This is a genomic window from Prevotella pallens ATCC 700821 (assembly GCF_000220255.1).
Taxonomy (GTDB): domain Bacteria; phylum Bacteroidota; class Bacteroidia; order Bacteroidales; family Bacteroidaceae; genus Prevotella; species Prevotella pallens.
The window spans coordinates 590,978-631,469 of sequence record NZ_GL982514.1 but is presented as its reverse complement, the minus strand read 5'-3'; the positions used below and the strand labels follow the sequence as shown (position 1 = coordinate 631,469).

Annotated in this window: 35 protein-coding genes and 1 tRNA gene; 15 read left to right on the top strand and 21 right to left on the bottom strand. The window is 39.5% G+C overall.

Annotated elements, in window-relative coordinates; genetic code table 11:
* Positions 1-426: 426 nt before the first annotated feature.
* From HMPREF9144_RS11810 to HMPREF9144_RS11795, 4 genes are all read left to right on the top strand, one after another.
* A complete protein-coding gene (locus tag HMPREF9144_RS11810; protein WP_040595918.1) occupies positions 427-2,958 on the top strand; it encodes a zinc-dependent metalloprotease in 2,532 nt (843 codons plus the stop codon).
* Positions 2,959-3,502: 544 nt separating this feature from the next.
* Positions 3,503-4,606, top strand: a complete 1,104-nt coding sequence (locus HMPREF9144_RS11805; protein WP_006046337.1) for an Mrp/NBP35 family ATP-binding protein — start codon at positions 3,503-3,505, stop codon at positions 4,604-4,606.
* A gap of 147 nt (positions 4,607-4,753) precedes the next feature.
* The gene (locus tag HMPREF9144_RS11800) at positions 4,754-5,656 is read left to right on the top strand and encodes a hypothetical protein (RefSeq protein WP_006046336.1); all 903 of its coding nucleotides are present in this window, start codon (positions 4,754-4,756) and stop codon (positions 5,654-5,656) included.
* Positions 5,640-6,347, top strand: a complete 708-nt coding sequence (locus HMPREF9144_RS11795; RefSeq protein WP_006046335.1) for a hypothetical protein — start codon at positions 5,640-5,642, stop codon at positions 6,345-6,347. Before HMPREF9144_RS11800 ends, HMPREF9144_RS11795 begins: the two co-directional genes overlap by 17 nt.
* 1,208 nt (positions 6,348-7,555) lie before the next feature.
* On the opposite strand, the gene HMPREF9144_RS11790 is transcribed toward HMPREF9144_RS11795, so the two are convergent.
* The 4 genes from HMPREF9144_RS11790 to ftsY form a co-directional block, all read right to left on the bottom strand.
* Positions 7,556-8,980, bottom strand: coding sequence for an HU family DNA-binding protein (locus HMPREF9144_RS11790; RefSeq protein WP_006046333.1), 1,425 nt, complete (start codon positions 8,978-8,980; stop codon positions 7,556-7,558).
* The gene (locus HMPREF9144_RS11785; protein WP_006046332.1) at positions 8,980-9,267 is read right to left on the bottom strand and encodes an HU family DNA-binding protein; all 288 of its coding nucleotides are present in this window, start codon (positions 9,265-9,267) and stop codon (positions 8,980-8,982) included. Before HMPREF9144_RS11785 ends, HMPREF9144_RS11790 begins: the two co-directional genes overlap by 1 nt.
* A gap of 139 nt (positions 9,268-9,406) precedes the next feature.
* Entirely contained in the window at positions 9,407-10,714 is a 1,308-nt protein-coding gene (gene rimO / locus HMPREF9144_RS11780; protein ID WP_006046330.1) for a 30S ribosomal protein S12 methylthiotransferase RimO, read from the bottom strand.
* A 63-nt stretch (positions 10,715-10,777) separates the two neighbouring features.
* The gene (ftsY, locus tag HMPREF9144_RS11775; protein WP_006046329.1) at positions 10,778-11,734 is read right to left on the bottom strand and encodes a signal recognition particle-docking protein FtsY; all 957 of its coding nucleotides are present in this window, start codon (positions 11,732-11,734) and stop codon (positions 10,778-10,780) included.
* A 537-nt stretch (positions 11,735-12,271) separates the two neighbouring features.
* On the opposite strand from ftsY, the gene HMPREF9144_RS11770 reads away from it, so the two are divergent.
* Positions 12,272-12,688, top strand: a complete 417-nt coding sequence (locus tag HMPREF9144_RS11770; protein ID WP_006046328.1) for an SMI1/KNR4 family protein — start codon at positions 12,272-12,274, stop codon at positions 12,686-12,688.
* Positions 12,689-13,698: 1,010 nt separating this feature from the next.
* Here the strand turns inward: HMPREF9144_RS11770 and HMPREF9144_RS11765 are convergent.
* From HMPREF9144_RS11765 to HMPREF9144_RS11740, 6 genes are all read right to left on the bottom strand, one after another.
* Complete coding sequence (locus HMPREF9144_RS11765) at positions 13,699-16,518, bottom strand: M16 family metallopeptidase (protein WP_006046327.1); 2,820 nt, start codon at positions 16,516-16,518, stop codon at positions 13,699-13,701.
* A 113-nt stretch (positions 16,519-16,631) separates the two neighbouring features.
* Entirely contained in the window at positions 16,632-16,844 is a 213-nt protein-coding gene (locus HMPREF9144_RS11760; RefSeq protein WP_006046326.1) for a helix-turn-helix domain-containing protein, read from the bottom strand.
* Positions 16,845-16,858: 14 nt separating this feature from the next.
* The gene (locus HMPREF9144_RS11755; RefSeq protein ID WP_040595812.1) at positions 16,859-17,572 is read right to left on the bottom strand and encodes a DUF2975 domain-containing protein; all 714 of its coding nucleotides are present in this window, start codon (positions 17,570-17,572) and stop codon (positions 16,859-16,861) included.
* A gap of 421 nt (positions 17,573-17,993) precedes the next feature.
* The gene (buk, locus tag HMPREF9144_RS11750) at positions 17,994-19,058 is read right to left on the bottom strand and encodes a butyrate kinase (RefSeq protein ID WP_006046324.1); all 1,065 of its coding nucleotides are present in this window, start codon (positions 19,056-19,058) and stop codon (positions 17,994-17,996) included.
* A 5-nt stretch (positions 19,059-19,063) separates the two neighbouring features.
* Entirely contained in the window at positions 19,064-19,981 is a 918-nt protein-coding gene (locus tag HMPREF9144_RS11745; RefSeq protein WP_006046323.1) for a phosphate acyltransferase, read from the bottom strand.
* Between the two features lie 330 nt (positions 19,982-20,311).
* On the bottom strand, positions 20,312-20,719 hold the full coding sequence (locus tag HMPREF9144_RS11740; RefSeq protein ID WP_006046321.1) for an OsmC family protein: 408 nt from the start codon (positions 20,717-20,719) through the stop codon (positions 20,312-20,314).
* Between the two features lie 437 nt (positions 20,720-21,156).
* Between HMPREF9144_RS11740 and HMPREF9144_RS11735 the strand changes: the two genes are divergently transcribed.
* From HMPREF9144_RS11735 to smpB, 4 genes are all read left to right on the top strand, one after another.
* Entirely contained in the window at positions 21,157-22,365 is a 1,209-nt protein-coding gene (locus tag HMPREF9144_RS11735) for a hypothetical protein (RefSeq protein ID WP_040595916.1), read from the top strand.
* Between the two features lie 848 nt (positions 22,366-23,213).
* Positions 23,214-24,380: a replication initiation protein gene (locus tag HMPREF9144_RS11730; protein ID WP_006046319.1), complete on the top strand. Its 1,167-nt coding sequence runs from the start codon at positions 23,214-23,216 to the stop codon at positions 24,378-24,380.
* 34 nt (positions 24,381-24,414) lie between these two features.
* Positions 24,415-24,921 (top strand): DMP19 family protein, encoded by a 507-nt coding sequence (locus HMPREF9144_RS11725; RefSeq protein ID WP_006046318.1) that lies wholly within the window; start codon positions 24,415-24,417, stop codon positions 24,919-24,921.
* Positions 24,918-25,397: an SsrA-binding protein SmpB gene (smpB, locus tag HMPREF9144_RS11720; RefSeq protein WP_006046317.1), complete on the top strand. Its 480-nt coding sequence runs from the start codon at positions 24,918-24,920 to the stop codon at positions 25,395-25,397. Before HMPREF9144_RS11725 ends, smpB begins: the two co-directional genes overlap by 4 nt.
* 142 nt (positions 25,398-25,539) lie before the next feature.
* On the opposite strand, the gene HMPREF9144_RS11715 is transcribed toward smpB, so the two are convergent.
* From HMPREF9144_RS11715 to HMPREF9144_RS11675, 9 genes are all read right to left on the bottom strand, one after another.
* Positions 25,540-26,376 (bottom strand): hypothetical protein, encoded by an 837-nt coding sequence (locus HMPREF9144_RS11715; protein ID WP_006046316.1) that lies wholly within the window; start codon positions 26,374-26,376, stop codon positions 25,540-25,542.
* A 45-nt stretch (positions 26,377-26,421) separates the two neighbouring features.
* Positions 26,422-26,859, bottom strand: a complete 438-nt coding sequence (locus HMPREF9144_RS11710) for a DUF6108 family protein (RefSeq protein ID WP_006046314.1) — start codon at positions 26,857-26,859, stop codon at positions 26,422-26,424.
* Entirely contained in the window at positions 26,849-27,316 is a 468-nt protein-coding gene (locus tag HMPREF9144_RS11705) for a PG0215 family putative anti-sigma factor (RefSeq protein ID WP_006046313.1), read from the bottom strand. Before HMPREF9144_RS11705 ends, HMPREF9144_RS11710 begins: the two co-directional genes overlap by 11 nt.
* Positions 27,307-27,816, bottom strand: coding sequence for a GFO_1088 family ECF-type sigma factor (locus HMPREF9144_RS11700; RefSeq protein ID WP_006046312.1), 510 nt, complete (start codon positions 27,814-27,816; stop codon positions 27,307-27,309). The genes HMPREF9144_RS11705 and HMPREF9144_RS11700 overlap by 10 nt, the downstream gene beginning before the upstream one ends.
* A 256-nt stretch (positions 27,817-28,072) precedes the next feature.
* Positions 28,073-28,582 (bottom strand): gamma carbonic anhydrase family protein, encoded by a 510-nt coding sequence (locus HMPREF9144_RS11695; protein WP_006046311.1) that lies wholly within the window; start codon positions 28,580-28,582, stop codon positions 28,073-28,075.
* A gap of 141 nt (positions 28,583-28,723) precedes the next feature.
* Positions 28,724-29,299: a Maf-like protein gene (locus HMPREF9144_RS11690; protein WP_006046310.1), complete on the bottom strand. Its 576-nt coding sequence runs from the start codon at positions 29,297-29,299 to the stop codon at positions 28,724-28,726.
* A gap of 7 nt (positions 29,300-29,306) precedes the next feature.
* Positions 29,307-30,764, bottom strand: coding sequence for a S41 family peptidase (locus HMPREF9144_RS11685; RefSeq protein WP_249031138.1), 1,458 nt, complete (start codon positions 30,762-30,764; stop codon positions 29,307-29,309).
* A gap of 81 nt (positions 30,765-30,845) precedes the next feature.
* Complete coding sequence (locus tag HMPREF9144_RS11680; protein ID WP_006046308.1) at positions 30,846-31,364, bottom strand: KdsC family phosphatase; 519 nt, start codon at positions 31,362-31,364, stop codon at positions 30,846-30,848.
* A gap of 36 nt (positions 31,365-31,400) precedes the next feature.
* Complete coding sequence (locus HMPREF9144_RS11675; protein WP_040595810.1) at positions 31,401-32,174, bottom strand: Rossmann-like and DUF2520 domain-containing protein; 774 nt, start codon at positions 32,172-32,174, stop codon at positions 31,401-31,403.
* Positions 32,175-32,395: 221 nt separating this feature from the next.
* On the opposite strand from HMPREF9144_RS11675, the gene HMPREF9144_RS11670 reads away from it, so the two are divergent.
* From HMPREF9144_RS11670 to HMPREF9144_RS11660, 3 genes are all read left to right on the top strand, one after another.
* The gene (locus HMPREF9144_RS11670) at positions 32,396-33,289 is read left to right on the top strand and encodes a GNAT family N-acetyltransferase (RefSeq protein WP_245944630.1); all 894 of its coding nucleotides are present in this window, start codon (positions 32,396-32,398) and stop codon (positions 33,287-33,289) included.
* 91 nt (positions 33,290-33,380) lie between these two features.
* The gene (kdsB, locus tag HMPREF9144_RS11665; protein WP_040595914.1) at positions 33,381-34,133 is read left to right on the top strand and encodes a 3-deoxy-manno-octulosonate cytidylyltransferase; all 753 of its coding nucleotides are present in this window, start codon (positions 33,381-33,383) and stop codon (positions 34,131-34,133) included.
* A 518-nt stretch (positions 34,134-34,651) separates the two neighbouring features.
* Positions 34,652-35,860 (top strand): L-serine ammonia-lyase, iron-sulfur-dependent, subunit alpha, encoded by a 1,209-nt coding sequence (locus HMPREF9144_RS11660; RefSeq protein WP_006046303.1) that lies wholly within the window; start codon positions 34,652-34,654, stop codon positions 35,858-35,860.
* A 238-nt stretch (positions 35,861-36,098) separates the two neighbouring features.
* On the opposite strand, the gene HMPREF9144_RS11655 is transcribed toward HMPREF9144_RS11660, so the two are convergent.
* A complete protein-coding gene (locus HMPREF9144_RS11655) occupies positions 36,099-37,199 on the bottom strand; it encodes a metallophosphoesterase (RefSeq protein WP_040595912.1) in 1,101 nt (366 codons plus the stop codon).
* 212 nt (positions 37,200-37,411) lie between these two features.
* Positions 37,412-37,840: a transglycosylase SLT domain-containing protein gene (locus tag HMPREF9144_RS11650; RefSeq protein ID WP_006046301.1), complete on the bottom strand. Its 429-nt coding sequence runs from the start codon at positions 37,838-37,840 to the stop codon at positions 37,412-37,414.
* Positions 37,841-38,191: 351 nt separating this feature from the next.
* Between HMPREF9144_RS11650 and HMPREF9144_RS11645 the strand changes: the two genes are divergently transcribed.
* The 3 genes from HMPREF9144_RS11645 (at position 38,192) to HMPREF9144_RS11635 (ending at position 40,170) form a co-directional block, all read left to right on the top strand.
* A tRNA-Arg gene (locus HMPREF9144_RS11645) sits at positions 38,192-38,265 on the top strand.
* Positions 38,266-38,861: 596 nt separating this feature from the next.
* Positions 38,862-39,800 (top strand): cation diffusion facilitator family transporter, encoded by a 939-nt coding sequence (locus tag HMPREF9144_RS11640; protein WP_006046299.1) that lies wholly within the window; start codon positions 38,862-38,864, stop codon positions 39,798-39,800.
* Complete coding sequence (locus tag HMPREF9144_RS11635; RefSeq protein WP_006046298.1) at positions 39,787-40,170, top strand: hypothetical protein; 384 nt, start codon at positions 39,787-39,789, stop codon at positions 40,168-40,170. Before HMPREF9144_RS11640 ends, HMPREF9144_RS11635 begins: the two co-directional genes overlap by 14 nt.
* The last annotated feature ends 322 nt before the right edge of the window (positions 40,171-40,492 follow it).

Here is a 40,492-nt window from a genome sequence, read left to right as displayed (position 1 = left end):
ATATCTTTTTATTAAAATCGCTTTTTTGCAATGTACTGGATACTCAAATAAAATAGTAGAAAGATAGAACAATATGCCTAAAACGGTGTAATTATATTTCATAAGCTATATAATGGTTCAACTGTTTTATAATCAGTACACTACAAAATATATTACTTTATATTGTAAAAACAACATCTTATATTGTGTAAAAGAGCTGTTTTTTGACTACAAAACCAAAGTTTTTATGCTTTATAAATGGAATTATTACTTTTTTATAAAAACTAATTTACAAAAGTAAAAGCTATTTTTCGTTAGTCTTTACATATATAAACATATTTTACTTGTATTTATTTAATATATCTTATAGCCGAGAATATGCAATATATTTTGCAGTTTGTAGCTTTTTGTCTATCTTTGTTCGCTCAAACAACAATAAATCGTATTATGATGATTAATAGACAAATGGCGACTTGCCTTATAGCATTCTGTATGACTGCCGGCGTTTCAATTGCTAGCAACAGAACCATTTACAGCAATGTAAAAGACTCTACTGACGAGAAAACTACTGCTGTAAAACAAAAAGAGAATAATTTGAACGGAACAGAGAAAGCAGCGAAAGACAAAGAGAAAGAACTGCCTTACGACCAGCTTATTAAACGTACTGGTAGCGTGCAAAATGGACTTTTCACTATAAGGCACATAGATGATAAGTGGTATTTCGAAATTGCTGATTCTCTTCTTGGGCGCTATATATTGGCTGTAACACGTTTTACAGGTGTGCCACAAAGCTTTGGTAAGTTTTCTGGCGAAGCTATTAACCAGCAAACGCTTTATTTTGAGCAACGCAATGCCAAAACAATGTTGCTTCGCGCCTACGTTCTTTCGCAAGAAGCCGACCCCAACAGTCGTATCTCAAAAACGTTAAAAGCATCGACAGTAGACCCTATTATAGCTTCGTTCAAAATTATTGGACGCAACAAAACTACTGGTGCACAGCTCATAGATGTTACTCCTCTATTTGCGAAAGATAACGGAGTGGTAAGCATATCTGCCAATAGTGCAAAGCAACTAAAACTTGGCGCATTGCAACCCGACCGCACTTTTATAGATACTATGAAGGTTTACCCTATTAATATAGAAGTGGCTACTACACGTACCTATAACAGCACCCCATCTACTACACCGGCTTCGTATACAGAATCGGTTACTATTAGCCTGAATACCAGTATGGTTTTGCTACCGAAAGTGCCTATGCGTAAGCGTATTTGGGACTCTCGTGTGGGCTATTTCACCAATAGATATACCATATTTAGCGATGAACAGACTAAAACAGACCGCGAACAGTTTATTTCGCGCTTCCGTTTAGAACCTAAAGACCCACGACGTTACCGCAACGGACAGCTCACAGAACCCATTAAACCCATTGTGTTCTACATTGACCCAGCTACGCCTAAAAAGTGGGTGCCCTATCTAAAAAAAGGCATTGAGGACTGGAATGTTGCATTCGAAGCGGCTGGTTTTAAGAATGCAATATTGGCAAAAGACTTCCCGAACGACTCTACTATGAGTGTAGACGATGCACGATTTAACGTTCTCAGATATTTACCTGCCGAAATAGAAAATGCTTACGGTCCACGAATTGTAGACCCACGCAGTGGCGAAATTATAGAAAGTCACATCTGTTGGTATCATAACGTAATGAATTTACTTACAAAATGGTATATGACACAGTGCGGACCATTAGACAAAAGAGCGCAAACTATGAAAATGGACGACCGCTTAATGGGCGAACTAATACGATTTGTATCGAGCCACGAAGTGGGACACACGCTTGGTTTGCGACACAATATGGGAGCAAGCCACGCTACACCTGTAGAAAAACTACGCGATAAAAAATGGGTGGAACAGCACGGACACACTGCCAGCATTATGGACTATGCTCGCTTTAACTATGTTGCGCAACCAGAAGACGGAATTTCTGAACGTGGACTCTTTCCACGAATAAACGACTACGACAAGTGGGCGATAAAGTGGGGATACCAATATAGACCTGAATTTAAAGACGAAATGCAAGAAAAGGATAAGCTGATGGACGAAACAACGGCCATTCTTGCTAAAAATCCACGCCTATGGTTTGGTGGAGAAGGACGCAATGAGGACCCTCGCGCGCAAACAGAAGATTTAGGAGACGATAATGTTAGAGCCAGCGAATATGGCATAAAGAACTTAAAACGCATTATTGTTGCATTGCCAGAGTGGACCAAGCAACCTAACGACCAGTATAAAGACCGCATTGAAATGTGGCAAAGTGTTTTGTCGCAATTTAACCGCTACACTAACCACGTGCTGAAAAACGTGGGCGGACGCTACCTTAACAATATGCCAGGACAGAAACCTTACGAAGTGGCACCGGCACAAAAGGGACGCGATGCCGTAGCATATATCTCCAAACAGCTCTTCGATGCTCCGCTGTGGCTATATCCTACTACTATGACCGATGTTGCTGGAACAGACATAATTGCCGACATAAATGCACAACAAAGTAGGGTGCTAAAGGTATTAATGAACGGAGCACTTCTCGACAAGATGTATAAAGACCAACAAGCAAAGGGCGCATACCAGTTTGCCGACTATCTGAACGATGTGTTCCAAGCCGTTTGGAAACCACTAACGGCAACGAACGAGACGAAGAATGCTACACGCCGATTGTTGGAACGCACATATTTAGAACAGCTAAATGTATTGCTAAATCCAGTGAAAACAGAATTGCTAAATCCAGTGAAAACAGAGAAACCAACTGCTGCCGACCGAGCTTCTAACTCTGATGTTATGCTCTATATGGAACAGCAAATGGCTAAAGTGGAGACTTTCTGCAAACAACAAGCTGCACAAAGTTCTGGCATCAACTTGCTGCACTACAACGACTTGTTGCGACAAATAAAGCTGATTAGAGAGCGAAGAGAAACCGCAAAATAAACCCAACAACATATAAAAACCACCATAAACCATAATATAGTAAGGTGTTCTGCAGAATATTAATATTCTCCAGAACACCTTATTATATATAGTAAAACATAATTGCTATAAACCTTACCGCGGCATTGCCGCATAAAAACATACATAATGCACAGCAAAATAAACCCCTCTAATGTGTAATAGTATAAAAACATAAACATTGCAGTTTCTTATTAAATCTACCGTTGTATATCCATAGATATACAAAGCGCAATCCATAGATATACAAAGCGCAATCCATAGATATCTAAAACGAACGTTACAGACGACTGAAACAATCATTACAGACGACTGAAACAATCGCTACAGACGTCTGAAACAAAAGCCACTAACTGCACCCCTAATTTTATATAACATTATATACACCTTGTGCACTCTGCGAGTAAACACAGCGAGAGATGCTTACAAATTGTTTGTCTCTTTTCTATTGAAGCCAAATATCTCTTTGCAACTTCAATTTTTTTTCTGTATCTTTGCAAGCACTATACAATATAAACAAACAAATATGGAATTATATCCAAAACTCATTACCGATGCATTAGAGCAGGTAATGTATCCGGGAACAAAGAGAAACATTATAGCAAGCGAAATGCTTGCCGATGATATACGCATTGACGGAAACAAGGTGAGCTTTACTTTGGTGTTTCCACGAGACACCGATCCCTTCTTAAAGTCTACTATAAAGGCAGCCGAAGCACAAATACACTATTCTGTAGGCAAAGATGTGGAGGTACAAATTAACACCGAATACAAATCGGCACCACGCCCCGAAGTAGAAAAACTTTTGCCACAAGTAAAGAATGTAATAGCCGTTAGTTCAGGAAAAGGCGGAGTGGGCAAGAGCACCGTATCGGCAAACCTCGCCATAGCATTAGCGCGCTTAGGCTATAAAGTGGGACTGTTAGACACTGACGTGTTCGGTCCAAGTATGCCAAAGATGTTTGGCGTTGAAGAGGAACGACCATACGCCATAGAAAAAGATGGCAGACAACTTATAGAACCCGTAGAAAAATATGGAGTGAAACTACTTTCCATTGGGTTTTTCGTTAATCCAGATACCGCAACATTATGGCGTGGCAGTATGGCGTGCAATGCCCTGAAGCAGCTAATAGCCGATGCCGATTGGGGCGAATTAGACTATTTTATACTTGACACGCCACCCGGAACAAGCGATATACACCTAACATTGTTGCAAACATTGGCTATTACGGGTGCAGTAATAGTGTCTACACCGCAGAGTGTGGCACTTGCCGATGCTAAAAAAGGCATTGATATGTATAGAAACGACAAGGTGAATGTGCCAATACTGGGACTGGTGGAAAATATGGCTTACTTTACGCCAGCTGAATTGCCCGATAATAAATACTATATATTCGGCAAAGAAGGTGCTAAACAATTGGCAAAAGAGATGGGTTGCCCACTTCTGGCGCAAATACCACTGGTGCAGAGCATTTGCGAAAATGGCGATAGAGGCGAGCCATCGGCAGTGAATGTAGATAGTGTAACAGGGCAGGCTTTCTTAAATTTGGCGCAAGCCGTAGTAACCGTAGTGAATCGCCGCAATAAAGAGCAAGCTCCAACAAAGAGAGTAGATGTAAAAAACACATAAGAATATAATAACAGGGGTACAATCTAACAAGAAACAGATTGTACCCCTGTTGCTTTTCAAAGTCATACAATATTCCATTGCTGAAACATAACACATCTGGTTGGTAGACTTCGTAAAAACGATAGAAAAAAATAAATAGAAACCTATATGAAGACTAAAGCTTATATCTTAGGAATAATCTATTTGGCACTGCTTATTCTTGGATTAGTGCAAATAGGCATAAACGCACCACAAGGACCACCCCCCTACGACTATCAATTGGCTGAAGATGAAGCCAAACGTGTAAACGTAAATGTAGACAATTATACCATTAGTCGTATTACTGGTACAAAAGAATTGTGGTTTCGCGATATGCCAGATGTTTCGTTTGTTGTGGCAATATCGTTTACTGACGACCCTAACAAATGCTGTATTAAATATCCAAAAGATTTGGTGCAGATAGCAAAAAATGGCGATGTACTCTACGGAAAGGCTACTCAAGACGGAGAGGTACTTGACACCAGGAAGCATAGGCTGATTCATACTTACACCAATTTCGATAAACAATTGCTTACGGGCTGGAAAACAAACGGCTCTGACGACCGACTTATAGATATGGTAGAACAGGAAGACACCTACACTATCTTTGTTTATATGACGGTGATGAAAGACTTCTGTGCCATCAGAACCGATAGTCCGGGATTCTGTTTCTATCTGATTGATGCACATTTACCATCGCTCTACTTCACAGCTTACTACAACACATTCCTCCGTTTCTATGGCGAAACAGAACTGGGAGAGTTCTGGACGCAGTGGGTTAATTACAAAGTAGACCTCGGAAAAGCCCATATCAGAAATATGCGCATAGATGTTGATGGCGAAACAGACTACTACGATGAGGAGTGCAAGGTGGACACGCTACTACTAACAGGTAAGGGCAATATGCCATTCTTTACACGCAAATCGTATAAAACAATAGAAGTGTCAGAAAAGAAACGAGGAGATATAACATTCGGATACGACACCGAACCAATGATAAAAATAGCAAAGCCTTATGGAAAGAAATTGTAATAGACGTGCACATGTAAATATAATAGCTTACGCAAGAGCCTTATGGGCTGCAACAAAGAAGAAAAGACGCAACACAGCAATAGCTATTTTTATACCAATGGTATTGTTAGAGATGGTAACCGCTGCATTTCGTGGCTTTGGTTCGCCCACCGGAAACGGTGGCGGCGGCTCGGTTATATATGTAATCTACCCACTATTTATACTTGTTTGCTGCATTGCAGCTTCGTTTGGTATGAGTCGTAAATACGAAATACCAGTGTTGCGCGTGCCTGTTTGGGGCGAATGGGTGGTGCGTTGGATAATTTTTGTGCTTTTGCCATTCTTCTTTTTCTTGTTTGCAACCCATCTGCTCGATATTTTTGTTGCTACACCTAAAAGTGTACCAATGCCGTGGGAGGTTGATTTAGTTGAATTGCCGGGAAGCTACACGTTGCCCATTATATTCTTCCTTGTGTCGTTTTTCTTTGCTGTGTCTATCTATTTTTCGTTCCTTTCGTTCTTTGCTGGTTTACTAATACTTGCTATTGTTATTATTATAAGCTTAATTTTTATTCCACGCGCCGTGTTCTGGCATGTTGGAATGCAAGACACTTCGTGGGAAGTAATAGGATTTCTGCTCGTAATGGGGGCGGCTGCTTTAGCTCTGTCGTATTATAGATTGCAGGCAGATCGTACAGACGATGACGAATAAAAACACAAGTTGGTGCACAATAGGCAGGGTTGTTTATATTTCTAATAGTGTTCTCTGCTAAATGTGTTTTGTGTTTGGTACGCCTCACGGAATGTTCTTTGCTAAATGTGCTTTGCATTTGATACGCCTCACGGACCATTCTCTGTGAAATGTGTTTTGTGTTTGGTACGCCTTACGGAATGTTCTCTGCTAAATGTGTTTTGTGTTTGGTACGCCTTACGGTGTGTGTATTATAATATCTATCCACATACCCACCGTTGTGTGTATTTATTGTGTGCAATATATGTCCACGTGCACACCGTTGTGTGTATTTATTGTGTGTAATATATGTCCACGTGCACACTGTTAGGCGTAGGGGCTGATTTATCGTGCCCGTTTTCTCCCCACAATTGTATGGTGTTGGCGTTAAAAACAAACAAGAATGGGGACTGTTTTGCATAAGAAAAGTATTTATATTGTAAAAGCATTGGTTATGTTAGCGTACACAGAAAAAAAACAGTAAAAAAACAATAGAAACGTTTGGTACAACCGATTTATTTACATAACTTTGTCATCGTTATCCTGAAAACAATCTTTTTTACCTTAAATCCACTAATACCTATTAAAGGTTTAAGAAGCGGCAGCCTGAGAGGGTAGCCGCTTTTTCTATATATATGCGTGTGTAGACACAGTAAATGGGGTTTGATATGGCTAAATAGAAAGTATGGGAGAGAATATAAACAAAATTTACTGATTGCGCACAAATGATGTGTGCCATTCCAAGTGTTTAGAAAAATTACTAAGATGTTTATGTTATTTTTGTCTCAGATATCTACTACCTTCGTTTTAGATATCTGTAACGCTCGTCTCAGACGTCTGTAACGTTCGTCTCAGACGTCTGTAATGTTCGTTTTAGATATCTGTTATTTTCAAATTAGACATCATAGAAAACAACCAGCTTTATGGCTCTATATATTAATGGTAGAAAGATATTTATTCTAAATTGGTAATTAAGCCTAAACATATTTTGTTGCAATGCTACACAGTGTTTGTAGCGTTAGGCGATATATTCGTTAGTTTATTGTTATTTGTATATAAAACAGGTGTAAAACACTTTTAATTATGCCTCTATACATACTGCTGTTGTATGCTATAAAACAAAATGTGCGCAGCCTCGTAAGAAGCTACGCACAGACAAATAAAAATTACTAATTATGAAAAAAGTCGATTTATTTTGAACGATATTGTGGGCGCAATTCTACCTTTGGTACCTTCATAGTGTCGCCTGCTGCCATAGTTGTGGCATTGTTTAACACTTGGAAATAGGCTACCATATCTGGACCAAGAGCCTTCCTGCTATACGATTGCATGGTTTGACCCTTCTTTAAAACCACTACCTTTTCTATGCCAATGATGTCGTAAGCACCATATCTGATACGTTTATCGTTGCTGAGTTGTTTAAACTTTTCAGTATCGTCGATGGGCGATTGTACTTGTTTTGGAGTGGGTTGAATCTGCTTTGTTGTTGTTTGGGCTACCTTTGCAGAGGAATGCTGTTTTGTTTGTTTAGCTTTTGCGGTGGGTTTGCTCTTTGGTTGAGCACTAACTGCTACGGCATTGTCGCGAAGTGCTGCGTCTTTTCCAAACTTATAGCCGAAGAAATACATAATAGCTATTACGAAAAAGCCTATAGCAGACCACATTAACCAATTAATTTTCTTTGGTTTTTCTGCTGTCTCTTCTTGCTTTTGTTCTGTTGTAACAGGCGTTTCTGGTGTTGCAATAGGCTCTTTTACTGTATTCTCTGGTTGTGTTTGGTTTGCACTTTCCAGTTTTTGTTCTGTTGCAACCGGCGTTTCTGGTGTTGCAATAGGTTCTTCTGCAATATTTTCTGGTTGTGTTTGGTTTGCATCTTCCAGTTTTTGTTCTGTTGCAACCGGCATTTCTGCCGTAACAGTAGGTTCTTCTGCAATGTTCTCTGGTTGTGTTTCAACAAGTGGAATAGGCTCTTCTTCTGTCGTCTCCGATGTGTTTTTAATAGGTTCAGCCTCAGTTTCTATTGCCACTTCTTGTTTGGCTACAACTATCTCGTGGTCTTTTTCGGGTTCGCTACCAGTTTCTACGCTATCTTTTACGGTGCTTGTATATTGTTCTATAGTGTTTTCTTGTGCACCGTTAGCAGTTTCGTTGGTGCTATCTGTTGTTTCTTCTTCGTTCGACGATACAACCTTTGTGTCAGGCATAGCAGCGTTGTTTGCCGATACTGTAGTTTCGTCAGCATTTTCGAGCGTTGCCTCGTTTTCGTATTTACTATCTATGTCGGTAAAATCAACACCATCGTTCAGTACAACCGTTTCGAACTGTGCAAAAGGCTTGTTTACAAGCTCTTTCATTGTGGCATCGGGCGTAAACGATACCTTATCGTGTCCTTCTATTAACACCCGCTCTCCCGTGTTTACATTCACACTTTCGCGCGGCTTAACCGCTTGCACCTTAAATGTGCCAAGCCCCTTTACCTTAACAAGTTTGTCGGTTTTAAGTCCTTCGTTCATTACATCGAACATAGCCGAAACAAACTTTTCTGCGTCTTTAACCGTTATTTTGTGCTTCTTAGCTACAGTGTCGGCTATAAGCTGTAGTGCTGTTTTTGCCATTACTCAGCCCCTCCTTTCTTTAGCTTTTCTTTTATAGAGGCTGCCGCACGGAAGTTTAGCACCAGTTTAGGTGGCACAAGCATTCTCAATCCTGTGGCTGGATTGTTCATAATACGTTCGAGTCGCTTCTTAACTTCGAAGGCGCCGAATCCTGAGACTAATACAGGATCGCCCGATTCGAAGTTGTCGCCCATTGCTTGCAAGGCAGTATTCACAAGCTTTTGTGTTTCGTCTTGTGTTCGTCCCACTTTGTTTGCCAATGCACTTATAAATTCTTTATTGTTCATCTTAGGGTTGTTTGCTTCTTAAAAACGTTGTTCTGTTATTCCTTATAAGGAAGTTTTTTGTTGCTGTGCTATGCGTGTTTGTTTTCTGCGCATCTTAATTTGCGTTGTGCGTACCAGCATCACAGTATATATTGTTGTTCTATTGCGGTGTAGCAACCACATCTCCATAGAGATCGAACTCGTCGGCTGCTGTTATTTTTACCAAATAGAAATTACCAATAACCAATGGTTGCTTAGCTTTTACCAACACTTCGGGGTCTACATCAGGCGAACAGAACTCGCTTCTACCTATATAGTAGTCGCCTTCTTTGCGATCGATAATCACCTTTAGTGTCTGTCCAATCTTTTCTGCTTCTATTTCAGCCGATATTTCTTGCTGTAAAGCCATCAACTTATCAAGTCGTTGCTGCTTTACTTCAGAAGGAACATCGTCTTTGTAGTGTTGTGCGCTATACGTACCTTCCTCGTGCGAGTAGGCGAAAGCACCCATACGTTCGAATCGTGCCCATCTAACGAAGTCTAATAATTCGTTAAAGTCTTCTTCGGTTTCACCCGGAAAGCCCACCATGAGCGTTGTTCGTATGTGCAGACCAGGCACTTTTTCGCGTAAGGTACGTATAAAGTCGATGGTATCTTGCTTTGTAACGTGGCGCTGCATACGAGTTAGCATATTGTTGGAAACGTGTTGTAGCGCAACGTCAAGATACTTGCAAACCTGTGGCTTATTGCGTATTACATCGAGTAAGTCGTATGGAAATTGGTTTGGATAAGCGTAATGGAGTCGTATCCATTCAACACCAGGAATGTCTGCTATATGCGAAATAAGTTCGGTAATATGGTGTTTGCCGTCTAAGTCTACACCGTAGTAAGTTAGTTCTTGCTCTATTATTTGGAATTCCTTAACTCCGTTGGCAGCCAATTCGGTAACTTCGTTCAGTATATCGTCTATTTTACGCGAGTGATGTTTGCCTGTTATCAGCGGAATAGCACAATAGGCGCAATGTCGATCGCACCCTTCGGCAATTTTTATGTAAGCATAATGTGGTGGTGTAGTAAGGTGTCGGCGCCCATCGCACGATGGTATTTCAGCCTTTCCAAGGTCTGAAATGAGCTGTTTAAAGTTGAATTTGCCGTAGAATTTATCTACTTCAGGAATTTCTTTTTGTAGTTCTTCTTTGTATCTTTGCGACAAACAGCCCATAACATATAGTTGTTTGAGCTGTCCGTTCTCTTTTCTGTTTACAAATTCAAGTATTGTATTGATACTTTCTTCCTTTGCTGTTTCTATAAAACCGCAAGTGTTTATAACGGCAATTTCGCCTTCGGGTGTATCCGAATCGTGCACACAGTTATAGCCGTTTGCTTCGAATTGCTTCATAAGGAGCTCTGAATCGACAAGATTTTTTGAGCACCCCATCGTTATAATATCTATCTGATTCTTCTTCATTCAGTTGTATTCCAACGCTTTGGGTATTTGTTTTTTCTCCTCGAATAGAGTGTAGGGTAGGGTTTAGTCTTGCTTAAACAAGCTGTCTACAAACTGTTCTTTGTTAAACAGTTGTAGGTCTTCCATGCCTTCGCCTAAACCAATGTAGCGTACGGGCACTTTTAGCTGGTCGCTAATGCCTATTACAACGCCACCTTTTGCTGTTCCATCGAGTTTGGTGATAGCTAAGGAAGTAATCTGCGTAACGGATGCGAACTGTTTAGCTTGCTCGAATGCGTTCTGCCCTGTACTACCATCAAGCACCAACATAACGTCGTCTGGTGCTTCGGGCAATACTTTTTTCATTACGTCTTTTATCTTTTTAAGCTCGTTCATTAAGCCAACTTTGTTGTGTAAGCGGCCAGCTGTGTCGATGATAACTACATCGGCATTGTTTGCCTTTGCACTTTGAAGGGTGTCGAACGCCACACTTGCTGGATCGGAACCCATTTGTTGCTTAATGACAGGAACACCAACACGGTCGCCCCAGATTTGTATTTGCTCTACGGCAGCAGCACGGAAGGTGTCGGCAGCACCTAAATAAACTTTCTTTCCAGCTTTTTTAAACTGATAGGCAAGTTTACCAATGGTGGTTGTTTTGCCCACTCCGTTTACACCAACTACCAAAATTACGTATGGTTTATGGCTGGTTGGAAAGTCCCAATCTTCGGCATTTTCAGTGTTGTTTTCGGTTAAGAGGGCTGCTATTTCTGCTCTTAACACATTATTAAGTTCGGAAGTTGAAACATATTTATCGCGTGCAATGCGTTCTTCTATGCGTTCAATAATCTTTACGGTAGTATTAACGCCCACGTCAGACGTTATAAGTATCTCTTCTAAATTGTCTAAAACTTCATCGTCTACCTTTGATTTTCCTGCTATGGCACGCGTTATTTTCGAAAAAACGCTTTGCTTTGTGGTCTCAAGACCCTTATCTAGTACTTCCTTTTTCTTCTTATTGAAAAGTCCAAAAAATCCCATAATTAGCTAATTTCTTGCAAAGTTACCAAAAAACGGCTAAAGAAACAAATAATAAGAGTGAGAATAATAAGGATAAATGCAAATAGGTGCGGTATAGTTTTTTGAGGTGTCTTAGCGTTTTGGGCAATTTTATAACGTGTAGATATATTAGCGTTTATCTTATGTTTTATGCTTCTATGTTTTATGATTTCTATATTTCTTCTAATTTTTATGGCTTTCTATGTAACTTGTTTTTGTTGTATTTTAATTAAGTGAAACATTGGTTCTTTGACAAATTTTGTATTATTGTTGCGCAGATAGATAGACTTTATAACAAAAAAGTAGCGGACTATGGCGAGATAGAAAGATAAGCTGTTTTGCTTGTTGTGCCACACTTCTGCAAAGTTATAATGATTGCAACGAACAGCGATAACAGTTTTTAAAACAATGTTTTGGAGAAATAGACAGGAATGAGTATCTTTGCAAAACAGTGTAACTCTATGGTAAGCATATTCTTGTGAGCGAGTTGCAATGCACAAATTAAGAACTTAAAGAGTGATGGAGTTTGAACAATACGAACAAAAACTTACAGCAGAAGAACTTGCAGCATTTGAACAGCAATATAATATTGCTCTTCCAAAGGCTTTCAAAGAGCATTATTTAAAATACAACGGAGGCTATCCTCCTTATGAAAATGTAAAAGGAAAGAACCATCTTTTTACTATCAACGGTTTCTATCCCATTAAATACGGTGCGCTTTCTGTTGAGAAAATTATAAGCGATTACGAAAAGAGCGGCGTTGTTTTTGATGGCAAAATTCCTTTTGCTTACGATAATGGTGGCAATATTTACCTTATTTCGGTGGCACAAGATACATGTGGATACATATATATAATTGAGGCTGAATGTGTTGAAAACAAAGCATTTGTTTTGGTTTCAGAAACCTTTACCGACTTTCTTAATTCGTTCTATTAATAGAAATAGAAGAGTGGTGCGGCAATTCGGTATGTTTGTTTAACCCCGAATTGGTTGTTAGAATATGTGCAGATTTTGTTTGATGGTTAGCGTATTGCCTGTATTATTGTTAGTGGTGTAGCAGACTACGTCTAAGAGAATAAGCTAAACAATATGCCAACAAGCAAATGGAAGATGAATAGGAGCGATGAAAACACCCTAAAATAGTTTATAAACGGTTTAATGGCCTATTGAAGTGAAAATCAGAATATTGCAGAAGAATTAATTTCATAGACTTCAGCTGAAGAAATATATTTCAACCATTATAATATGAAGCTATAAAAAATTAGGTTTTTTGTGATATCTAATTTATTACGGATAGATATCTGAGGCGATCGTTAGAGATATCTGAAACGATAGTTAGAGATATCTAAGACAAACGTTAGAGATATCTAAAACGAATGTGATAGATTTCTAAGACAAACGTTAGAGATATCTAAAACGAATGTGATAGATATTTGCAACGAATGCAGTAGATTTATGAAATAAACGAAACAAATTTCCTACAGGCTTTTCTAAGCATTTACAGTATTCTATTCTATTAGTGAGTAAGTAGTAGGTATAGCAGATGATTTTCCAGCCAATCTTCTATTATCGTTCGATTTTGATTGTATATTTTTCGCAACAAAAAAAATAGAGAACGCACTATATAAAGTGCATTCTCTACCGTCTTGCCTGGAGATTATCTATCGTCTTACGAGAGAACTTATAGGGTGTAAAGACGATATTCATACCCCAGTACCACTTAAAGCTTCTCAGCTTTTTGTGGTTTGTGTACTAACTGCTTCCCAGCAATCAGAACACCACCATCTAAATGTCATAAAATCAAAATCTAAATTTAAATGCAAATCCCCCTGCGAGAATAACTATAAAAAAACAAGGGGCTACCAGTTATTATATATTATTATGAGAACAGCACTCCTCGATGAGCTTTTGTGCAACGAGAAGTTGCTGTGTTTATTCTGTTTGTTTTACTTTTCAAGCTTCTCTGCATTCATTGTTACCTGGATATGGTTGCCAGACTTCAATACAGTTTTAGCTATGTTTCCTAATGTTTGTGGTGTCATTGCTTTCATAACAGCATCGAAGCCGTTAGCTCTATCAACACCGTAGGTTGCATAATCAGAGAGAACGCTCAGCCAGTAGCTATTCTTTTTCAATGCATCAGAATGATTTTTAAGAATAGATTCTTTCGCTCTTGCTACATCTTCGTTGGTTATCTTAGTCTGTGCATCGTAGATGATTTCTTTTGCAAGTTTCTTTGCTATGGCTGTTTTCTCTGGATTGGTAGCCAATTCGCAACCAATTACGAGATAGTTTCCGTTTAAGTCGTTTTCAAGACTAACGCTTGGCATTGGCGTATATACCGCACTTTCCTTTTCACGGATAATCTCAAACATCTTGTTCCAAAGATATTGTCCTAATACAGAAGCGTTTAGTTGGTTTTCAAGCGTATAGGGCACTTTCTCTGAACGATAAGTATCAACTATCTTGCTCTGTGGGTTAGACATTTTGAAGCTGAAGCTCTTTTCAACGTTACCCTTTGTGTAGTTACGCATATCTGCCAGTTCTGCCTTCTTCTTGTTTGATGGGAGAGAGGCTATATATTTTGCAATGAGTGGTTTAATGGTAGCTTCGTCGAAACTTCCAACGAATACGAAAGTGAATTCAGAAGCATTGCTGAATAACTGACGATAGAGTTCGAGAGCACGATCGTAGTTGATATTGTCTATATCTTTAGGGTCAGGAGAAAGTGCATCAAGCTGTTTGTTGTGTCCATAATACATTACAGAGTCTTGGAAAACCATCTCAGGGTCGTTTGCTTTGCCCTCGAGCTTACCTTTCATATATTGTGTTATGAGCTTATAATAGTTTTCGTCTTTCTTAATTCCAGTGAAACTAAGGTTTATCATCTGCATTAATGTCTCTAAATTCTGGTTTACGGTAGAGCCACTAAGGTAGTGAAGATCGTTACTTATACCTGCTTCTATGTTTGTAGTTTTGGTTTGTGCGATATTGGCAAGGTCGTTAATGTCTTTTGTTCCAAGTCCATGTATGCTTGCAATATCGTCCCACAGTTTACGCATAGCAAGGTTTTCGTTCTTGCCAATGCTCTTTCCGCCTGCTGCGGTAGCCATCATAAGAATCTCGTTTGCTTTGAGGTTGGTTTTCTTCAGAATAACTTTTGCTCCATTAGAGAGAGTAAGTTCTTTTGCATCAAACTGTTTTAAAGCTCTTTCACTGACAATCTTTCCCGGATTAGGCTCCTTAAGCATCATTGGCTCTTCCTTTGTATTGTCTACGTAAGCATCAACTTTTTCTGCGCGTGCAGCGTTTACAATACCAGGGAGTTCTGCTTTAGTGAATCCAGTCTTACCATCTTTCTCTTGAAGAATTACACTAATGGCAAAGTTCTTTTCATTTACGTTGATTAAATTCTTAGCCATTTCGTTGACAGTAGCCAATGGAAGCATTGGTAGAACTTGGTCGTAGAGTTCGTGTAACTGTTCTATGGTGCTATAAGGTTCGCCTTCGAGGAAGTTCTCGATAAGCGTCTGAGCATAAGTATCGTTTGTTATTGTGGAACGATTGTTATACTGATTGTCGAGTGAAGCCTTGTAAGCTTCTTTTGCATGTTTAAATTCTGATTCGGTAAAGCCATATAGTCCGATGCGATTCATTTCGCGGATAATTTGCGCCATAGCCTCTTTCTCTTTTCCAGGCTTAGGAACAACCACAATGCTTTCTGCTTCGCGAGTAATGGTTTGACCAGCATAGTCGTCTACATCGCCTTGCGCAACAGTAATGTTTGACTCAGGTGCTTGTGCTATTTTCTGCATACGGTTGTTAAACATAATATTCACAAGCGAGTACATAGGCTTAATGTAGAGGTACATAAGAGAGTTTTTCTCTTCTGGTGCGATATATTCTATTTTGCGATAGAGTTGGAATATCTCTTGTGATACCTCTTTATTGCTACCAAATGCATATAGAGTGTTGTTGTTATCGTCTACCATTACAGGTGTTGCTTTAGTAGCTTCCTTTGATGGTTTCAAATCGTTGAACAGGCGTTTAATGCTCGCTTCAATCTTATCGGGGTCTATGTCGCCCACGATAATGATAGCCTGATTGCCAGGGAAGTACCATTTACGGTAATACGCACGTAGTGTTTCGGGGTTACATTTGTCTATAACGTCCATACTTCCTATTACAGTGCGTTTTCCGTATATACTATTTGGGAACAAATCTGCATTAGCAGCGCGTAGCAATCGTTGCATTGCGTTGTGTCCGCGATATTCGTTATGCACCACATCGCGTTCTGTTTCAATTTGGTCTGCAGTGAGTGTAAGTCCTTGCGACCAATCGCTTAGCACAAGCAAACAAGAGTCTACGAGTGTAGGGCGCTTAGCATTAATACCTGTAAGGTAGTAAACTGTGTGGTCGGCAGTAGTGTATGCGTTCCAGCCGCCACCAGTTTTATCCATAAATTTCACTACAGAGTCGTCTGGGAAATGCTTTGATCCGTTGAAAGCCATGTGTTCTAGCAAGTGCGCTAAACCATCTTGGTTGTCTAATTCTTGTATTGCTCCAACCTTATGAGCTATATAGAAGTTTACTTTTCCTTCTGGATAATTGTTCTTTCTAATGTAGTAGGTAAGCCCATTATCAAGGTGTCCAATCTTAACAGCAGCATCAACAGGTGCCTTTGGCATATCTGCCATTTCGTTTTGTGCTATTACTTCTGTTGCGAATAGCGCAAAAATAGCTATAAAAATGTTTTTTAATCTCATATCTTATTTATACTTAAAGTAGATATTTATATTCTTTATTTCTTATTTCTATTCTTTATTGTTCTAAGTACACCTTATATTATATAGGGCTTTATTTCTTACCAATTAGGGTTTTATTCTTGGTTTCCTTCTCTGTATTCTAAAATATCGCCTGGTTGGCAGTCTAGTGCTTCGCAAATGGCATTTAGTGTTGTGAAGCGTATAGCTTTTGCTTTTCCAGTCTTTAGAACCGACAAGTTTGCAAGGGTTATATTAACTCGTTCGGAAAGTTCGTTTAGCGACATTTTCCGCCTTGCCATCATTACGTCAAGGTTTACTACTATCATCTTTAGTTCTTTTCCTACACTGTTAATTGGTTCTCCTCTCTCATTTTAACTCCAATTGTGAATATTTCATACACTATGAAAGTGAATGGAACTTCGAAGAGCCCACTAGGTAGTTCGAGCGTACTCACAAGGTCGATGTTACATCCTGCAATACTGAACGACTGACTAATGAAGTAAACTTCTATCAGTGTAATGGTCCACCAGAGAACATAGTAGATGAGCGTACAGAATGCTAATCGTCTTATAAGCTTCAGATTGCGCACCAGGAATATATTTTCTGAATTGCGAAAACGAGCTATCAGTTTAAACGCAAGCACCAATATTGTGAGTGAGAGCACTGCCATAATAAGAAAACTAAGTCCTTTTATTGCTAAGAAATAGTGGGGAGCGTTATAGTTTACATCTATGGTGCGCATCCAAACTCGTTCTGGTTTACCTGTTTTCTGGTTAGTGAAGACTGTTGGAGGTGCTTCTAAGCCTACCTTAAACGATACTGGTGTAGCTGATGCCCAGTCTTCATCTTCCATTTGTTTCTTTACAATGTTTTTGTATTCTTGCGATTTTGCATAGGAACTGTCTTTTTGTGCCTTTATTTCAAGGTTAGTCATATTTGTTCCTACGGTGTATCCACTGATAAGAGCTCTACTTGCATCGTAGACGGTATAAAGCATCACGCATGACATGATGCATAGCAACAATGTGCAGTATAGATACAGTCGTTTATTCATAGTGCTCCTTTTGTTTTTTAATGTATAAAGATGTGGTAGCCACTCTTCGCACTTTACGTTGCAAAAGTAGCCATAATTTTTGTTACTCACAAATTTAAAACGACAATTATTTATTGTTTAACAATAATTTTATATTAATGAATGGTAATATTTTGTAGCATTTTATGAATTGAAACACATTGCATACTATTTCTTATTATGGTGTGTGCTTTGTGTTCTTTGGTGGTTTTACTTCTTGCTATCATTTGCTATAGTTTACTAGAACTTTTTAGAGCTTTTAGTGTGTAATAGTTTCTATTGGTATTTGTTTTCTTGACTTATGGTATATAAAGAACAAGTCTCTACATTTAAGAAGGGTTGTTGTTTGTTTAGCAACACAGCTTCTTTAATGTAGAGACCTATTCAGTAGTAACTTTATGGTTTAGTATTCTTTTATTACTTGTGTGCCTTTCAATGCAGCGAATGCATTTTCTGTAAGAGCAAGCATTTCGTCTTGACCTGGATATACTACCACTGGTGCTAGATAGCTAATGCGTTTCTTTATTTCCTTAACAAGATATTCGCTGTAGCACATACCTCCTGTTAAGATTATGGCATCTACCTTTCCGTAAAGTACAGCACCTTCAGAGGCAATAGCTTTGGCTACATTTAGTATCAGAGCCGATATTACGAGTTGTGCATGTTCGTCTCCTGTGTCTATGCGTTTGCGTATTTCGCGAAAATCGTTAGTGCCTAAATGAGCAAGCAATCCGCCTTGTGAAGTTATTTTCTTCATCATTTGCTCTTCGGTAAGTCCGCTATGATAGCATAAGCGTACTATTTCCGACATAGGAAGCGTACCTGTTCGTTCTGGCGAGAAAGGTCCATCGCCCGACAAAGCATTGTTTGCATCTATAGCACGACCTTGTTGGTGGGCTGCAAACGATATGCCCCCGCCTAAATGTGCTATAATTAAGTTCAGCTTGTTGTACTGTGTGTTATGCTCGCGTGCGTAACGGCGGCCTACAGCTTTTTGGTTTAGAGCGTGCCATATACAGATGCGTGGTGTTTCTGGAAGTCCGGTAATGTGTGCTTCAGGAATCATTTCGTCCACCACACCCGGATCGGCAATGAAGCTCTGGCAACCTGGAATCATTTCTGCTATTTCGTAAGCAAGCTTACAACCTAAGTCGCAAGGGTGTTGATGTTCTGCTGTTCGTTGGTCCTCAATCATCTGTGGGTTCACTCTGTACACACCACTTTCTACCGCTTTCGATAGTCCTCCGCGTCCTACAGTTGCATTAAAATCGAGCGGAATGTTGCGTTGTTTTAACTCTTGTAGTATGTGTTGCTTACGATATTCGTACTGATCGAAGATGGTATGGAATTGTTCTAATTCGCTGCGCGAATGTTTAACGTCTTCTACAAAAAGCAATTCGCAATCGTTAGCTACTGATATTTTAGTAGAGGTAGAGCCAGGGTTAATGGCTAAAATCTTGTAAGGCATAGTGTTTATTTCTTCTTTGATTTAGATATGATGGTAGCAAGAGCTAAGCTATAAAACTTTGATTCTACGGTGTCGCCACGACTTGCCAATACTACAGGCACCAGTGTTCCTTGCAATACGGCTGCTGTTTCTGCTCCTGCAAAGAGTGTTATGGTTTTATAGAATACGTTACCTGCTTCGATATCGGGGAATATTACTGCATCGGCTTCTCCTTCTATTGGCGAATTTATTTTCTTATCAGCCAATGCTTCTGCCGAGCACGATGTTTTCAAATCGAGCGGACCATCTACTATACAGTTTCCAAAAGCCCCCTCGTTTGCCATTTTTTTCAGTTCGAGATAGCCCTCTGTGTATGGAAAATGTTTACCATCTGGTTTCTCCGAACAGTGAATGAGTGAAATTTTTGGTTGTTCTATATTGAATGCATGGCAGAAGTTTGCCACATATTTTATTTGTTCTATGCGCTGTTCGTGCGTTGGGAATGGTAGCACGGCGGGGTCTGTGAAGAATAAGAGCTTTGGATAAGTAGGTATTTTGGCTGCTGTGATGTGTGTTAGCACGCTTCCTTTTGGTAGAATACCTTTCTCTTTGTTTAGTATAGCTCGTAGTAATACATCGGTGTTTACAAATCCTTTCATCAGTGCGTCGGCTTTTCCTTGTCGTACTAGTTCTACTGCTTTTTCTGATGCGTCTTGTGGATTGTCTGCTAAAAGGGTTTCATATATGTTTTTAAACCTTTCGGCTGTTTGTTCAGAACATACCAAGATAGGATTAATAACACCTGCTTTGTACGCCATTTCTACGGCGTCTATTGTATGAGAATCTTCTGCCCATACAACAGCAACGTTATTTTTTATACCGCTTTCGTTCAGTTCCTTCACCAATTGGGAGAAGTCTGTAATACTAGTTGTCTTGTTCTTCATATTATATAGTTATATTTTATGCGAAAGTTCTTATCTCTTGTTCAGTGCCACAAAGATACAAAAAGGTATTTATTTAACAAAATACACTTTTTATAGACGAAGCATTTTTAAATATTTTAAGATTTCCGGAGATGATAGAAATAGTATTAGCGCATTTTTGAAATGTTTTGATTAATATCTCTTAAAGTTGCAACATTTCTTTAGTAACTGTTGTGCTTCAAACTGGTATAGATGCTTCTCTGGAACAGAGAATGTGTTGTTTGCCTGTATATTAAGAATTTTAGAAGCCCTGAAACTTCTACATAATAGATGCATCAGGGCTTTAAGCGTTTAGTCTTCGTATACGAAGGTAAAGTTCTTTTGTGTCTTTAGCGAATTACCAACAAAGCAGCCTTTAAGTGCAAAGTTTTCTATTTTTTTGCGCAAAGCCTCGTCGGCTATTCCTTTAATATGGAATGTTATGTCTATTTTCTCTACTGTTAGAGTCTTAACATCTTCTATTATTTCGCCCACTTCAGCGTATGTTCCTGTTAAATCTATGTTCTCGCGTTTAGCGCGCATAGCCATTGTGGTTAAAGTGCATGCTGCGAGCGACTGTGCTAGTATGTCTACCGGAGTTGCATACTCGCCTAAGCCTCCCGAAGCCTTACCAGCGTCTGTTTTAAGTGTTTGTTTTGAAGCTTCGTACATAGCTTCTACTCTGAAGTTACCTAAATACTTTACGATTGATTTTTCCATAATTGATATATATTTTATTGTTCCGAACAAAGGTAACACATTTTTTTTAGTTTCACAAGAAATATTCCAAACTTATAGAAATTAAACTATTTAGTGTTTTCTATAAGCCGTTAGAGTTCTATTTGTAAAACAGCTATTTTACCCCAATGTGTTATTAGACCACCAATAGTTTATGGGTTTTATGTGCTATGCACCTATATATATAATAAGGTGAAAATAGCGATGGGGTGGTACAATTGTGAAACTTTGGCAATATTCAACCCGATGTTTTGGCAGTAAAAACAAAAATATGTAACTTTGCCACAATACACTATGTTTCTTATTTGCTGTGTTACAAAAAGTGTAGCAACAAAATAGTTTCTGTGGTGTTTTTGGTTGGCGTGAGCTGTAAATGGCAAACTGTAAACGATAGTGTTTTTATAGATATAAACAAAACAATGAAGAGGTTTTTAACAACAGTATTATTGTTTGTGGTGGCTTCGGTGTTGCTGCATTGCAACGCACAAGCCCTAAACACAAATGTGGTTTCTGCACAAAACGAGCCAAAAACGACACCCACTTTCAAACGGTTGCTAACGCGCGAACAGCTGGAAGCAATGGGAATTAACTGGAACAAACTGCTGAAACATATAAAACTTCAGAAAGTTGCTTGGAATGGAGGCGACTTTCGCGACGACCAATCGGAACCAAGATACGAGCCAACGCGCGAAGACTTTCTGCTAACAATACCCTTAGTGGAATATTATATGCGCACACATGGCTACCAAAAGCCGTCCGATGAACTTTTTGCGCAACGCATACACGAAGTGTTTGGTGAAAACCTTAATATGCAAAGTCAGCAACCTTATTTGCCTATACAAGGAGAAGCTGATTACAATTTTGCCAGTACATATTATGCTTTGTGCGGCAAAGGCATTATAACCTACAACTGGTTGCTAGACGATTTGATGGACGTTAGAACAAACAAAATAGTGTTGCGCCCGAAAATATTTCAGCAAATACTTGCCCTGAACAACTTTGTTATATACAACGATACAGCTGCCTTTAAATTTCTAACAGAAGCAACCTATAGCGGACACGAGGACGACTATAATGGAATGGGCGACCCTTACGATGGAAACAATATTCTGTGCGACTTGTTTTCAACCTATAACTATTATGGAAGTGCACAACTTAACCAGTGGTATTTTACCACACAAGACGTTAATCCGGTGGTGTTCTATCATCTAATATTCGAAAGAACACCGCAAGGCAAGTTGGTTGCCCATCGTGAGCTGATAGAATTGATAGAGCAAAACACCACAGGCACAAATACATACACGTATTGGAAGTATTTTGGCGAACCACTTTTTGACGTATTAGACAACGAAGACGACTTTAAAGATATGCACTATAGTGTTGTGCATAAGGCAAAAATGCTTTGCTATTTTGCCAATTCGGAACACAAAATGCGCAAACGTTATGCAAAATACATACCCTCGCTCACAGTAACAGCCTATTGGGGCCGCTCCTCAACCACCACTTCTATGATTATGCAACACCCCGATGTGTACAATATGGCATGCAAATACAACTACTTTGGTGTGGTTAAACCTGAAGTTATGAAGGAGTATGCTGCAAAAGCCGAACGGCTGAAAAAGAACTGAAAAGAATAATACAATGTTGAATAGGCGTAGCCTTTATAGTGGCTCAATAGAAACAGCAACGGCTGTAACAGTTTGCACTATTATATGCTAAAAAGCGGTGCAATATATTGGTGAATAGGCAATTATACCGATGCTATGGTTAGAATATAGCAGCATACAAAGCCTCTTTCTCATTATAAGAATAAACATCTTTCTAGCACGATGAAATAGAAACATAAAGGCTGTAGTTTTTTGTGATATCTAAAACGAAACTCACAGATATCTGAAACGAACACGACAGATATCTAAAATGAACACGACAGATATCTAAAACAAAAGCAACTATATTTTGCAGGTTTTTATGAACATAAACAATGGTCTGTTTGGTTGCAAAATAAACCGCAGGCGCAGGCAACAAATTTTCCGTCTGTTTCCTACCGAAACCATATAGTTACAACACACCGAAAACGGCGGATAAGCATAAAAAAAAGATTGATTGTCTCACGACAATCAATCTTCAAAACCTTAATAATCTAATACCATGAAAAACACATTGCAAAGTTAAACGTATAACTCTATCGTTCCAAATATACAATCATAAATAATGTTAATTATACTAAAGTCAGCCTATATTTATAGTCCATTGTTCTTTTTTTCGCTATAAATATAGATTTAAAAGCAACATCTTGCAACCGTGTAGGCTTGCAATAGTCCGTTTATTCAACAATTTTGCAAGTGCGAAACTTTTCTTACTTTTTGTCGCCATTAGTCGTTCTATTCAAAAAGTTTTCTTATCTTTGCAATCCAAATATAACTGTATACTTGGCGAAATACAATTTAGATATCCCCACACATTATAAAAATAACGTATGGTAACAACCAAAAAAACTGCAACACAGAAGCCAACGGCTGCGGCTTCTAAACCCAAAAAGGGAGCTAAAGCGCAGAAAGCGCCCGTAAAACGTGGCATTTCAGACGAGCTTATTCCCATTGAAGAAGAAACGTGGCTACTTCAGCCCATTGCAGTAACAATGATGCGGCACGACTATTCGCTCATTCAGGTGCGCATACTAGTATCTATTGTAGAGAGTTTACAGGCTATTTTGCATGGCATCTTAAACAACAAGCGAAGTCCACAGTTAGACCTCTTTAAAACGAAAGAGCTAGACGAAGACGGACGAATGCCAATAAAACTGCCATTTAAGGAACTTGGCGTAGACCCAAACCACTATCCGCAGTTGCGCACATCGCTTAAAATGCTAGCCGCCATACCAGTAGAAATTCCTTATAAAACAAGCGAAGGACGCAAATATACAAAAGCAACCAACCTTTGCGACGTTTATATACCAGAAGATCGCTCGTATAACAAGTATGCAATATTAAAGCTCGACCGTAGCGTTGCAGAACGTTTGGTATCGTTAGACTTTGGTTATCACCGACTTGGAAAGCAGATAGTGTTTGCTTGTAAAAATCGTTACACACAACGCATCTATATGTTTATAGAATCGTGGGTAGACAAAGGGCGCACCGTTATAAAAACCTTAGAGTTTAGAAAAATGCTACGTTTGGAGAACAACTACAAAAAATTCTCCGACTTTTGTCGTCGTGTGCTCGAACCAGCAAAGCAAGAACTGAAAGACTTAGCCGACAAAGGTTTTTGCGACTGTTACTTCGATTACGAAAAAAAGTACGACCGTGGTCAGCGTGGAGGCGAGCCAGACGAGCTGATATTTCAAATATATCGTGCCAAAAACAAGATGGACGCACAGTTAGAACAAATGAACGAAATGCAACGCAGGCAGTTCCAACAAATGCTTATACAGTATTTCGACTTTACGCAACCTAACGCAAAAAGTATGGCAGAACGCATAACAGCCGAACTCTATCCGCTTGCTATGCAAAAACTTATGGACTTGCGCCAACGTTTCAACACAATATATGTAAAAGATAAGGCAGCCTACACATTTAAAAGTCTTGACCAAATGATACGCGAACACGACATTCCGAATACAACGGTAGAAGAAATAAAAGAGTAGGGGATATAAAACAGAAATCGAAAACCATAAAACAATGATAGAAGTTAAGGTAAACGATGCTACGCTTCGTTCAGCAGCAGCCGAAGGAGAGGACGCTTTTGTAGCAACATTTATAGATGCAATAAATGCTGCAATAGGAGGAACGCTAACCAATGAGACGATGCAACAGCTAAACTCCGACCAAATAACACTGTTGGGGTGGAGCTATTTACATAGCGAAGTAATGAATGGTGGCTACATTCAGCTTATTTATAATGGTTACGGCGCATTTATATTTAAGAATCCTTTCGGACCAGCAATGCGCAATTGGGGCATTACCGAATTGTATTCGCACCTCCGTCGCACCAGAAAAGCATACGACAAGTATCACAGCCAGATAGAAAAAGAAATGTCGGACGACGACTTTATGGCGCTCTACGAACAAATGCCAGAGTTCGACGATGCTGACGATGACTTTATAGTGAACGAAGAACAGTGGACAAAAATGATAGCTGCTTACATTGACGACCACATTAACAACTTTGCTACAATTGAAAAATGAATAAAGAAGAACAAGAAATTCGCAAGAAGTCGCCAATACAAATACGCAACAAGAAGGCTTCTTTCGAATACTATTTTGTAGACACCTACACGGCAGGAATAGTGCTTACAGGCACCGAAATAAAATCTATACGTGCAGGAAAAGCCTCTTTGGTTGATACGTACTGCTTTATTAACAAAGGCGAAATATGGTTAGAGGGTATGAACATATCGCCATATTTCTATGGGTCGTTTGCTAACCACGAAGCCAGACGCAAGCGTAAGCTGCTATTAAATAGGCGAGAAATAAACCGTTTGGCAGAAGACTCAAAGTCGCCAGGCTATACCATTGTGCCAATATTGGTGTTTATAGACCAGCACGGACGTGCGAAGGTAGACATTGCTCTGTGTCGTGGTAAAAAAGAATACGACAAGCGACAAACGTTAAAGGAAAAAGAAGACCGGAGAGAAATGGATAGAGCAATAAAACGCTATTGACGTCAGCGGTTTATAAAAAATATATAAGGCATAGAACCTATAGTTATTATAAAGGTTCTATGCCGTTTTCATTGTTAAAAGTGAGAGCCGTTGCGCATAGACTTCATAGTTGTTCTATCGCACCTAAGCTGTTTAATCTGAATTAAAGTTCAAAACCAACGCCAATTCCAAAAGGGTGGCAAGCAATTCCGCTATTCATTAGTTTTGTTAAACTGTAGTGTGCATAAATAGAAAAGGAGTTAAAACCAAAGTAAGCCTCAAGGTTTAAACCAACAGGATTGGTGTCTAAGTTGCGGCTAACAGTATAGCGTTTGCTCTTAATACGATACTTACTGCGTATCTCGCTCTTAATATCCACCGAACAACCAATCCCTAAATATACTTTCTTTTTATACATTTGTTTTTTCCACTCTATCATAATAGGAGTCTTAAAGTAGTAATATTTAATAAAGCTTGTACGCACATTTTCTGCCGTGTTCCTTGCAATTGTTGGCTTACCGTCTACATCTGTCAGCATATAATTGGTTTGGAAATGGTTGTGAACAAAACCCGTTTGAAATGCAAAGACTAAGCCGAGAGAATTAGAAGCGTTAAGTCCCATACCTATTTGGAAGTGTGTAATTCCCCATTCTAACGAGTTTACATCTTTGCTATGCATAGCCTCTCCACCATTTAGCAAGTTTGTACCAATATAGAAATCGGGAATATTACCATAAAACGTATTATTTTTGTGTTTCCGAATGGGTACAAATGGCGAAGAAATGAAGAAGCGTTCTACCTCCTGACCATCTATATAGCTAGTTTCTTTGTTCTTTACAAGCGCATTACCGTCTTTGTTGAATACAGCCACATGGGTTTCAATGCTGTCTGTGCTCACCACAAATTGTTTGTTGTTGTAGTAGATTATTGTGTCGTTTTCTTCGTTAGCTATTGCTGGAACAGCCATCGCGAGCATTAATAAAAATAGTAAGTGTTTCATAATTCTATCTGTTTTGCGTTTATATTATTATTATTGGTTTTTGTTTTAATGTTTAGCGTAGCATAGTTTCATAATATCGTCTGGACCGAGCGTACCTTCTATATAAATAATGGCTCCACTATTGTTAGTTAGATTACTGAAAAGTATATACCTGTTAAGTCCCGAAGGTAGTGGTGGAAGCATATAGTAGCCACTGGTAATTTTACCATTATCCACTATTTCGCGTATTTTACGTGCCTTTTTTCTATCGCTATTCAAATATGGAGCTATGCTTGCACCAATCTTTTTATAGGTCAATGCTTTGTAAACCTTTAGTTTGTAGCCCCTGAGAACGGCATCGTTTAGCACTACCATCTTACAGTTTTTTGCCTTTCCGAAGCGTTCGAACACAATATTTATCTGCAAATCGCTCTGTGCTTTTGCAGGTATTATAGCTACAAACAGACATAGCATAATGGCTATTCTCATTATTTTATTCTTCATTGCTTGTTCCTCCTATTTGTGAAAGCGCTTGGAAATCTTCACCCTCGTTGGCAGAAACCATATCTAGAGCAGCTTCTGCCTCTTGGTGAACCATAGTTTTGTTGGTAGTGCATTCGCCATCTATAAAAGCATAATCGCCAGTTTTCGTAACATTGTGTCGCACTATAAATAATGTAATCACCACAGCTGCAGCAGCCGAAACAGTAGCAACAATCCAGTTTGGTAGGCGTTTATGTTTTTTAAGAGCGTTTGTTTTTGCCGATGAAACCGTTTGTTTTGCCACTTGTTTGCAGCGTTCTTGCTGTTCCCAACGAAACAAAGCGCAAAATGGTCTCAGTTCGTTTGGCACCAGTAGCGGGTCTTGTGCAAAGAAGTTTCGTAGCTGTTCTTCTTCTGCAACAGTCGTTTCGCCTTCTGTATATTTGGCAATTAAGCTGTAAATATTGTCTATTTGCATATAGTTCTCCTCTCTGTTGTCAGTCTTATAAATTCTTTTTGAATGTATCTTCGGGCTCTCGATAGATTTTGCCGTAGTGCTTCGGGTTTGCAATTACATATTTTTGCAATCTCTTCGTTTTCGTATCCGTCTATCTCTTTTAGTCTAAACACTTGCTGTTGTAGTGGTGGTAGATGGTCTACAATATACTGTATCAGCTCCATATCGTCCTTTCCATCTGTCTGTTCCAGTTCTGCAACAAGTTCTTTCGGCCTATTACTCTCTGCACATTCTATTTTTCTATGTCGCCAATGGTCTATAGCCACACCTTTAATAATCTTTATAGCCAATGCTTCAATGTTGGTATGTGCGTCTAATTTCTGTCGCATTGCCCACATGCGGAGAAAAGTTTCTTGCACGAAGTCTTCGGCTTCAGCGTCTCCTCCCTCCAGTGTTGCAGCCACTTTAAGTAGTCGGCTACGCAGGTTTATTGCCATTTGGCTAAATGTTTCTATTTCCATTGCTTTTCAAAAGGTAAACGAACGAACAACAGTTTTGTGACATTTAAAGTTGAAAAAAATTATTTGTTATTATTTATTTTGGTTGTTTTCATTGGTATAAAAATGGAGTTATGGTATATATTATAGGTGTTTTATGTTTAATATAAAGTTATCTTAATGCGTGTATAATGCCCTTATATACATACTTTTATCGGCATTATACACAGCATTAGTTTATTTGTGTGGACGATGAAAGAGTGGTGTGATTTATTCAAATTCACTCTTCCTCTCCCTCGTACCATTTCTTTATGTACAGATAATGGTCGGCAAATAAACGCGATTGTCCTGGCGTTGCTGCTTTAATGCGCTTTGCTGGAATGCCACCCCATATCTCGTTAGGCGGTATTATTGTGCCTTGCAGTACTACGGCACCTGCTGCTACCACAGAGTTTTCGCCCACTTCGGCATTATCGAGCACCGTTGCATTCATTCCAACGAGAGCATTTTTACGAATAGTAGCACCGTGCACAACAGCCGAATGACCAATGCTAGCACCATCTTCAATAACTACAGGTTTTCCTTCGGTTTGGTGAATACACGCTAAATCCTGTACGTTCACTTCGTTTCCCATTACTATTGCATCTACATCGGCACGTATCACTGCCCCAAACCATATCGAGCAGTCGTTACCCATCGTTATATTACCTGCCAAAGTAGCGTTCTCTGCAAAGTAGCAACGCTCTCCCCACTGTGGACTTTTTCCTCTTGCTGCTTTTATTAAAGCCATTGTTTTAATCTTTTATAATTGTATTGTTTCGTTGAAACCGTTGTTTTGTTTTGCAAAAGCCTATGTTTTATCTTGCGAAAACCTATGTTTTATCTTGCGAAAGAAGCTGTATTGTTTCGTTGAAACCGTTGTTTTTATACATTAAAATGCGTTTAGTTCTTCCCAAATGCGTTGCACGGGTAGTCCCATAACGTTAAAGTAGCTACCTTCGAGCGATGTTACACCAATATATCCAATCCACTCTTGAATGCCGTATGCACCAGCCTTGTCTAACGGTCTATAAGTTTCTACATAATAGTTCACCTCTTCTTCTGTTAGCTGTTTAAAGGTAACGTTGGTAGAAACCGAAAAGCAGCGTTGCTTTTTCGTAGTTGTTAAACATACGGCAGTAACCACTTGATGTTGTCTACCACTTATTTTGTGTAGCATTTGCTTTGCTTCAGCATTGTTGTGAGGCTTTCCCAGTATTTCGTTGTCCACGATAACCACGGTATCTGCCGTAATAACAAGTTCGTTATCAGTTATTGTGTCTTTGTACGCATCAGCTTTCTCACTACTTATATAGGCAGCAACATCTGACGGTGCTATAGTGTTAGGATATGTTTCGGCAATATTTGGTAGCACACGCACATCGAATGCAATATCGAGACCACGCAACAGCTCTTTTCTCCTGGGCGAATTGCTCGCCAATATAATATGGTAATCTTTATAGCTCATATCTTCTTTATTTTTTGTTTCTTATCAGTTGCAACGTTGTTTCCAGTGCTTTGTCGGCAGGAACTGCAATATCGGGTATCGTACCGTGTATGTCTGTTTCGTCAGCGCCGTATTGCCAGAACCGCTTATACGATATGTAGCAATATAATTGCGATATGGGCAGACGGTATTCGAGTACATCTCCGAAGCAAACATTCATACCACCAGTTTCCTCACCAACAACTTTGCCCATATTGAAGTATTTGAATGCCCACGAAAAAGAAGCAGCCGAAGAGAACGTGTAGTTGCTTGTTAACAGCCAAACCTTACCAGTGTAGCAGCGAGCTTTATTGTTTAGTGGTACATTCAAGCTATCTTCATTTTCCAAGTACAGTCCTGTAGGCGAGAGAAACTTATCACCGTAAGCGTTCTTTAATAAACGTTGCGTTGTTGGAGTTATACGCATAAAGGCTTTTCCAAACTGTTGGAAAGGCACTTTGCTTATGCGTTCGAATATCAAATCGCCTATACGAGAATCGCCACCGTCATTTTTGCGCACGTCTATTATAAGGTTCTGCACCTTCTTTGCGTTTATTTCGGTTATCATTGAGTCGAGAAAGACTGTCATTCCTGATGGGTCTGTGCAGTCGTTGAACGACATTAGTGCCACCCGACCACCCTCTAAGAGTTGGTATTCAAAATGTTTCTGTTCCTGTTTCTTTGTTTCAAGTAGCTTCCCTGTAGCCTTTTCGACTTTCTTTTTCTCGGCTCTTATCTCATCGAAGGTTGGTCCTTTTAGTATTGTTTCCTTTATATTGTTCTTCCATACATATTTGATAGTATACTTATCGGCATAATAGCAAAGTTGGAATAGGGCGCTAAAGTAATCCTTTAGTTTCATTAAGCGAAAGAAACGGCGCTCTCCCGACACGTATTGAAGTAAGTTTGCAATGATGGCGGCACTTGAAACACCGTTTATTTCGGTTATTTCTGCCCCTTTCGGAATGCCGAATAGAGAATAGCGAGCTGTTATTTTGCCACTCTGGTTGTCCACATCTACCTGCAATGGAAAGCGTAGAACAGTCTTTGTAAGTATGTCGTTGTAAGGTGGAAACACGTGTGTGTGTCCATCGCCAAGCAGCGCTAATAGTGGTGCAACATATTTATATAGGGTGGCGCGCGTAAGAGTGTCGGGCATTTCCTGCTCTATTGCGTTCACACGGCTCATAAACTCGCCTTGGTTGCACATTGCATACATGTTCGGATGTACTTCACTGACAGTATAAATCAAAGCATTGATGTCGTAAATAGCTTGTTCTTTAGTCATTCTTTTATCTGTGGCAAGACGCAGACTGTCGGGAATGGGCAAATCGTAAGGTGTCATATTCATCATTTGCGCATAGGTCTGGCAAGTATATAGGCACATTACTATGAACAAAAGCGCCGATAGCGTTTTCTCAATATTGTTTTTCAATGCTGTTTTCATATACATATTATAGTTTTAAAGGCTTGTAATTCTTGTCTAAAAACTTTGGTGTACCTTTATAAGAAGTCCATCAAAGCTCTCTTACCACCCAAAGGCTTTTGCACTTTTCAGCCATTTTCCTTGTGCGCGCAACACCTGTTCAATGATATCGCGAGCCACTCCCATACCGCCATTGTAGTTGCTTACGTAAGTGGCAATGGCTTTAATGTCGGCACAAGCGTCCTTTGGACAACATGCACAGCCTGCCCTTTGCATTACCTCATAGTCGGGAATATCATCGCCAACGTATATAATTTCTTCTGGTTGCAGATTGTTTGCTTTAAGATAAGCTTCCCATGTGTCCAGCTTAACGGCACAATTTAAAAACACATCGTGTACTCCGAGATAGGCATATCGTTTCCGTATTTCTTCGTTTCTGCCTCCCGTCATAATAGCAAGTTTTAGTCCGAGCTTCACAGCAAGCTGAATGGCATATCCATCTTTAATGTTTAAGGTTCTTACAGGGTCGCCTTCGCTATTCATAGATACGGTGTTTAGCGAGAGAACTCCATCTACATCAAATATAATAGCTTTTATTTTATCTAAATCGTAGTTTATCATTGCGTTATAAAATATGATTAAACAATATGTATATATCTATTTTTTATTTCTTTTATGAATATTCTCTGCCATTAGTTGGTACAGCTGTTGTGCACTTTTATCGTAGTTCATGAGTTTCATTTGTGCTTCAATTATGTTTTTATCGTATCGTATAGCTGGCCCTGTTTGTGCTTCTTGCGGCGACAAATAGTGTACTTTTCTTGCTGTTTCATCAATTAATGGCAACATAATATCGAAAGATAGTCCCACCTTTTGCAACGTTTCTGCAGCCATATTGTAGCAGAAATTAGTATAATTGCAAGCCCATACAGCAGCCAGATGTAGATAGCGGCGGTCTGCCGACGACAGTTGGCATACGTTGTTACTAACCGATTGTGCCACGTTCGTAATGGTTTGTAGCGTTGAATTGCTGTCCGCTTCTATAAAAATAGGAATGTTCTGAAAATCTATAATGCGTGTTTTCGAGAATGTTTGCATAGGATAGAGCACACCATAGCGCTTTGCCCGACCACAAAAAACATCAATTGACACCGAACCAGCAGTGTGCACAAATAGCTTATCGGTGCGATTTATACACAATTTGCTAATCACAGCATCAAGCACACTATCTTTAACAGCTATAATATAAAGGTCGGCATTATTTGTTATGGTATCTAAACTGTTGGTTGGTGTGGCATTCAGTTTCTTCGCCAAGAGAATTGCTGCTGCCATTGTGTGGCTATAAACCTGCACAATGTCGTGTTTTGCATTGTAAAGGGCGTGTCCCAAAACAGTAGCAATATTCCCTGCACCTATTAATACAGTCTTCATATTAGGTACAAAATTACTAAAAACGAATAGAAAAACCATACTTTCTTTTCTTTTTTACAAAACATTCGTTACATTTGCAAATAATGTTTATACACCCATCGGTGCACATTCAGTAGCACCTTGTAGGTTATATGGAAGTTAGAACCAATATTATAACACATAGTAAAGATCTGCCCGAGCTTTGCAAAGGCTCCTTCTTTCACAGTAACAACCTCTTCTGTATGTTGGAACAGACCCCACGTCTGCGCCCGTGTATGGTGGTTGCTATTGATGAGAAGGGTGGAGTTGTCGGACAAATTCTTGCTCAAATTCGTGTAAAGCGGCGTTTCTTGTACATTAATTTCACTCGTCGAGCACGCATCTATGGCGAAGGTTGCTATAAAGACTATATTGATTATATAGAGAGAGGAAAACTTTTCGATATAATGATGAATGCCCTTGTTGCCCATTTGTTACGCCATCGGTGCTTCCATATAGAGCTTAGCGATATATCGAAGAAAATGTTTGGCTACAGAACACTGCGCAAACACGGCTTTGTGCCTATTCCGTGGATACAAGTTCACCATTCTTTACACAGTAGAGCACCAGAAGAACGGGCTTCTGCGAAGGTAATTCAGCGAGTGGAGAAAGCCATAGAAAGCGGATTTGAAACACGAAAGGTGGAGAGCAAAGCTGAAATACACCAACTTTATCGCCTTATAAAACGATACTACATACTACGCAAACAGCGATACATACCCAACGAAGAACTGTTTCAGCAGATAGGGAATAGTGTTTTCGGACATATTTATGTTACAGAGTATAAAGGGAAAATGGTTGGAGGTAGCGTGGTTGTAGACTCTGGAACTGATTCTATGCTGTGGTTCGATGCAGCTATGGAAAAGCGATATATGTTCTATCACCCCCACACACTTACAGTTTGGTATGCGATAAAGGAAACGCACAAACGCAAACAAAACCATCTTCACATTCTTAATCTTGGACTTCCGTTCTCGCATAGCAACTATCGCGACTTCATTTTAAGCTTTGGAGGAAAGCCCGTAAGTGCCTATCGTTGGTTTCGTTTCTCAAATTCCTTAATGCGACACATTATGTTCTGGTACTATCAAATATAGCTGCAAACTGTGCTATGCAAACAAAACATGTTTATAACGCTGTTCTTTTAATACAGCACAAATATACAAAAACAGAAAAAAATAAATGCAAATGAAAGCAATTGGTATAATTCCTGCTCGCTATGCATCGTCTCGCTTCCCGGGCAAACCACTCGCAATATTAGGCGGTAAATATGTTTTACAGCGCGTTGTAGAACAAGTTAGCACCGTACTCGACGATGTTTATGTTGCTACAGACGACAAACGAATTTATAATACGATAACTTCTCTGGGGGCAAATGCTGTTATGACAAGTACCGACCACCAAAGTGGTACCGACCGTATTGCTGAAGCGTTAGAACAAATTGGTGGAAACTTTGATGTAGTGGTAAACATTCAAGGCGACGAACCTTTCATACAACGTAGCCAGATTGAAACAGTGCTGGCTTGTTTCAAAGATGTTGGTACACAGATTGCCACACTTGGAAAGCCGTTTGCTACCATAGAAGAGGCAAAGAACCCTAATTCGCCAAAAATAATTATCGACAATCGCAACTATGCAATGTACTTCACACGTGCGCTTGTTCCTTATATACGAGAGAAAGAAGAAAGCGAGTGGATTGAGGCTTATCCTTTTCTTAAACATATAGGGCTATATGCTTATCGCACAGATGTGTTACACCAAATAACAAAGCTACCACAATCGTCGCTCGAATTGGCTGAAGGTTTGGAACAATTGCGTTGGCTACAAAACGGATTTAAGATAAAAGTAGGGCTCACTAACGTTGAAACTGTAGGTATAGACACGCCCGAAGATATGCAGCGTGCAGAGCAATTCTTGCTTGAACAAAGCGAAGCTGAATAAAAATTCTACCCAATATGGGTGTTAGCACCTTAACAAGTTTTGTTTTATTGTTGTGCAGACAGATTCTATTTCATAACGAACGCATAGCAAACTACAGCAAGTTAGTATAGAAAACAATCTGCCAACAAGAAAAACAACGTTAGTAGAAAGCAGTAATACCAACAAAATGTGCTGTTGTTACGGTCAAATGCCGCATTTAGGTTTATGTGTTTCAACTCTTCATACACAATAAAAATTCTATTCAGTATAGGTATATTAAAACCTATAGAGCAGTAGGAACTCTAAGCGAGCTAATTAAATTAGCATCTCTTAGGGCTCTAACGCTTATAGGAAAAACTAATAGTCTGAAACCATTTTATAGCATTTTAATCGTTACTTTCCATAATAAATTGTTACATTTGTACGCTGAAAGTATGCGCTAATACCACTTTGCGGTGTCATTCTGATATCTATCGTGGGCAAAAATAGTGTAACAACTTTATCTATAACTATATTCCAAGAAACTATAAAGAAGATTTATGAACTCGTTGAAAGAGATATTTAGAATAGGGAAAGGTCCTTCAAGCAGTCATACTATGGGTCCCGCTCGTGCAGCAGAGATATTTGCGCAGCGTAATCCGAATGCTAAAGCGTTCGAAGTAACACTATATGGCAGTTTGGCTGCAACGGGAAAGGGCCACCTTACCGATGTGGCTATCACCGAAGTGTTATCTAAAATAGCTCCAGTAGAAATAATATGGAAACCGGGCACAGTGCTATCTTTCCACACAAATGGTATGCGCTATAAGGCGTTAGATGCCGAAAAACACGTTGAAAACGAATGGGTGGTGTATAGTGTTGGCGGTGGTGCGCTCTCTGAAGGAAAAGGAAAAGACGATATGTTTTATACAGAACCAGTCTACGAACTATCTACACTGAAAGCAATACAACACTGGTGCGAAGATAGTGGGCGTGGTTTCTGGGAATATACAGACGAATGTGAAGGTTCTGAAATATGGGACTATTTGCACGAAGTGTGGCTTATGATGTGTAATGCTGTGGAACGTGGTTTGGAAAACGATGGCGTATTACCCGGTCCGTTGAAGCTTTCGCGTAAAGCCAGCAACTATTATATAAAGGCATTAAGCTATAGAAGCAGCCTGCAATCGCGTGGCTTGGTATATGCTTATGCACTTGCCGTTAGCGAAGAAAATGCCTCTGGTGGTACCATTGTTACTGCGCCAACTTGTGGCTCGTGTGGTGTTATGCCGGGCGTGCTATACCATCTGGCTAAGGCGCATCAGTTCTCCGAACGCAAAATTCTACGTGCGTTGGCTACTGCTGGTTTATTTGGCAATGTGGTAAAAGCCAATGCGTCTATCTCTGGAGCCGAAGTAGGCTGTCAAGGCGAAGTAGGTGTAGCTTGCGCTATGGCGTCTGCAGCTGCTTGCCAGCTATTTGGTGGAACACCGTCGCAAATAGAGTATGCAGCCGAAATGGGGTTAGAACATCACTTGGGAATGACCTGCGACCCTGTTTGCGGATTAGTGCAGATACCATGTATAGAACGTAACGCTTTTGCTGCATGCCGTGCGCTCGATGCGCAACTGTATGCTAACTTTAGCGATGGGCGCCATCGTGTTTCGTTCGACAAGGTTGTCGAGGTGATGAAACAAACTGGACACGACCTTCCTTCGCTTTATAAGGAAACCAGCGAAGGTGGTTTGGCACAAGATTTTGAATGGTAAAAACTTTATAAGGGTCATGGCTTCTCTATGGCTCTTATAACTAAACGGTGCATTAGCGTATAGCCTAATTTTGCTTTATTTTATGCTGAATACGTAGCAAGCTAATACAAGTTAGTACTACCAGCAATATAACTGGCAAAAAAGCGATGTATGGCACGAAACAATTGTATTAGCGAAATATAATAGCATTATGTGCTAATGCCCCATTTGTATAGAAACATTTTCTGCAGCTAAATTCCTATCTAAGTTCTGCAACTATATACTCCGACTGTGTTCCTATACGGAATTTGCCTCCCCAAATGCCAATACCCGACGACACATAATATTGCGTTTTGCCCTTTTGCAGCGGACCAAACGCGTCTTCGTAAATAGCATCTTCAATCCAGCTAATGGGCCAAACTTGTCCGTAATGTGTGTGTCCCGATAGTTGGAAGTCTACTCCTGCTTGCTGTGCTTCCTCCAAATGGTACGGCTGATGGTCTATAACTATGGTGTAATAGCCGTGTGGTGCTTTCTCTGCGAGTGTTTTAAGTGGAGCCCTTCGCATATTTATTCGGTCGTCTCTGCCTATCACAAGTAGCGTGTCGCCACCTTTCAACGGAACTAAAGCGTGGTTATCTATCAGCAAATTTATACCCGCTTTTTTGTAAAACTGTTTAGCCTTTGGTTCGCCACTGTAGTATTCGTGGTTGCCCAAACACGCATAAACCGGAGCTTTTAGACGTTTAAACTCTGCTGCCATATTTTGTTCGTTTATGGCGCGGATACTTCTGTCTATTATGTCGCCACCTATCAAAACAGCTTCTGGTTGCTCTTTGTTCACGGTGTCTATCCACTTCCTAAATTCGTCGGCACGATTGTGGTAGCCCAAATGCAAGTCTGTAAGCATCACAATGCGGTGCTTTTGCTTCATTTTCTGTTCTGTATTCAGCTGTATTTCTACACGTTTTTTGTCCATATAGTGTAGATATCCATATACAAAGACACCTATAATAAGTGCCGAAATAGTTACAGTTCCTGTCCAACTATTATAAAGAAACTCCTTAGGAATGAGTCTAATAAGCCTAAGAAGGTCTAACACCACAAACAGCATTAGCAAGTATAAGCCTATAAATATAGACGACGTGCCCACCTCGTATAGTGCTGTTGCAAGTGGCATTGGCATCTTGTCTAAAAGCGTATTTAGAAAAAGGCAGAAGAAACACAGCAATATTGCTGCCACAGCAAGCCATTTTCCTAAAATGCCAAACGGCACAAGCTGCCAAATATGCCAACTAATGTATGCGGCACTTGCCGAAACACCCACTAAAAGCAGTCCTATTATCCATGTAAAATTCATACGTACAATCTTTTGTTCTTTTGTTTTTATTTGTTCTTCCAAAGGTACATATTTTTGCTGTTATACCAAACTAAACATAAATGTTGTTGGTTCTTAGCATCTGAATATACCTTTAAACAGGTAAAAACACGTTTCTGCAAGTGCCTATACACTATAAGCGTTTATATAGGCAACACGTATAAGCATCTATTTATAAGCGTTTTGTGGTTTGTTTAGTTTCTTAAAAACCGCTTCACTTTGTTGTAATACTGTTGCGTTTTGCTCTTGCTAAAGTTTATTCCGCCATGCCACATACGAATGGCTCGCTCTGCATTGTTTGTCTTGTTATATTTTGATTGAAACAGAACAAACATCTCTCTCGATTTTTCGGGACTGAAACGGTCTGCCATTGTGTAACGTTTCTTGCTACCTTTTGCTTTTAAAATGTTGTTACATTCTGCCACAACGTGGTGCGAAATTTGTAATATTCCAGCGTGCGGACCGTTTACGGCTTTTGCATTTCCTTTACTTTCTACCTGTGTAATAGCGTCCATCACGGGTCGCCAATCGAATTTTTTAGCTTTTGCGGCAGTCTCTGCACTTGCAGAGTTTAGTGCCAATACCATTAAAATTCCTACTGTTAGTGTTCTTATATTTCTCATTACATACAATTTTCCGAAACCTATAAACTTACCACAAAATGAGCAAGCTATGCGAAATGGTGCACATGAGAAATGGTGCACATAATTTCTCGGCTTCATATTAATGCGTGCAAAGGTATAAAAAAATATGCTGATAATCAAATTGTTGAGTATTACTTAACAAATTAATACATTAACCACGCTGCTTTCTAACTATTGTTTAAAAGGCTTAATACGCCTGTTTGCCTACTTTCTGGCTTTGCTTGCAGCCCTGCCTAATGCTTATTTTGTGGCGCATAAATTTTGCTAATTAAGAACTTTACAGTACCTTTGCACACGTTCGGCATACCAAATGCGTATAGCCAAACCAATGGCTCCGTAGCTTAGCTGAATAGAGCGTAGGATTCCGGTTCCTAAGGTCATGGGTTTGAATCCCATCGGGGTCACTAAAGAGAAGATACAAATAGTATCTTCTTTTTTTATGTAAAGCGATAATAGCAGATTATAAGATAGTTACAAGTAAACATTAAATAAAAACAATAGTGTGTACGGCAGCGTAATCAGTCATTGCTTTTCTTCCTTTAGTTCTATTGTTTCTCCATGTTCCATTAAGCAACTTTCTGTGCCCATACCACTTGTTTTTTGTTGTGTGCAGTGTGTTGTGGCATACCACTTTATGCAAGCACAAAGTTTTAGACGTCTGTAACGTTCGTCTTAGATATCTGTAACGTTCGTTTCAGACGTCTGTTTTAAATCTCCCTCTAATCTATCGCATTTTCTTTATAAAATAAGGGTGTACACTATATGTTATACACCTTTATATATATAGCCTGTAAAAATGCCACATTGGTATGTGTATGCTTATTAATGCACTCTTGTTGTTTGTTGCTTGTTGTTTGCTTGTGTGTGGTGCGCTTTGCAATAGTGTAGGGCGTAGAGTTAGCCTATATGGTGCAAAATGCGAATAAAGTTGCTTGTTCGAATAGAAAAAATCACTAACTTTGCAGCGTAAAAAATAAGCTGAATTACTTAACAAACAGAGATGAACGAAGAGAAAAACAAAGGTGGAATGATGAGTGTTATTGCTGCTTTAGGTGCTAATGTGCTGGTGGCAATATCAAAGTTTATAGGTTTTGCAATATCTGGTTCGGCTGCAATGCTGAACGAGTCGATACATAGTATAGTAGATTGTGGCAACGAAATATTGCTGCTTGTGGGCAATAAGCAAGCTGCTGCAAAAGTGTCAGACAAACACCCGTTTGGTCAGGCTCGTGCAAAATATTTCTATAGCTTGGTAGTTGCTATGATGTTGTTCTTTGCAGGCGGTGCATTGGGTGTAATGGAAGCCACCGAAAAGTTGTTCCACCCCGAACACAATGTAGAAAACACGTGGCTTGTGATGGGTATATTGGTGTTCGGACTGATTGTAGAAACTGTTAGTTTGCGTGTTGCTATTAAAGAGATAAAAGCACTTAACAAAGACGGGTTGTCGCTTTACAGATTTTTGCGAGAGAGCCGACATAGCGAAATTCTTATAATTTTTGCCGAAGACAGTTGTGCCGTTTTGGGTTTGCTGATAGCTTTAGGTGGCACGTTGCTTAGCCATTTCACCAATAACCCATTCTACGATGCCTTGTCTGGTGTGTTAATTGGATTGTTGCTTTGCGGTGCAGCCCTCTTTTTGGCATGCGAATTTTACGGGTTGCTTATTGGCGAAAGCGTTACAACAAACGACTTGCTGCGCATTAAGTCTGCTTTCAATCGCACCGAAATAAGTAAGCTGATTAATGTAAAGACCATACATTTAAGTCCTACAGATATTTTGGTTACGGCTAAAATTGATTTAAAACCCGAATTTGAGGCGCAAGCATCTGCCATAATTAACGATATTGAGCGAAATATGAGGGCAGATTTTGCCAACTACAACATATTTATATATATAGAAACCGACGAATATAAAGCCAACTATGTGCGTAGGTAACAGAGACCCTAATCCAACAAATAATTATAAAGTAGCCGTAAGAATGACACTTCCAAGTCCTCAAGTAACATCGGGTGAGATAAAAGTGGAGGAGTATTATCTTGGACCAAACTATAATTTATCGTTCAACGTGGCAGGCTATTATATGTGCCACGAAGATTTTTGGAAGCGAATAGACAGGAACGAAATTATAGAACGCACATTCTGGTTGGATACTTATTGGGTTAAAAATGATGTAAAACCCAACAGCAACGAATTTATGCCGTTTGCAGCGGAGCTTAGTCTCAATGGTGTAGCACAAAGCGACAAGATGAATAAACTTGGAACTCATTATTTCATTCCTTGGCTAAAGACACCAGCATGGCAATAACAGAAAGTAGTGATATATAGAAAAAGCGGCTGAACAAGTCGCTTTTTTTATTTGTAACAATCGTGCCTAAGTTGTTTAATTTAAATATCTTTTTTTAGGTTCGGTTGAAAATAATAGAGAAAGCTATAAACTGCGCCAACTGCTTGTTTTATAAGCCGATATGCCATATTAGGTGTATATATAAAACAGCTAAATATAGTAGCTTTTGTTTTATACGTCTGTTGCGTTCGTTTTATACGTCTGTCAGTAGCGTTTCAGACGTCTGTCAGTAAGTAAATAGATATCGCACAAAACAGCAACTTTTATGTTTTTATATTATAAT

Excerpts from the sequence above, each read along its gene's own strand:
- HMPREF9144_RS11810 (WP_040595918.1), top strand. The coding sequence starts at position 427 with ATGATGATTAATAGACAAATGGCGACTTGCCTTATAGCATTCTGTATG.
- HMPREF9144_RS11805 (WP_006046337.1), top strand. The coding sequence starts at position 3,503 with ATGGAATTATATCCAAAACTCATTACCGATGCATTAGAGCAGGTAATG.
- HMPREF9144_RS11800 (WP_006046336.1), top strand. The coding sequence starts at position 4,754 with ATGAAGACTAAAGCTTATATCTTAGGAATAATCTATTTGGCACTGCTT.
- HMPREF9144_RS11795 (WP_006046335.1), top strand. The coding sequence starts at position 5,640 with ATGGAAAGAAATTGTAATAGACGTGCACATGTAAATATAATAGCTTAC.
- HMPREF9144_RS11790 (WP_006046333.1), bottom strand. The coding sequence starts at position 8,980 with ATGGCAAAAACAGCACTACAGCTTATAGCCGACACTGTAGCTAAGAAG.
- HMPREF9144_RS11785 (WP_006046332.1), bottom strand. The coding sequence starts at position 9,267 with ATGAACAATAAAGAATTTATAAGTGCATTGGCAAACAAAGTGGGACGA.
- rimO (WP_006046330.1), bottom strand. The coding sequence starts at position 10,714 with ATGAAGAAGAATCAGATAGATATTATAACGATGGGGTGCTCAAAAAAT.
- ftsY (WP_006046329.1), bottom strand. The coding sequence starts at position 11,734 with ATGGGATTTTTTGGACTTTTCAATAAGAAGAAAAAGGAAGTACTAGAT.
- HMPREF9144_RS11770 (WP_006046328.1), top strand. The coding sequence starts at position 12,272 with ATGGAGTTTGAACAATACGAACAAAAACTTACAGCAGAAGAACTTGCA.
- HMPREF9144_RS11765 (WP_006046327.1), bottom strand. The coding sequence starts at position 16,518 with ATGAGATTAAAAAACATTTTTATAGCTATTTTTGCGCTATTCGCAACA.
- HMPREF9144_RS11760 (WP_006046326.1), bottom strand. The coding sequence starts at position 16,844 with ATGATAGTAGTAAACCTTGACGTAATGATGGCAAGGCGGAAAATGTCG.
- HMPREF9144_RS11755 (WP_040595812.1), bottom strand. The coding sequence starts at position 17,572 with ATGAATAAACGACTGTATCTATACTGCACATTGTTGCTATGCATCATG.
- buk (WP_006046324.1), bottom strand. The coding sequence starts at position 19,058 with ATGCCTTACAAGATTTTAGCCATTAACCCTGGCTCTACCTCTACTAAA.
- HMPREF9144_RS11745 (WP_006046323.1), bottom strand. The coding sequence starts at position 19,981 with ATGAAGAACAAGACAACTAGTATTACAGACTTCTCCCAATTGGTGAAG.
- HMPREF9144_RS11740 (WP_006046321.1), bottom strand. The coding sequence starts at position 20,719 with ATGGAAAAATCAATCGTAAAGTATTTAGGTAACTTCAGAGTAGAAGCT.
- HMPREF9144_RS11735 (WP_040595916.1), top strand. The coding sequence starts at position 21,157 with ATGAAGAGGTTTTTAACAACAGTATTATTGTTTGTGGTGGCTTCGGTG.
- HMPREF9144_RS11730 (WP_006046319.1), top strand. The coding sequence starts at position 23,214 with ATGGTAACAACCAAAAAAACTGCAACACAGAAGCCAACGGCTGCGGCT.
- HMPREF9144_RS11725 (WP_006046318.1), top strand. The coding sequence starts at position 24,415 with ATGATAGAAGTTAAGGTAAACGATGCTACGCTTCGTTCAGCAGCAGCC.
- smpB (WP_006046317.1), top strand. The coding sequence starts at position 24,918 with ATGAATAAAGAAGAACAAGAAATTCGCAAGAAGTCGCCAATACAAATA.
- HMPREF9144_RS11715 (WP_006046316.1), bottom strand. The coding sequence starts at position 26,376 with ATGAAACACTTACTATTTTTATTAATGCTCGCGATGGCTGTTCCAGCA.
- HMPREF9144_RS11710 (WP_006046314.1), bottom strand. The coding sequence starts at position 26,859 with ATGAAGAATAAAATAATGAGAATAGCCATTATGCTATGTCTGTTTGTA.
- HMPREF9144_RS11705 (WP_006046313.1), bottom strand. The coding sequence starts at position 27,316 with ATGCAAATAGACAATATTTACAGCTTAATTGCCAAATATACAGAAGGC.
- HMPREF9144_RS11700 (WP_006046312.1), bottom strand. The coding sequence starts at position 27,816 with ATGGAAATAGAAACATTTAGCCAAATGGCAATAAACCTGCGTAGCCGA.
- HMPREF9144_RS11695 (WP_006046311.1), bottom strand. The coding sequence starts at position 28,582 with ATGGCTTTAATAAAAGCAGCAAGAGGAAAAAGTCCACAGTGGGGAGAG.
- HMPREF9144_RS11690 (WP_006046310.1), bottom strand. The coding sequence starts at position 29,299 with ATGAGCTATAAAGATTACCATATTATATTGGCGAGCAATTCGCCCAGG.
- HMPREF9144_RS11685 (WP_249031138.1), bottom strand. The coding sequence starts at position 30,764 with ATGAAAACAGCATTGAAAAACAATATTGAGAAAACGCTATCGGCGCTT.
- HMPREF9144_RS11680 (WP_006046308.1), bottom strand. The coding sequence starts at position 31,364 with ATGATAAACTACGATTTAGATAAAATAAAAGCTATTATATTTGATGTA.
- HMPREF9144_RS11675 (WP_040595810.1), bottom strand. The coding sequence starts at position 32,174 with ATGAAGACTGTATTAATAGGTGCAGGGAATATTGCTACTGTTTTGGGA.
- HMPREF9144_RS11670 (WP_245944630.1), top strand. The coding sequence starts at position 32,396 with ATGTTGGAACAGACCCCACGTCTGCGCCCGTGTATGGTGGTTGCTATT.
- kdsB (WP_040595914.1), top strand. The coding sequence starts at position 33,381 with ATGAAAGCAATTGGTATAATTCCTGCTCGCTATGCATCGTCTCGCTTC.
- HMPREF9144_RS11660 (WP_006046303.1), top strand. The coding sequence starts at position 34,652 with ATGAACTCGTTGAAAGAGATATTTAGAATAGGGAAAGGTCCTTCAAGC.
- HMPREF9144_RS11655 (WP_040595912.1), bottom strand. The coding sequence starts at position 37,199 with ATGAATTTTACATGGATAATAGGACTGCTTTTAGTGGGTGTTTCGGCA.
- HMPREF9144_RS11650 (WP_006046301.1), bottom strand. The coding sequence starts at position 37,840 with ATGAGAAATATAAGAACACTAACAGTAGGAATTTTAATGGTATTGGCA.
- HMPREF9144_RS11640 (WP_006046299.1), top strand. The coding sequence starts at position 38,862 with ATGAACGAAGAGAAAAACAAAGGTGGAATGATGAGTGTTATTGCTGCT.
- HMPREF9144_RS11635 (WP_006046298.1), top strand. The coding sequence starts at position 39,787 with ATGTGCGTAGGTAACAGAGACCCTAATCCAACAAATAATTATAAAGTA.